Origin of the sequence: Gelidibacter sp. (assembly GCF_039916245.1) — a bacterium.
In the GTDB taxonomy this organism is placed as follows: Bacteria; Bacteroidota; Bacteroidia; order Flavobacteriales; family Flavobacteriaceae; genus Gelidibacter.
Map to the genome: position 1 here is coordinate 1 of NZ_JBDSLS010000103.1, position 44,276 is coordinate 44,276.

Annotated in this window: 36 protein-coding genes and 5 tRNA genes; 33 read left to right on the forward strand and 8 right to left on the reverse strand. The window is 37.1% G+C overall.

The annotated features are described in order from the left end of the window. Nucleotides 1-8: 8 nt before the first annotated feature. The 7 genes from groL to miaB form a co-directional block, all read right to left on the reverse strand. On the reverse strand, nt 9-1,643 hold the full coding sequence (gene groL / locus ABIQ28_RS04950) for a chaperonin GroEL (RefSeq protein WP_348035750.1): 1,635 nt from the start codon (nt 1,641-1,643) through the stop codon (nt 9-11). 121 nt (nt 1,644-1,764) lie between these two features. Beyond that, complete coding sequence (groES, locus tag ABIQ28_RS04955) at nt 1,765-2,040, reverse strand: co-chaperone GroES (RefSeq protein WP_129016628.1); 276 nt, start codon at nt 2,038-2,040, stop codon at nt 1,765-1,767. A gap of 173 nt (nt 2,041-2,213) precedes the next feature. Then, nucleotides 2,214-2,567 (reverse strand): preprotein translocase subunit SecG, encoded by a 354-nt coding sequence (secG, locus tag ABIQ28_RS04960; RefSeq protein ID WP_348035751.1) that lies wholly within the window; start codon nt 2,565-2,567, stop codon nt 2,214-2,216. A gap of 3 nt (nt 2,568-2,570) precedes the next feature. Then, a complete protein-coding gene (locus tag ABIQ28_RS04965) occupies nt 2,571-3,521 on the reverse strand; it encodes a tetratricopeptide repeat protein (protein ID WP_348035753.1) in 951 nt (316 codons plus the stop codon). Between the two features lie 9 nt (nt 3,522-3,530). After that, nucleotides 3,531-4,037, reverse strand: coding sequence for an LptE family protein (locus ABIQ28_RS04970; RefSeq protein WP_348035755.1), 507 nt, complete (start codon nt 4,035-4,037; stop codon nt 3,531-3,533). Between the two features lie 25 nt (nt 4,038-4,062). After that, a complete protein-coding gene (locus tag ABIQ28_RS04975) occupies nt 4,063-5,328 on the reverse strand; it encodes a sigma-54 dependent transcriptional regulator (protein ID WP_348035756.1) in 1,266 nt (421 codons plus the stop codon). Between the two features lie 82 nt (nt 5,329-5,410). After that, the gene (miaB, locus tag ABIQ28_RS04980) at nt 5,411-6,853 is read right to left on the reverse strand and encodes a tRNA (N6-isopentenyl adenosine(37)-C2)-methylthiotransferase MiaB (RefSeq protein WP_348035757.1); all 1,443 of its coding nucleotides are present in this window, start codon (nt 6,851-6,853) and stop codon (nt 5,411-5,413) included. Nucleotides 6,854-7,018: 165 nt separating this feature from the next. Here miaB and ABIQ28_RS04985 point away from each other — a divergent pair, with 165 nt between their 5' ends. The 8 genes from ABIQ28_RS04985 to ABIQ28_RS05020 all read left to right on the forward strand — a co-directional run bounded on the left by ABIQ28_RS04985 (nt 7,019) and on the right by ABIQ28_RS05020 (nt 18,016). Next, nucleotides 7,019-7,801: a hypothetical protein gene (locus ABIQ28_RS04985; RefSeq protein ID WP_348035758.1), complete on the forward strand. Its 783-nt coding sequence runs from the start codon at nt 7,019-7,021 to the stop codon at nt 7,799-7,801. A gap of 292 nt (nt 7,802-8,093) precedes the next feature. After that, a complete protein-coding gene (gene topA / locus ABIQ28_RS04990) occupies nt 8,094-10,634 on the forward strand; it encodes a type I DNA topoisomerase (RefSeq protein WP_348035760.1) in 2,541 nt (846 codons plus the stop codon). 3 nt (nt 10,635-10,637) lie between these two features. Continuing rightward, nucleotides 10,638-11,804 carry a formimidoylglutamase gene (locus ABIQ28_RS04995; RefSeq protein ID WP_348035761.1) on the forward strand — a complete coding sequence of 389 codons (1,167 nt, stop codon included), beginning with the start codon at nt 10,638-10,640 and terminating at the stop codon, nt 11,802-11,804. Between the two features lie 164 nt (nt 11,805-11,968). Further along, nucleotides 11,969-13,345, forward strand: coding sequence for a gliding motility lipoprotein GldK (gene gldK, locus ABIQ28_RS05000; protein ID WP_348035762.1), 1,377 nt, complete (start codon nt 11,969-11,971; stop codon nt 13,343-13,345). 66 nt (nt 13,346-13,411) lie between these two features. Then, nucleotides 13,412-14,047 (forward strand): gliding motility protein GldL, encoded by a 636-nt coding sequence (gene gldL / locus ABIQ28_RS05005; RefSeq protein WP_348035763.1) that lies wholly within the window; start codon nt 13,412-13,414, stop codon nt 14,045-14,047. A 41-nt stretch (nt 14,048-14,088) separates the two neighbouring features. Beyond that, nucleotides 14,089-15,627, forward strand: a complete 1,539-nt coding sequence (gldM, locus tag ABIQ28_RS05010; RefSeq protein ID WP_348035765.1) for a gliding motility protein GldM — start codon at nt 14,089-14,091, stop codon at nt 15,625-15,627. Nucleotides 15,628-15,696: 69 nt separating this feature from the next. Beyond that, the gene (gene gldN / locus ABIQ28_RS05015) at nt 15,697-16,596 is read left to right on the forward strand and encodes a gliding motility protein GldN (protein ID WP_348035767.1); all 900 of its coding nucleotides are present in this window, start codon (nt 15,697-15,699) and stop codon (nt 16,594-16,596) included. A 373-nt stretch (nt 16,597-16,969) separates the two neighbouring features. Further along, nucleotides 16,970-18,016 (forward strand): FAD-binding oxidoreductase, encoded by a 1,047-nt coding sequence (locus tag ABIQ28_RS05020; protein ID WP_348035768.1) that lies wholly within the window; start codon nt 16,970-16,972, stop codon nt 18,014-18,016. 56 nt (nt 18,017-18,072) lie between these two features. Here the strand turns inward: ABIQ28_RS05020 and ABIQ28_RS05025 are convergent, their stop codons facing one another. Beyond that, nucleotides 18,073-18,465, reverse strand: coding sequence for a DUF983 domain-containing protein (locus ABIQ28_RS05025; protein ID WP_348035770.1), 393 nt, complete (start codon nt 18,463-18,465; stop codon nt 18,073-18,075). A gap of 84 nt (nt 18,466-18,549) precedes the next feature. On the opposite strand from ABIQ28_RS05025, the gene ABIQ28_RS05030 reads away from it, so the two are divergent. The 25 genes from ABIQ28_RS05030 to rpoC all read left to right on the forward strand — a co-directional run bounded on the left by ABIQ28_RS05030 (nt 18,550) and on the right by rpoC (nt 44,274). Further along, entirely contained in the window at nt 18,550-20,457 is a 1,908-nt protein-coding gene (locus ABIQ28_RS05030; RefSeq protein ID WP_348035772.1) for an ABC-F family ATP-binding cassette domain-containing protein, read from the forward strand. A 7-nt stretch (nt 20,458-20,464) separates the two neighbouring features. After that, nucleotides 20,465-20,647: a CPXCG motif-containing cysteine-rich protein gene (locus ABIQ28_RS05035; RefSeq protein ID WP_348035773.1), complete on the forward strand. Its 183-nt coding sequence runs from the start codon at nt 20,465-20,467 to the stop codon at nt 20,645-20,647. 90 nt (nt 20,648-20,737) lie between these two features. After that, nucleotides 20,738-22,009 carry a DUF2851 family protein gene (locus tag ABIQ28_RS05040; protein ID WP_348035775.1) on the forward strand — a complete coding sequence of 424 codons (1,272 nt, stop codon included), beginning with the start codon at nt 20,738-20,740 and terminating at the stop codon, nt 22,007-22,009. A gap of 42 nt (nt 22,010-22,051) precedes the next feature. After that, on the forward strand, nt 22,052-22,279 hold the full coding sequence (locus tag ABIQ28_RS05045) for a PspC domain-containing protein (protein WP_348035776.1): 228 nt from the start codon (nt 22,052-22,054) through the stop codon (nt 22,277-22,279). Nucleotides 22,280-22,528: 249 nt separating this feature from the next. Beyond that, nucleotides 22,529-24,601 (forward strand): amino acid carrier protein, encoded by a 2,073-nt coding sequence (locus ABIQ28_RS05050; protein WP_348035778.1) that lies wholly within the window; start codon nt 22,529-22,531, stop codon nt 24,599-24,601. A gap of 15 nt (nt 24,602-24,616) precedes the next feature. Next, nucleotides 24,617-25,510, forward strand: coding sequence for a helix-hairpin-helix domain-containing protein (locus tag ABIQ28_RS05055; RefSeq protein WP_348035779.1), 894 nt, complete (start codon nt 24,617-24,619; stop codon nt 25,508-25,510). A 16-nt stretch (nt 25,511-25,526) separates the two neighbouring features. Further along, nucleotides 25,527-26,693 carry an acyl-CoA dehydrogenase family protein gene (locus ABIQ28_RS05060; RefSeq protein ID WP_348035781.1) on the forward strand — a complete coding sequence of 389 codons (1,167 nt, stop codon included), beginning with the start codon at nt 25,527-25,529 and terminating at the stop codon, nt 26,691-26,693. Nucleotides 26,694-27,361: 668 nt separating this feature from the next. Beyond that, nucleotides 27,362-28,783 carry a carboxypeptidase-like regulatory domain-containing protein gene (locus ABIQ28_RS05065; RefSeq protein WP_348035782.1) on the forward strand — a complete coding sequence of 474 codons (1,422 nt, stop codon included), beginning with the start codon at nt 27,362-27,364 and terminating at the stop codon, nt 28,781-28,783. 154 nt (nt 28,784-28,937) lie between these two features. After that, on the forward strand, nt 28,938-29,132 hold the full coding sequence (gene rpsU / locus ABIQ28_RS05070) for a 30S ribosomal protein S21 (protein WP_348035784.1): 195 nt from the start codon (nt 28,938-28,940) through the stop codon (nt 29,130-29,132). 105 nt (nt 29,133-29,237) lie between these two features. Next, on the forward strand, nt 29,238-30,140 hold the full coding sequence (locus tag ABIQ28_RS05075) for a tyrosine-type recombinase/integrase (RefSeq protein WP_348035785.1): 903 nt from the start codon (nt 29,238-29,240) through the stop codon (nt 30,138-30,140). A gap of 70 nt (nt 30,141-30,210) precedes the next feature. Beyond that, entirely contained in the window at nt 30,211-30,513 is a 303-nt protein-coding gene (raiA, locus tag ABIQ28_RS05080; RefSeq protein ID WP_348035787.1) for a ribosome-associated translation inhibitor RaiA, read from the forward strand. A gap of 102 nt (nt 30,514-30,615) precedes the next feature. After that, nucleotides 30,616-30,689 (forward strand) — tRNA-Thr (locus ABIQ28_RS05085). Nucleotides 30,690-30,780: 91 nt separating this feature from the next. Then, nucleotides 30,781-30,862, forward strand: a tRNA-Tyr gene (locus ABIQ28_RS05090). 169 nt (nt 30,863-31,031) lie between these two features. Further along, nucleotides 31,032-31,104 (forward strand) — tRNA-Gly (locus ABIQ28_RS05095). A 159-nt stretch (nt 31,105-31,263) separates the two neighbouring features. Further along, a tRNA-Thr gene (locus ABIQ28_RS05100) sits at nt 31,264-31,335 on the forward strand. A gap of 65 nt (nt 31,336-31,400) precedes the next feature. Then, nucleotides 31,401-32,588, forward strand: a complete 1,188-nt coding sequence (gene tuf / locus ABIQ28_RS05105; RefSeq protein ID WP_348035789.1) for an elongation factor Tu — start codon at nt 31,401-31,403, stop codon at nt 32,586-32,588. 61 nt (nt 32,589-32,649) lie between these two features. Beyond that, nucleotides 32,650-32,722: transfer RNA gene (locus ABIQ28_RS05110), tRNA-Trp, on the forward strand. Nucleotides 32,723-32,911: 189 nt separating this feature from the next. Next, on the forward strand, nt 32,912-33,106 hold the full coding sequence (secE, locus tag ABIQ28_RS05115; RefSeq protein ID WP_348035791.1) for a preprotein translocase subunit SecE: 195 nt from the start codon (nt 32,912-32,914) through the stop codon (nt 33,104-33,106). Nucleotides 33,107-33,120: 14 nt separating this feature from the next. After that, a complete protein-coding gene (gene nusG, locus ABIQ28_RS05120) occupies nt 33,121-33,678 on the forward strand; it encodes a transcription termination/antitermination protein NusG (protein WP_348035792.1) in 558 nt (185 codons plus the stop codon). A gap of 67 nt (nt 33,679-33,745) precedes the next feature. Next, on the forward strand, nt 33,746-34,183 hold the full coding sequence (gene rplK, locus ABIQ28_RS05125) for a 50S ribosomal protein L11 (protein WP_348035793.1): 438 nt from the start codon (nt 33,746-33,748) through the stop codon (nt 34,181-34,183). Between the two features lie 12 nt (nt 34,184-34,195). After that, nucleotides 34,196-34,885 carry a 50S ribosomal protein L1 gene (rplA, locus tag ABIQ28_RS05130; RefSeq protein WP_348035795.1) on the forward strand — a complete coding sequence of 230 codons (690 nt, stop codon included), beginning with the start codon at nt 34,196-34,198 and terminating at the stop codon, nt 34,883-34,885. A gap of 18 nt (nt 34,886-34,903) precedes the next feature. Continuing rightward, complete coding sequence (rplJ, locus tag ABIQ28_RS05135) at nt 34,904-35,425, forward strand: 50S ribosomal protein L10 (RefSeq protein ID WP_348035796.1); 522 nt, start codon at nt 34,904-34,906, stop codon at nt 35,423-35,425. A 59-nt stretch (nt 35,426-35,484) separates the two neighbouring features. Further along, nucleotides 35,485-35,859 carry a 50S ribosomal protein L7/L12 gene (gene rplL / locus ABIQ28_RS05140; RefSeq protein WP_348035797.1) on the forward strand — a complete coding sequence of 125 codons (375 nt, stop codon included), beginning with the start codon at nt 35,485-35,487 and terminating at the stop codon, nt 35,857-35,859. 211 nt (nt 35,860-36,070) lie between these two features. After that, nucleotides 36,071-39,883, forward strand: coding sequence for a DNA-directed RNA polymerase subunit beta (gene rpoB / locus ABIQ28_RS05145; protein ID WP_348035799.1), 3,813 nt, complete (start codon nt 36,071-36,073; stop codon nt 39,881-39,883). An 89-nt stretch (nt 39,884-39,972) separates the two neighbouring features. Further along, a complete protein-coding gene (gene rpoC / locus ABIQ28_RS05150; RefSeq protein ID WP_348035800.1) occupies nt 39,973-44,274 on the forward strand; it encodes a DNA-directed RNA polymerase subunit beta' in 4,302 nt (1,433 codons plus the stop codon). Nucleotides 44,275-44,276 lie beyond the last annotated feature (2 nt).

Here is a 44,276-nt window from a genome sequence, read left to right on the forward strand (position 1 = left end):
TGGTTGGCTTACATCATGCCGCCCATACCGCCGCCGCCATTCATAGGGGCGCCGTTAAATTGTTCTTCAGCGTCATCAGCCAATACACACTCTGTTGTTAATAACATAGCTGCAATTGAAGCTGCATTTTCTAAAGCTATGCGGCTAACCTTAGTTGGGTCAATTACACCTGCACCAATTAAGTTCTCAAACTTATCAGTACGTGCATTGTAACCAAAATCAGCAGTGCCTTCTTTTACTTTCTGTACAATGATAGAACCTTCAATACCCGCGTTTTCGCAGATCTGACGTAACGGCTCTTCAATAGCGCGACGAATGATCTGAATACCTGTATTTTCGTCTTCGTTTTCGCCTTTAAGATCGGCTAAAGCGGAAACCGCACGAATGAATGCTACACCACCACCAGCAACAATGCCTTCTTCAACAGCAGCTCTCGTAGCATTCAATGCATCATCCACGCGGTCTTTTTTCTCTTTCATTTCCACTTCACTTGCAGCACCTACATAAAGTACAGCCACACCGCCAGCTAATTTAGCCAAACGCTCTTGAAGTTTTTCTTTGTCATAATCAGACGTCGTAGTTTCAATTTGCGCTTTAATTTGGTTAACTCTTGCTTTGATATCTTCAGCTTTTCCTGAACCATTTACAATAGTTGTGTTGTCTTTATCGATAGTGATCGTTTCAGCAGTACCTAACATGGTTAAATCAGCGTTCTCTAAAGAGAAGCCTCTTTCTTCTGAAATCACAACACCACCAGTTAAGATAGCGATATCTTCCAACATTGCTTTACGTCGGTCTCCAAAACCTGGAGCTTTAACGGCAGCAATTTTTAATCCACCACGTAATTTGTTTACTACTAAAGTAGCTAAGGCCTGACCTTCTACATCTTCAGCAATAATCAATAATGTACGACCAGATTGTGCTACTGGTTCTAGGATTGTAAGAATTTCCTGAAGATTTGAGATCTTTTTGTCAAATAATAAAACGTATGGATTTTCTAAATCGGCAATCATTTTATCGGCATCCGTAACAAAATAAGGCGATAAATAACCGCGATCAAATTGCATACCTTCAACCACATCAACGTAAGTGTCCAATCCTTTAGCTTCTTCAACAGTGATGACACCTTCTTTACCTACTTTAGTGAAGGCTTTGGCTACCAATTCACCAATAGTATCATCGTTATTAGCAGAAATAGAAGCTACTTGTCTAATCATTTCTGATGAGTCGCCTACTTTTTTAGCTTGCTTTTCAAGATCAGCAACGATCGCTGCAACAGCTTTGTCAATACCGCGTTTCAAATCCATTGGATTGGCACCAGCTGCAACGTTTTTCAAGCCTTCTTTAACGATAGCTTGCGCTAAAACGGTAGCTGTTGTAGTACCATCTCCAGCCAAATCATTGGTTTTTGACGCTACTTCTTTTACCATTTGTGCACCCATATTCTCAAGTGCATCTTCTAATTCTATTTCTTTTGCAACGGTTACACCATCTTTAGTCACCTGAGGTGCGCCGAATGATTTACCGATAATAACGTTACGACCTTTTGGGCCTAAAGTTACTTTTACTGCATTTGCTAATGCATCTACACCACGTCTTAATCCGTCGCGTGCGTCAATATCAAATTTTATATGTTTTGCCATAATGAAAATTTTGTTTAAAATTTTAAACTTTCAATTCTCAAAACACCAAATTCCAAAATAGGAACTGATAGTTTGATGCGAAAGTTATTGGAAATTGTTTTTTGTTTTTTGGAATTTGCAATTAGATAATTGCTAATACATCACTCTCACGCATGATCAAATAATCTTTGCCTTCAAGTTTTAGCTCTGTTCCTGCATATTTACCGTAAAGAACGGTTTCACCAACTTTTACCGTCATTGGATTTTTTTTAGTACCTGCACCAACGGCAACAACTTTACCTTTTTGTGGTTTTTCTTTAGCGTTGTCTGGAATGATAATTCCTGAAGCTGTTTTTGTTTCAGCTTCTACTGGTTCAATAAGAACACGGTCTGCCAATGGTTTAATGTTTAATCCCATAGTTGTATTTTTTGTTTTAAGCATGCCTAAGCATGACAGGTTAATTAATTTTTTTTTACTGTATTAGATAGTTGCGAAAAATGTGCCACGGGGCTTAAACTGACAAAGTTTCAGGCATAAAAAAATGCCAACAAATTTTGTTGGCATTTTAATTATTTTAAGCTGATCAATTTTTACTCGTTTGTAGTATCAATTGGTGTTTCAGTATTGTTTGTTGTTGGTTTAGTTGGTGCAGGCATACTTGTCGTAGCTGAATCAGGATCCAACGCTTTAGATTCTGCAGCGCCAGTGGCGCCATCAATAGCAATGTTTGATACTAATATCAAGGCTAACAACACCGTTGCTAAAATCCAAGTACTTTTATCTAAAAAGTCGGTTGTTTTTTTAACACCACCTAATTGTTGTGTACCACCGCCACCAAATGATGAAGACAATCCGCCTCCTTTTGGATTTTGAACCATAACCACCACCACTAATAAAAAGGATACAATGATGATAAGAACTAAAAATATTGTAAAAGTACTCATGTGCTATTTGGTATTATTTGCTTGTAATTGTTTTACTGCTTTAATTTGGTCTGCAAAGAAACTACTTTTTTCTGGATATTTCAAAATTAAAATCCTATAAGATTGAATTGCTTTATCATAATTTTTTTGCTCTAAATAGATCCTCGCCAATGTCTCGGTCATCAAGTTATCATTCTGTACCAATTTTGTTTGTGCCAGATTGAATGAAGGCGTAGTTTCTTTAACAGGAGAGATTTTTGGATTGGAGGATATAAATTTGTCTATTAAGTCAAACTTTTTTTCCAGAGGCGCTTCTGCTTTTGGTTTCAGCTCTTGTATTGAAGATACTGTTTCTTCGGTTTCAATCGTTTCTTCAGCTGCTCTTTGAATCGGCTTAAAACTTGTAATCTTTAACCATTCGGTAAACGAACGGGTTTCATTTTTATCGAAATCTAAAGGTTTGCCTATTTTTAATTGCTCTTCAGGAGAGGGTTCAATTTTGTTGACATCGACCTCAATGATAGGAACGCTTGTTTCCTCTTTTATATTGGTTTGAACGGGTGCTTTTCTCTCAAATAATCCTGGATCTAAAACGCCCTCACTATCTTTAATGTGCTGTTTTAAGGCCTCATCAATCAGCATCTTTTTATTAACAGAAATATCATCGGCTTCCTTAACGTCAATAGCATTTAAGAGTTCTGTGTTTTGTTTGATGAGTTTTGAAATCTCATTTTGATTGAAAGCTTCTGAAGTAATAAAATCAAATAAAATACTTCGGTCTGTCGTATAGGCAGCGGTAACTCTGAGTTCTTGGTTGTATTTAAAGCTTTCTTTGGTTTTTAAACCTTTTAAATGCAATGCTCGAGCCGCTTGGAAATAAGGATAACGGGCAACAATCTCACCAACCGTTGCGGTTTGGTCAGAAGTCAATTGCTCCGGATAGGTGAGTAGATATGTAAAGTCCTGTTTGTTCACGTTATAAAATTACCATTTTGCCAAGGTAGCGTTCAAAATATCCTGTGTAATTCGTTCAAATATCTCCTCTATGGCCGCATCTTTTTGGGCTCCTACTAATTGCGCGGTTCCTGGGTAATCATAAAAGAATGAAAACTGTTGATTAAGATCGCCGTCAGGATTGTTTTTATCATAAAAACGAACCCGAACACCAATCGTCAAACGGTTTTGTGCTGCGGTGTTATCTGCTGTTGCTGTGGTCGGAGAAATTCGATACTCTGTTATTTCACCTTCATAGGTGATGTCTCCGCCTGAAGTTACCAATTGCAAACTGGTTTGATTTTGGATGATGTCAGCGAGTGCATTTGTAAATGTACGCTCCAAACCAGGTTCAATCAACGGCGCATCATTTTGAAAATAATTAACTTGATAGGTTCTGGTTCCTGCTGGCACGGTAATTCCTGTAAATTTATAATAACCACAGCCTGAAAATAGGCTTAGACTAAAAAGGAATACTAAAATTTTTAATTTCTTCACTTGTGTTTTTTTGAGCAATGTTTTATTACAAATCGAATTGTTTGATTTTTCGGTATAAGGTGCGCTCGCTAATACCGAGTTCAGCGGCGGCCAATTTACGTTTTCCTTGGTGGCGCTCCAATGATTTTTTTATCAATTCGAGTTCCTTGTCATGTAAAGAAAGCGTTTCCTCTTCCTCAACTTCTTCGGCAAAATGGTATTTGTCAGTGTTATTGTCAATGGCTTCTGAAAGTTGACTCATTTTTTCGGGAATGGACATGACTTCTAAATCTTCGATGGTATCTTCATAATCTTCTGCATCGTCATCGCCATAAATTTTTTGGATTAAACCTTCATTTTTCTCTTGTACCTCGTTGGCGTTTCCGTTTTTCATGAGCTCCATGGTGAGTTTCTTCAAGTCGTTCAAGTCGCTTTTCATGTCAAAAAGTACTTTGTAGAGAATCTCACGCTCGCTGCTAAAATCGCTATCGCTTTTTGAATTTTTAATTATGGCAGGAAGATTATCGCCTTGACTAGGTAAGTAGCCTTTTAAGGTTGCGGCACTAATAGTCCTGGTGTGCTCTAATACGGATATTTGCTCAGCAGCATTACGCAACTGCCTAATATTTCCGTTCCATCTATGTTTTAAAAGGACGTCAACCGCTTCATCAGTTAATTTGATGGTAGGCATTTTATATTTCAGGGCAAAATCGCTGGCAAATTTGCGGAATAACAAATGAATATCGTCCTTGCGGTCTCGCAGAGGTGGCAAATGAATTTCAATGGTGCTTAATCTATAATAAAGATCTTCGCGAAACTGTTCTTTCTTGATGGCCTCAAACATATTCACATTGGTGGCTGCTACAATTCGGACATCTGTTTTTTGGACTTTACTGGAACCTACTTTTATAAATTCGCCATTTTCCAAAACACGTAACAAGCGCACTTGAGTGGTTAGTGGAAGTTCACCAACTTCATCTAAAAAAATAGTACCGCCGTCGGCCACTTCAAAATAGCCTTCGCGCGTATTTGTTGCGCCTGTAAAAGATCCTTTTTCATGACCAAAAAGTTCACTGTCAATCGTGCCTTCTGGAATGGCGCCGCAGTTTACGGCAATATATTTACCGTGTTTGCGATGGGATAGTTGATGGATGATTTTTGGAATGCTTTCTTTACCGACACCACTTTCTCCAGTTACCAAAACCGAAATATCCGTTGGGGCAACCTGAATGGCTTTTTCTATAGACCGGTTGAGCTTTGGGTCATTCCCAATAATTCCGAAACGTTGTTTTATGGCTTGAATTGATTCCATTTTAAGATTAAAAGTTAAGAATTAAGAGTGAATACTTGTGTGGTTTAGAATACTATAAAAGATTGATATCTCTTATTCATTATTAAATGATGGCATATTCAATAGCTTCTCCAATTAAAGTGGCACTGGTACAATCTGTAATTTTGACGTTTACCAAATCGCCAATTTTATAGTGGGCTTTTGGGAAAACGGCCACGACATTTTGTGAGGTTCTTCCGGACCATTCCTGGTCTGATTTTTTAGATTCGCGTTCCACCAAAACTTCCACCGTGGTGCCTACATAGGCTTTGGTTCTGAATTCGCTATGTTGTCTTTGCAATTGGACAATCTCATCCAAACGTCTTTTTTTCACTTCTTCAGGAACATCATCTTCCAATTTACGCTCGGCTAGAGTTCCAGGGCGTTCAGAATAGGTAAACATATATCCGAAGTTATATTTCACGTATTCCATTAAACTTAAAGTATCCTGATGGTCGGCTTCAGTTTCTGTTGGAAAACCTGAAATCATATCCTGAGAAATCGAACAGGTAGGAAGAATGCGTCTGATATTATCAATCAATGCGAAATATTCTTCACGGGTATGCAAACGATTCATTTCCTTAAGAATGCGATTGCTGCCACTTTGCACTGGCAAGTGAATATGCTTACAGATATTTTTATATTTCGCCATCGTTTCAATCACATCCAAAGTCAAATCCTGTGGATTGGAAGTTGAAAAACGAATGCGCATTTTGGGATAGGCTTTCGCACATAAATCCAATAAATTGGAAAAATTGACTACCGTCGCTTTTTGCATGTCGCTGGCCTTGTCGAAATCTTTTTTCAGTCCGCCGCCATACCATAAATAGCTATCCACGTTTTGGCCCAATAAGGTAATTTCTTTAAAGCCTCTGCTCCAAAGGTCCTTGACTTCTTCTAAAATACTTTGCGGATCACGGCTGCGTTCTCGTCCGCGCGTAAACGGCACCACACAAAACGTGCACATATTATCGCAGCCACGTGTGATGGAAACAAAAGCAGAAACGCCATTACTATTTAAACGGACCGGTGAGATATCGCCATAGGTTTCATCTTTGCTTAAAATAACGTTGATGGCATCTCTACCTTCTTCAACCTCTGATAATAAATTTGGAAGATCTTTATAAGCGTCAGGTCCAACAACCAGGTCGACGATTTTTTCTTCTTCAAGAAGTTTGCTTTTCAAGCGCTCCGCCATACAGCCCAAAACCCCAACTTTCATTTTAGGATTGATACGCTTTACAGCATTGTATTTTTCCAATCTTTTTCGGATGGTTTGTTCTGCTTTATCGCGAATGGAGCAGGTATTTACTAAAACCAGATCTGCTTCTTCCAGTATTTGGGTGGTGTTATAACCTTCCTGATATAGAATGGAAGCTACAATTTCACTGTCACTAAAATTCATGGAACAACCATAGCTTTCAATAAAAAGCTTACGGGTATTCTCTTTTTTTTGTTCGAGTACGAGACTTTCTCCTTGCTTGCTTTCGTCAATAATTTTCTCCATAAGTGTCTTGAAACGTCTGTGATTGTTTTTTTTGTCTTCCTTAAAAGACAGCTGCAAAGATAAGATTATTTTAATGATTGTGACAAAGTGACAGTGTATTAAAATGTTTTGATAATGTTAAAAATTTATAGTTTCTTTGAAGTTGAACCAACTAAATTTTAAAAAATGACCCCATCAGAATTTCAGTCCAGAATAGCTCAAGCTAAAGATTTGGATTTCGGAACTATTTTTAATTTATCGATTGAACTCTTTAAGAAAAGCTGGCTGCAGGGCTTTTTATTGCAATTATTTGTCATCATTTTAATGGTGCCGTTTTTCATCGTTATCTATGTGCCCATCGTCATGATGGCTATATCACAAGCTGACTCAGGGCATTTTGATCCGAACGATATGAGTGGTTTATTTGCAGGGTTGTCTGTGTTTTATGTGTTATTTATTATTGTAGGAATCTTTATTATAGGTGTTGTTCAAGTGGCGCTGACGGCGGCTTTTTTCAGAATATTGAAAAATGTAGATGAGGGCCTTGAAGCTAAAACGTCAGACTTGTTTTATTTCTTGAAAGGAAAACATCTTGGCAAGATATTAGTGTTAATGTTGGTCACTGTTTTAATAGCCATTCCTGCGGCTTTATTCTTTTACCTACCATTAATATATGTGATGATCCCGATGTCATTCTTTTCGATAACTTTTGCCATGAATCCAGAATGGTCCGTAGGCGATATTGTGAGCTCAAGTTTTAGAATAGGGAATAAGAAATGGCTATTGACTTTTGGATTGTTATTTGTTTCTTATATGGCTGTTGGGATACTGACTTTTGTGAGCTGTGGCCTTGGAAGTTTGTTTTTAGCGCCATTTATGTACCATCCTATTTATTTTATCTATAAAGAAACAGTAGGGTTTGATGATTTGTGCGAGTTGAATCAAATTGGTGAGGAAGTCGTTTTTTAATATAATATATATGGAGTAGAGTGTACATAATTTTTTGGATGGCTATATGAATCCGTAAATTGTATTGATTTTATTTCATACTAGCTTTCTGAAATTATTGGTATTGAGATTGTGTGTACGATAGAGCACTCAAAATGATCTTTGGAAATATAATGTATTTAAAAGCCTGAACCTTCAGGCTTTTTTAATGCCTAGTTGTGGCTCGTCCAATAGCATATAAATCGGCTTAGATTTTTTTAATTAGGTTGAATAATATTTTTTCACATACATTTGTAGCCAGAAAAAATGTAATATGGCGAAGAACTTAGTTATTGTCGAGTCCCCTGCGAAGGCTAAAACGATTGAAAAATTTTTAGGAAAGGATTTTAAGGTAGAGTCCAGTTTTGGGCATATTGCCGATTTACCTTCTAATGAATTGGGGGTTGATGTAGAAGGCGATTTTAAACCAAGATATGAAGTTTCGAAAGATAAAAAAGCAGTAGTAAAAAAACTTAAAGACTTAGCGAAAGGTGCCGAGATGGTATGGCTAGCAAGTGATGAGGACCGCGAGGGTGAGGCCATTGCATGGCACTTGGCGGAGACTTTAAAGTTGGATAAAGCAAAAACTAAACGTATTGTTTTTCATGAAATTACCAAAACAGCTATTCTAAAAGCAATTGAAAATCCACGTGATATTGATTACCATTTAGTAGATGCACAACAAGCGCGTCGAGTGTTGGATAGAATTGTAGGTTATGAGCTGTCTCCAGTGTTATGGCGTAAGGTAAAAGGCGGACTTTCAGCCGGGCGTGTGCAATCGGTTTCTGTGAGGCTTATTGTAGAACGTGAAAGAGAAATACAAGACTTCCAGCCGGAAGCCTCTTATAGAATTGATGCTGAATTTTCCAATGAAGCAGGACAGAGTTTCAAGGCAAAACTTCCAAAGAATTTTTCTACCAAGGAAGAAGCGTATAAATTTTTAGAATCTAATGCAGCAGCGGCTTTTAAAGTTGCCGATTTAGATAAAAAACCAGCTAAGAAATCTCCAGCAGCACCATTTACAACCTCTACTTTACAGCAAGAGGCGTCGCGTAAGCTCTATTTTTCAGTATCGAAAACCATGACGATGGCGCAACGTTTGTATGAAGCGGGTTTGATTACTTATATGAGAACAGATAGCGTCAATTTATCTGATGAAGCACGTAATGGTGCCCAAGCTGAGATTAATGAGGCATACGGTTCAAAATATAGTAAACCACGCAATTATAAAGGTAAATCAAAAGGTGCTCAAGAAGCGCATGAGGCCATCAGGCCAACTGATTTTTCTGTGCACTCTGTTGACATTGATAGAGATCAGGCCAGATTATATGATTTAATTTGGAAACGTGCCATTGCTTCACAAATGAGTGAAGCTGAACTGGAGCGTACCAACGTGAAAATTAGTGCTTCCACACATAAAGAATTGTTCACGGCCAATGGCGAAGTCATCACTTTTGATGGGTTTTTAAAAGTCTATTTAGAAGGAACTGATGATGAAGATTCTGAACAGGACGGTATGTTGCCAGCCATGAAAACCAATGAAACTTTGGTTAATTCATACATCACGGCCACGGAGCGTTATACAAGACCTCCTTATCGCTATACGGAAGCTTCTTTGGTAAAGCAGTTGGAAGAATTGGGTATTGGTCGACCATCGACATATGCACCAACGATTTCAACCATTCAAAATAGAAACTATGTTGAAAAAGGATCTATTGAAGGTGTAGAACGAAATTATACACAATTGACCTTAAAAGGTGGGAAGGTAAAAGATAACGAACTCACTGAAAAAGTAGGATCAGATAAAGGGAAATTAGTACCCACAGATATTGGGACAATTGTGACCGATTTTTTGGTCAACCATTTTGAGAAAATTCTGGATTACAACTTTACCGCAAAGATGGAGGCCGATTTTGACGAAATAGCAGAAGGAAATGAAGATTGGACTAAAATGATGAAGGACTTTTACAAAGACTTTCATCCACAGGTTATAGATGTTCAAGAAAATGCTGAGCGTGAATCGGGCGAACGTATTTTAGGTACAGACCCAAAAACCGGACGACAAGTAAGTGTGCGTTTGGGCAAGTTCGGTCCCATGGTGCAAATCGGAACGGTTGATGAAGAAGAAAAACCTTTGTTCGCGAGTTTATCTCCAGACCAACAATTAGCTAACATCACCTATGAAGAAGCCATGGATCTTTTCCAGCTTCCAAAAACATTGGGGACGTATAATGACGAAACCGTCGAGGTTAATAATGGGCGTTTTGGACCTTATGTAAAATATGGCGACAAGTTTGTGTCTCTTCCGAAGGGAATGGAAGCCTTAAATGTGGAGCTTGATGTCGCTATCGATTTAATTAAAGAGAAAGAACAAGCAGACGCTCCTATATATATGTATAACGATTTACCTGTTCAAAAAGGTAAAGGGCGTTTTGGTCCTTTCATTAAATGGAACGATATGTTTATTAACGTCAATAAAAAATATGATTGGGATAATTTATCTGACAGTGATATTGTAGAATTGATTGAAGATAAAATTCAAAAGGAAATAGATAAGGTCATCCACAATTGGGAAGATGAAGGAATTCGTGTGGAAAAGGCACGTTGGGGAAGGCATAATATCATTAAAGGAAAAATAAAGGTTGAATTGGCTAAAACGGTTGATGTTTCTAAATTGACTTTGGAAAGTGCCAAAGCGATGATTGAAGAAAAAACACCAAAAAAGAAAGCCGCCGCAAAGAAAGCACCTGCTAAAACTGCAAAGAAAACGCCTGCTAAAGCTGTCAAAAAAACAACAACTACAAAAAAGAAGTAAGCCATGACCTTTAATTTTTTGACGCCTGTTTCTGATGAAGTATTGTCTGACAATGAGTTTTTGTCACCACAAGCCCTGGGAACAAAAATGAGGATTCATTCTGAGGCAGACGGACTTCCAGATCTTGAGGGTGTAAAGATTGCCATTATCGGTGTTCTTGAAAACAGGAATGATGTTAATTATAGTGGATCTGAGGTGCGGTTGGAGCATATAAGAAAGGTGTTTTACGGTTTGTTTCCTGGGAATTGGCACACCGCCATGGCCGATTTGGGCGATATCCGTCAAGGCGATAGCGTGGAGGATACTTATTTTGCATTGCGGACAACGATTGCCGTCTTGCTCGAAAAACAAATCATTCCTATCATATTAGGAGGAAGTCAGGATTTGACCTATCCTAATTATAGAGCTTACGATAGTGTTTTACCAATGGTCAACATTGTAAGTGTGGATTGTAATTTTGATTTGGGAGATTCCTCGTTGCCCATGAAAAACAATAGTTATTTGGGGAAAATCATTTTAGAACAGCCTTATAATCTGTTTAATTATTCTACCATTGGCTACCAAACCTATTTCAATTCGCAAGAAGAAATAGATTTAATGGAGAAGCTCTATTTTGAAGCTTATCGTTTGGGCGAAATATCAAAATCCATCAATGTCGTAGAGCCCGTAATGCGAGATGCCCATATTGTGAGTGTAGATTTAAAAGCAGTGAAGGCGTCGGAGGTCTCTACTGAACAACGGTATTCGCCAAATGGCTTGGATGGAAAAGAAATTTGTGCCATCGCAAGATATGCAGGGATCAGTAATAAGGTGTCCTCTTTTGGTATTTATGAATACCAGCATTCACAGGATGATCACGGCACCGCAATGCTTGTAGCACAAATGTTATGGTATTTTGTTGAAGGGGTTAACTGTCGCATTAAAGAAGATCCGTTAAATGATGATGTCAACTATCAGAAATTTAACGTTTTAATAGACGAGGATGAATTGATTTTTTACAAAAGCATCAAAACGGGGCGTTGGTGGATCGAAATTCCTTTTTTACCAGAGGTCAATAATAAATTAAAGAAGCATACGTTATTACCATGCATGCATGACGATTATATCGAAGCTACACAAGGGAAAATACCTGAAAGATGGTATAAGGCCTACAAGAAAAATAGCTTTTAATTACCTGTGGAATGGTTCTTTCATCGATGAAACGACCTCTTTTTAGGATGAAATGCAAAAAAAGTAAGAAATAAATTGTTTTTTTAAAAATATATAGATATGTTTACTCCCTCAAATAATGGTAACATAAAATTTACTGCTAAATAATTTAACCTCGAGTTTTTATGAATATGAAGAAGTTCGCTTTATTAACCGCTGTTTTAGCTCTATTGACTAGTTGTAATTCTGGAGACAGAGGAGAATTAGTTGGAGTTAAAGGAAAGAAATGGCATCCGGAAAAACCATATGGAATGACCTTAGTTCCAGGGGGTTCATTTATTATGGGTAAATCTGACGATGATTTGGCCGGTATTCACGATGCCCCAACCAAAACTGCAACTGTTAGAGCCTTTTACATGGACGAAACTGAAATTACTAATAGTGAGTACCGTCAGTTTGTTAACTGGGTCAGAGATTCTATCATTAGGACTAAATTGGCAATCATGGCTGATGAAATCGGTGAGACCCCAGGAAATGGAGGTATTGGAGAATTTGCGTTTAGAGATGCCGATCCAGAAAAGATGACCGTTTATGAAAAGTATATGTATGATACGTATAGTGGTTTAGGTCCAACAGGTTTTGAAGGGCGACCATTAAACAAAAAGGTAAAGTTAATTTACGATACGAGTAAGTACCCGGATGAGTACTATGCTGAGGTTATGGATACTATGTACTTGTCAATGGAGGAGTCTTACAATGGACAACGTACTTGGGATGTTACAAAATTTAAGTATAAATATACGTATATGGACATCCAAAAAGCAGCTAAAAACAGAAACTTAAAACGTAAAGACGTTTTGGTAACTGAGGAGGTTCAAATTTATCCCGATACAACAGCCTGGATCAGAGATTTTGCTTATTCATATAATGAGCCAATGCACAATGATTATTTTTGGCACGAAGCTTACGGTGCATATCCTGTTGTTGGGGTGTCTTGGAAACAAGCCAATGCTTTCTGTAACTGGAGAACATTATATAAAAACTCTTACCAAAAAAGTAAAGGTGCTCAAAACGTAAACTCTTTCCGATTACCATCAGAAGCTGAGTGGGAATATGCTGCCAGAGGTGGTCTTCAAGGTGCAACATTCCCATGGGGTGGTCCATATGCTAAAAATGATAGAGGTTGTTTCTTAGCAAACTTTAAACCATTGCGTGGTGACTATGCAGCTGATATGGCATTATATACTGTTGAGGCAAAGTCTTATGAGCCAAATGATTTCAATTTATATAACATGGCTGGTAACGTATCAGAATGGGTAAACGGATCTTATGACCCGGCATCTTATGAATATATGTCCACGATCAACCCTAACGTCAATGATCCTAACAACCAACGTAAAGTTGTAAGAGGTGGTTCATGGAAAGACGTTGCGTATTTCCTACAGGTAAGCTCTAGAGATTATGAATATGCTGATTCCGCACGAAGCTATATTGGCTTTAGAACTGTACAGGATTATATGGGAACAGATATTACTGCAAATGCAGCAACTAACAAAAATTAAGAACCTTAACAACCAAAACTAAATATTAATCTACTAAGTATTTTAACTTAATTAAAAAACAAAATTATGGCACAATCAAGAGCAAGAAAAAGAATTATGATTATGACTTATGGCCTAGGTGCGGCAGTAGTAATCTTAGGTGCATTATTTAAAATTATGCACTGGCCTTATGGAAATCAAATGTTAATCATCGGTTTAATTACAGAGGCAGCAGTATTCGCGGTATCGGCATTTGAACCTATTGACGATGATTTGGATTGGTCATTAGTATATCCCGAATTAGCAGGTGGACCATCATTAAATAAAAAAATAGAGCAACCTAAAGACGCAGAAGGACTTTTATCTAAAAAATTGGATGCATTACTTAAAGATGCAAAAATTGATGGCGAATTAATGGCTAGTTTAGGCAACAGTATTAAAAACTTTGAAGGTGCTGCTAAAGGAATTAGCCCAACGGTAGATTCAATGGCTGCGACTAGAAAGTACGGTGAAGAAATGTCATTGGCTGCGGCACAAATGGAATCATTGAACAGTCTTTATAAAGTTCAGATGGAATCTGCAAGTCGTCAGGCTGCAATCAACGAAGAAGCTGTTGAAAATGCAACGAAACTTAAAGACCAGATGAAATCTTTAGCGTCTAATTTATCATCATTAAATGGTGTTTATGGAGGCATGCTTTCTGCAATGAACAGAAACAACTAATTAGTAGAATTATACAAATCAACCACTAAAACTAATTAGAAATGGCAGGAGGAAAATTGTCCCCAAGACAAAAAATGATTAACCTGATGTATTTGGTGTTTATCGCAATGATGGCACTTAATATGTCGAAAGAAGTGCTTTCTGCATTTGGGTTAATGAACGAAAGAATCAGTGATTCTAATGCATCGGCAACGGTTCGGAATGCGGCATTCATGCAAGGTTTAGCAGATAAGGTTGAAGAGCAACCAGCTAAATACCAACCAATAAAAGCTAAGGCGGATCAGATTGATAAATTATCAAACGAATTTAATACCTATTTAGAAGGTCTTAAAACTGGAATGCTGAAATCAGTTAAAGATCCTACTAAATATGAGGAGATGGACAGAACTGATCATTTAGATGAAAAATTGTTCGTCGGTGATAATATGTCTAAAGAAGGTCAGGAGTTTATAAATAAAATCAAGACTTATAGAGAAGGTGTTATCCAAGTGTTGGGCGAAGGCAATCAAGACATTCAAGCTGATATTATTAAGAAATTTGCAACTGATGATGTGAAAACATCTGAAGGTATCACTAAAGGATGGTTAACCTATCACTTTGAAGGCTTCCCAATGGTAGCTTCATTAACCAAGCTTACACAAATGCAAGCGGACGTTAAAACGATAGAATCTGAAGTATTATCGTCCATGTTGGCCGGTGAGCAGGTAAAGCAATTGTCTATGAGAAATTATTCAGCAATTGTAATTCCTGAGAAAACTGCATTTTTTAGCGGTGAGAACTTTAAAGGAAAAGTTGTTCTAGGTCGTTTTGACAACACTCTTAATTTTGAAAATGTTGTTATTAACGGTAATAAATTAGAGAATATCCAAGCTGGACAAGTTGTGCTTGATTTCCCTGCAGGAGCTGTTGGTGAAAGAGAGATTAAAGGCACTTTGCAGTTTAAAGAAGGCAATGAAATTGTTGATATTCCTATTGTGAGTAAATATGCTGTAGTTCCTAAACCAAACTCCGCTACTATTTCAGCAGATAAGATGAATGTGGTATACCGTGGTGTACCTAACCCAATGACCATTTCTTTTGCAGGTGTTTCTGATAATAATGTAGATGCTTCTGCTCCAGGATTGGTAAAAGGATCAGGCGCTGGTAAATACACTATGAATCCAGGTGCCGGTAAAGAAGTTACTATTAACGTGACAGGAACATTGCCTGACGGTTCTAAAGTTAGCGACAGATCGACTTTTAGAATCAAGGATATTCCGAAGCCATCTGGTACAATTGCGGGTCAACCTGACAACGTGAGCTTGCCAAAAGCCAACGTAGAAATTGCTACTGTTGATGCTAAATTATTCGATTTCGATTTCGATTTAGATATCAGCGTAACGTCATTTAAAATTAAAGTTCCTGGTCAACCAACGGTTACTGTAAACGGAAACAAAATGAATGACCAAGCAAAAAATGCCTTGCGCAAAGCTTCAAGAGGTGATGCGGTACAGATTTTTGAAATCAAATCACAGATCAAAGGAAATACCAGCATCAAATTGCTTCCAGCGTCACCGGTATTTATTGAAATATCAAACTAATATACTATTGGTATAGTTGTAACTTTGAAAATGCTAATGAAGGTAATGTCCCAAATAATAATTAAAAATATGAAATTGAAATATTGTTTATTAACCGTTTTAAGTATTGGCTTCGCCGTAAGTTCCTTCGGACAAGCGAACTTGCTCAATGCGAAGACACCCGAAGAAATTGGAGTGAAATCTGAGGCCCAAAAAGCTTTGGATAACGACAGGCCGCTTGAATACGGTTATGTTGATGATAGAGATATCATGTTTTCAAAAATGACCTGGGAAAAAGTAGTTCTTGATGAGCGCGTAAACTTTCCTTTATATTATCCTATTGACACCAATAACATCGGTGCCAATCGCCGTTCTTTATTTGACGTATTATGGAAAAATGTAAGAGAAGGGAAGATTGAAAACGTTTATGATGACTCTTATTTTACGGTTAAACGTCAATTAAAGGATATTCAAGCTACGATGTCAAAAGTTGATACTTTAGATATTGGATACCAACAGTACAACTCCGATGGGTTTGTATCGCCAGAATATATCATAAAAAGAGATATTCAATCGTATGACATCAGTGCCTACCTGATCAAAGGATTATGGTATTTTGACAAGCGTCAAGGTGAATTAAAATACAGACTTTTAGGAATTGCACCTGCTGCTGCCGACGTTAACTTTATTGATTCTGATAATGAAGCCAACAAGGAACCCATTGCCTTATTTTGGGTGTTCTATCCAGAAGTAAGAAATGTGTTGCACGAAGCCAAGGCTTTCAACAACCAAAACAGTGCGATGCCTTTTTCATACGACCATATATTGAATTCAAGACGATTCAATGGTTATATGTATAAGGAGGAAAACGTTTTTGGAGATCGAGAAGTTAAGGAATACATCGCTGAAAATGCATTAATGCAACTCATGGAGTCTGATCGCATCAAAGACAAGATTCGTAATTTTGAACAAGATATGTGGGCATATTAGTAAATGCTCATTAGTATAATTGGAACGCTCACTTTTTAAGTGGGCGTTTTTTATTTATACTTTTTTACATTAGAATCATTGTTGTCCGATTAAAGTTGCCTTGGTCTTCTAAGAATAGTGATCAATAAAGTTCTTTCAACGTTTCTGATCCTCAATCTCCTTCATTTCTCGGTTTTTGAAAACTATTTCTAAAACATCTTAATCCATTCTAATTATGAATTTCACAGCCCATATTTTCAATTAATTACGTGTTTAGTCTTTGTTCTTGGTTCTATCAGCGGAGCGGTCTTAATTCTTTTCCGGAGAATAGTGATTTGGAATATTGTGAGAACGTATTAAAATAATTTCAAGAAAGAAGAGTATTTTTGTAACCATGAAAGAAGTTGATTATATCATTGTAGGTTGTGGATTGGCCGGTATCTCTTTTTGCGAAGAGCTAAGAGCGCATGACAAGTCCTTTGTAGTGTTTGATGATCACTCTCAACAATCATCCATAGTTGCAGCAGGCTTGTACAATCCAGTCATCTTAAAACGATTTACGGGCGTTTGGAAAGCCAAGGAGCAATTGGATATGGCCAGTGCGTTTTATGAACACTTGGAGAAGTTATTGGGAGTAACTCTCGATTATAAATTACCTGTTTATAGACGGTTTGCTTCTGTAGAAGAACAAAACGAATGGTTCAATGCTTCTGACAAACCTATGCTGGAAAACTTTCTATCTCCAAAAGTCATTAAAAATGATAACGCATTTATTGATGCGCCTTTTGGTTTTGGAAAAGTTTTGGAAACCGGCCGCATTGATACTTCCGCTTTATTAAAACACTACAAACTGTTTTTGAAAACAATCAACAGTTATAGCACTGAAACTTTTGATCATGCGACGCTAATATTTGATGACGACTCGCTCATCTATGAAAATATCAAGGCCAAGTACATTGTTTTTGCTGAAGGCTTTGGCATGGTTAAAAATCCATTCTTTAAAAATCTTCCACTTAATGTTGCCAAGGGCGAGGTATTAACCATCAAAGCTCCGGATCTGAAAATTGATTTTATTTTAAAATCCTCTGTGTTTTTGGTTCCTGAATTGGATGATCACTATTCGCTAGGCGCTACTTATAACTGGGAAGATAAAACCAATAAGGTTACTAAAGAAGCAAAAATCGAATTGGAGGAGAAGCTAAAAGAGCTTATCAGTTGTCCTTACGAAGTCGTGGATCAGGTGGCTGGAATTCGGCCTACGGTTAAGGATAGAAGACCTTTAGTTGGAACCCATCCAGACCACAAAAATATGGCCATTTTAAATGGTTTGGGAACTCGCGGGGTAATGATCGGACCGTATGTTGCTAAACAATTATTCCAACATTTAGAAAATGGATCTCCTTTGGAATCTGAAATAGATATCAAACGCTTTCAGCCTTAGGAAATTATTTAAATCCTCGATTGAGAATATTGTGAATTTTGAAAAAAGCCAGTAAACTATTTTTCGACTTTTTTGGCCCAATCCTTATCGTAGTGAATAAATAAGTTGATCCAAATAGTTCTGGATCCCCGCATAATGATCGGCATAAACACAACAAGGGTGGCCGTAATGGCAATGAATGCAGTGGTTAAGGTGGAGCCGATAATGTAATAGCTTATGACGAATGCTGCCACAGCAAAGGCAATACCAACGCCATAACTAACATACATAGATCCAAAAAAGAACGAGGGTTCCAAACGGTATTTGGTTTGACAATGGGAACATTTTTCGCCGATTTTCAGAGTATCCATCAGCGCATACGGGTTTGGGTTAATATACATTGATTCCTCATTGCACTTCGGACAGGTGCCAGTTAAAATACTATACAATTTACTTCCTTTTTTTATCATGGTTTTTGATTACTTTTGCATTTTCAAATAAAAAACAAAATTAAGATTTTTAAAATCAATGTTTTGTAAAAATACTTACAAATAATGCTCAACATACATAATCTTTCTGTTTCTTTTCAAGGCGAATACCTTTTTGAAGATATTACTTTCCGGCTTGGTGCTGGCGATAGAATCGGTCTTATCGGAAAAAACGGTGCTGGTAAATCGACCATGCTCAAAATCCTTTCTAAGGAAATGGAACCAGATTCTGGCCAAATTGCAGCCGACAAAAATTTAAGTATTGGATTTCTAAAACAAGATATTGATTTTGTTATCGGCAGAACCGTACTTGAAGAAGCTTATGAGGCATTCACTGAAATTATGGAATTGGAGGCCAAAATAGAAGCTATTAATCATCAATTGGTAGAACGCACAGACTATGAAAGCGAGGTTTACCATCAACTCATGGTCGATTTGAGTGATATTCAACACCAATATGAAATCATCGGTGGTTATAATTATCAAGGCGAAACAGAAAAAATCCTCCAAGGTTTAGGTTTTAAGCGCGAAGATTTTGATAAGTTGACCGATACGTTTTCCGGTGGATGGCGTATGCGTATTGAACTTGCAAAATTATTACTCCAAAATAATGACATTCTGCTTTTGGATGAGCCTACCAACCACTTGGACATTGAGTCCATCATTTGGTTAGAAGGGTTTTTGAAGAATTATATTGGAGCCGTGGTTATCGTATCGCATGATAAGATGTTCTTGGATAATGTGACCAACCGCACTATTGAAATCTCACTTGGTAGAATTTACGATTATAAAAAACCATACTCACAATATTTAGTGCTTCGTAATGAACTTAAAACGCAACAATTAGCTTCCCAAAAAAACCAGCAAAAACAGATTGAGCAAACTGAAAAGCTGATTGAAAAATTTAGAGCGAAGGCATCTAAAGCGACGATGGCACAATCGCTTATCAAAAAGTTGGATCGTATGGATCGGATTGAGGTGGATGAGGATGATAACAGTGTCATGACGCTGAATTTTCCAGTATCTATAATTCCAGGTAAAGTCGTGGTTGAAGCCCATCATATTTCTAAAAAATATGGCGACCTGCAAGTTCTTAAAAATATTGATTTGAATGTGGAACGCGAAAGCAAAATTGCTTTTGTAGGTCAGAACGGACAAGGAAAATCTACTTTGGCAAAAATCATTGTAGGTGAATTGAAGCACGAAGGCCAGATGAAACTTGGCCATAATGTTCAAATTGGTTATTTCGCTCAAAATCAGGCAGAATATTTGGATGGCAATAAAACCGTGCTTGACACCATGATTGATGCAGCCAACGAAAAAAATAGAAGCAAGGTGCGTGATATTTTAGGATCTTTTCTATTTAGAGGCGAAGAGGCTGAAAAATACGTAAGAGTTCTTTCGGGAGGCGAACGTAACCGTTTGGCTTTAGCTAAATTATTATTGCAACCTTTGAATGTGCTTGTCATGGATGAGCCTACCAACCACTTGGACATTAAATCTAAAAATGTCTTGAAAGAAGCGTTAAAGAAATTTGAAGGCACCTTAATTTTAGTATCGCACGATAGGGATTTCCTTCAAGGCTTGACCAAAAGCGTTTATGAGTTTAAAGATCAAAAAATCAAGGAGTATCTAGGCGACATCGATTTTTATTTGGAACAACGTAACGTTGAGAATTTACGTGAAGTTGAAAAACGTGATGTCATCAAAGAAGAGCCCAAAGAAACCAATAAGCAATCCTACGAAGATCAGAAAAAACAAAAGTCATTAAATAACAGGTTGAGCAATGTTGAGGCTAAAATAAGCCAACATGAAAAGGACATCAAAGCGATGGATGTGAATCTGGCAGCAGATTACGATAAAACCGTTGCTGATCCAAAGTTTTTTGACCATTATGAAACCAAAAAGAAGAAATTGACTAAGTTAATGGCAGAGTGGGAAACCATTCAGGAAGAACTTGAACATATAAGTTAAAACCATTATGGAAGAACATTTTTTTCAATGTCCCTATTGTTGGGAAGAGATTTCAATGCTCATTGATTATTCTGTTCCGCACCAAAGTTATGTCGAAGACTGCGAGGTGTGTTGCAATCCCATTCAAATTACCGTTACAGTTTCTGATGGTCAACTTGAAGCTTTTTCTGCAGAAAGTATTGAACAATAGTCTGTTGCTGTAATTCAGTTAATGCCTCCATTTCGAAATTATCTTTAGACACGTGTAAAAGCAATTCATTATTATGCTAATTTTAATGATATGCAAGAGAACTTTCTACATTACGTTTGGCAATTTAAGAAGTTTGACACCGCTCATTTAAAAACGACAACGGGTGAGGCCATCGCTTTGCTCAATAATGGACAGTATAATTTAAATGGAGGTCCAGATTTTTTCAATGCACAACTTAAAATAGATGATCAATTATGGGCAGGTAATGTGGAGATCCACATTAAATCGAGCGATTGGTATGTCCATAATCATGAATTAGATGCGGCCTATGACAATGTCATCCTTCATGTGGTCTATGAACATGACACGGATATTTTTAGAAAAGACAATTCCAAAATTCCCACTTTACAATTAAATGATTTAATCCATAAAAATGTTCTCCATAACTATCAAAAGTTGTTGATGACGCCTTCCAAATGGATCAATTGCGAAAATGATATTGCCGAAGTCGATGATTTTTTGATGTCCAATTGGCTAGAGCGTTTGTATATTGAACGTCTCGAACGAAAATCGAGAGCCATCAAAATCTTATTAAAGTCTTCAAAAAACGATTGGGAAGGTGTTTTATTTAAGCTTTTGGCGAAAAATTTTGGTCTAAAAGTAAATGGCGATGCGTTTTTTAGTATGGCTAATTCTTTTGATTTTTCAATAGTCCGGAAAATGCAATCACAACCTTTACAATTAGAAGCTTTGTTTTTTGGACAATTTGGATTGTTGGAAATAAATATTGAAAATGCCTATTATTTGAATTTGGTTAAAGAGTATCAATTTTTAAAACAGAAATTTAAGCTGTCCAATGATCAAGTTTTACCACTTCAGTTTTTTAGATTAAGACCACCAAATTTTCCGACCATTAGGCTGTCTCAATTAGCAATGCTTTACCATCAGCATCACAGTTTGTTTGCAAAGATTATGAATGCAGAAACAATTGAACCTTTATATGAACTATTCCACGTCACAACCTCTGAGTATTGGAATACCCATTTTACCTTTGAAAAGTTATCGCAGTCGTCGAAAAAATCGCTGACTAAGAGTTTCGTTGATTTGTTGTTGATCAATACCATTCTTCCGCTAAGATTTTGTTATCAGCAAAATCAAGGTGGAAACGCTGCAGAATCCAGTCTTTTGATGGCACAAAAAATTGCATCTGAACAAAATGGAATTATTACAGCCTTTAATAATCTAAGGCCTATGTCAAACTCATCTCTAACATCTCAAGCCTTGATTCAGTTAAAAACAGAGTATTGTGACAAGAACCGATGTATGAGCTGTGCCATTGGAAATTCGCTCTTAGTCAAATAGAATCTATACACTACAAATACTAAAAAAATAGTAACTTGCAGCATGAACATTTTTTATAGAGCTTTATTATATTTTCAAAAACGCGGGTACTACGTTTGTCAACGTATTGCAGACAGATTGGGCATTAGAGCCAAAGTAGTCCGTACCACGTTTTTGTACCTTACCTTTGTGACCCTTGGTTTTGGGTTTGCTTTGTATTTATTTATTGCATTTTGGATGCGAATCAAAGATTTAATTTACACGAAACGTTCTTCTGTTTTCGATTTGTAACGCATACCTTCTTTTATACCATTAAGAGTTTATCTACTTCATAAAAAAACCTATCAGATAATGAAAATCGAGTTTAAAGAGGTTCAAGGATTCTGTTTAGGTATCCTTAAAATCTTGTAAATTAAAGGCACTATAAAATATTGATTCGCCTAATTTTCTTTTTAACGGGCAAATTTTTATAAAATCAATTATTTTTAGCATCTTGTGGTGTTTTTTAAACAATTATAACTAACCACATAAAATTTACTTATGAAGAACTATCTTCTTGCTCTATTTAGTACACTATTACCAGTTTTGATTTTTGCCCAAGATTTTAACATTAAAGGAGAAGTATTAAACCCTTCTACTAATATTAATGACGGGGTTATTAGTGTAACTGTAACAGGAGGTGTTCCTCCTTACACTTTCAGGTGGAGCAATCATAGTACACCTTTAAACTCGAGTGAAGCGACAGGTCTGACCGAAGGAGTGCCATATACTGTGATTGTTACTGATGCTGTTGGAGATAGTAAAACGGCAGTCTATACAGTAAAAAGCCAAGCCATTACCGAAATTTTTAACGGGATAATGACCCCTGCAGTTGCTGCTTTAGGCGGCGTTTTGTTTTGGGATCCATTTGCCGCTGTAGGTATTTATGATCCGGTTGTATATGCTGATCTTAAGCTAATTGGTGTTCCAGATTGGATTAGTGGCATAGAAAATAAGTATGTGCTTAAGCAATGGCTGAAACCGGAAGGTGCTGAAATTGCCAAAAATGATGCCATCGCTATCATAACGGATAAAGACGGAAAAGAGATTACAGTAAACTCAGATGTAAGAGGGAAGCTGAAGCATCTTCTTGCCGAAGGAAAAACCATTTATAATTCTGATAATAAAAAGCACGTCATTGAGGAAGGGGCGCACAATTTCGCTCAAGTAATTTATGATAAACCCTTAGTTTTAACCCACCCTAACGGAGATCCTCTGACCAAACCGATTCCCTTTATTGTGATTTGGTTAGTGTTAGGAGCTGTGTTTTTTACTATAAGAATGGGCTTTATCAATTTCAAAGGATTTAGACATGCGCTCGATTTGGCTCGTGGCAAATATGATGATCCTGATGCTCCAGGTCAAGTAACCCATTTTCAGGCCTTAGCTACAGCGGTTTCAGGTACTGTTGGTTTGGGCAACATTGCTGGGGTTGCTGTTGCGGTATCTTTGGGTGGTGCAGGTGCAACATTCTGGATGATTGTATGTGGATTGTTAGGAATGTCAACAAAGTTTGTGGAATGTACCTTGGGTGTGAAGTATAGAGATATTTTACCTGATGGTCGTGTATTTGGTGGTCCAATGAATTATTTACGTTACGGACTCGAAAAGCGTAATATGAAGGGCTTTGGTAAAGTTTTAGCTGGTGTATTTGCAGTGTTAGGTGTTGGTGCCTCTTTTGGCGGAGGAAATATGTTCCAAGCCAACCAATCTTTTGAGCAGTTGGCCGGTCAATTTCCATTTATGGTTGGTAACGGTTTTTGGTTTGGTATTGTTACAGCCGTTTTAGTGGGTGTAGTAATCATTGGAGGCATCAGTAGTATAGCGAGAGTAACAGGAAAAGTAGTTCCGGTTATGGCCTCTATTTACATTGTTGCGTCTTTAACCGTTATTATTATGAACATCCAAAATATTGGTCCTGCGTTTACCGCTATTTTTGATGGTGCTTTTAGTCCGTCGGCATTAAAAGGTGGCGTAATAGGTGTTTTGGTAGTAGGTTTTCAGCGGGCAGCATTCTCAAATGAGGCCGGTGTTGGTTCGGCAGCAATAGCACATAGTACAGCAAAAACCAATAATCCACCATCAGAAGGTTTTGTGGCCTTGTTGGAACCGTTTATTGACACGGTTGTAGTTTGTACATTGACTGCATTGGTGTTGATTTTTACAGGAATGCATGAAGTAGAAGGTATGGCAGGTGCACAATTAACCTCTGATGCCTTTGGAAGTCAAATTTCTTGGTTCCCATATGTTTTGGCATTGGCGGTATTTTTATTTGCATTTTCGACAATGATTTCATGGTCCTATTATGGAATGAGAGCTTGGACTTACTTATTCGGAAAAAGTAAAAAGGTGGAATTCGCCTATAAAATGTTATTCTTGGTTTTTGTGGTTATTGGTGCCTCTGTAAGTTTAGGAGCTGTTCTCGATTTCTCAGATATGATGATTTTGGCGATGGCTTTCCCTAATATTATAGGATTGTACATTATGTCAACAGAAGTCAAGGTTGATTTAGATGCTTATGTTAAAAAATTAAAAGCCAATCTGCTTTACAAAAAGCAGGAGACACATAAATAAATAAATAAATATATTATGTCATTTAAATCCCATTTCAGGTTTTCTAACAGTCAACGGAATGGGGTTTTTTTATTGGCTATGCTCATCGTTGTCTTTCAATGCATTTACGCTTTCGTTGATTTTTCTTCGGAAGAACTACAGGCAGATGCAAAAGCCTTGCAAAAATTCAGACAACAAGTCGATTCATTAAAAAGGGAAGATGCAGATAAAAATAAACCGAAAGTCTATCCTTTCAATCCCAATTATATTACAGATTTTAAAGGCTACACGCTCGGAATGTCCACCGATGAAATTGACCGATTGTTGGAATTTAGAGAAAAAGATCAATGGATCAATTCTGCAAAACAGTTTCAGGAAGTTACCAAGGTTTCAGATTCCTTATTGGATGCATTAGCGCCATTATTCAACTTTCCAGAGTGGGTTACGAATTCCAAGCCAAAAAGCAATTGGGTTGATTATTCTAAAAATCCAAGTCAAAACTCATTTCGAGCAAAAACCAACGATCAAAAAATAGATTTGAATACGGCCACAGCTCAAGATTTACAGAAAGTAAATGGCATTGGCGAAAAGCTCTCCGACAACATCATCAAATATCGTAATAAGTTTAAAGGCGGTTTTATTTCAGAAATCCAACTTCAGGACATTTATGGATTGTCACCAGAAGTCATCGAACGTGTCAAAAATGACTTTGCAGTTAAAACCCCAAGAGCAATTGAAAAGATCAATCTCAATACGGCTACAAAAGACCAATTGGTCACAGTTCAGTATATTGATTATGAAATAGCGCACTATATTATTGAGCAAAGAACATTGAGAGATGGCTATAAATCATTTGATGAGTTATTGAAAGTTAAAAACTTCCCCGTCCAAAAATTTGATATAATTAAGTTATATTTGACCCTCAATTAAATGAAAAAGAAAGCATATGAATAGCATGTACTTCACCGAAGAACATCAACTTTTTAGACAAAGTTTACAGGATTTTTTGAAAAAAGAAGTCGTCCCTCACATTGATAAATGGGAAAAGACGGGAACGATTGACCGCTTTATTTGGAAAAAGTTTGGGGACATGGGCTTTTTTGGAATCAATTACCCTGAAGCTTATGGTGGCCTAAACTTAGATTTATTTTACACCGTAATTTTTCTTGAAGAGTTACAAAAAATAAACTCAGGCGGCTTTGCAGCTGCGATGTGGGCGCATGCTTATTTGGCCATGACCCATCTTAACATAGAAGGCAGTCATGAAATCAAAGAAAAATATTTGACACCAAGCATTGCTGGCGATAAAATTGGTTGCCTGTGCATTACCGAACCATTCGCTGGAAGTGATGTTGCAGGAATGCGCACCACAGCTGAAAAAGTAGGTGATACTTATGTTATTAATGGCTCCAAAACATTTATTACCAATGGTATTTATAGCGACTATTTGGTGGTTGCCGCTAAAACCGATCCTGAAGCAGGACATCATGGGATGAGTATTTTTGTAATCGATAGGAATACCCCAGGAATTTCGGCGACCAAACTTGATAAGTTAGGATGGAGAGCGTCAGATACTGGAGAAATCGCTTTTAATAATGTGACCATTCCAGCCGATCAGTTGATGGGCGAAGAAGGTAAAGGGTTTCCATACATCATGCAGCATTTTGCTTTAGAGCGTTTGATCATGGGTATTAATGCGCATGCAAGAGCCGAACATGCCTTAGAATATGCGATTCAATACATGTCAGAGCGCACTGCTTTTGGCAAAACCATTGATAAGTTTCAAGCCTTGCGTCATAAGGTAGCCGATTTTTATACGGATATGGAAATTTCTAAAGAATTCAATTATTCTGTAGCCTATCGCTTAAATAGAGGAGAATATGTGGTTAAGGAAGCCACCATGTCGAAATTGCATTCTACCAAAATGGCTGATGAAGTCATTTATGGCTGTCTTCAGTTTTTGGGTGGATATGGCTATATGGAAGATTATCCACTGGCACGTATGCTTCGTGATAGCAGACTTGGACCAATAGGAGGGGGCACTTCTGAAATTTTGAGAGAAATTATCGCTAAAATAGTGATAGATAAAAAAGACTATAAAGCAGCTGAGTAATATTCTTAGTCACTATTTTGGCGAACATTCAGCCTAAATTATCGCTAAAATAGTGATAGATAAAAAAGACTATAAAGCAGCTGAGTAATATTCTTAGTCACTATTTTGGCGAACATTCAACCTAATTATTGCTAAAATAGTGATAGATAAAAAAGACTATAAAGCAGCTGAGTAATATTCTTAGTCACTATTTTAGCGAACATTCAACCTAATTATCGCTAAAATAGTGATAGATAAAAAAGACTATAAAGCAGCTGAGTAATATTCTTAGTCACTATTTTGGTGAACATTCAACCTAATTATCGCTAAAATGGTGATTGCGAAGAAAGATTGCAAACTGGCAGCCTAACACTATTGAATCATCATTTTGGCAAAAATTCATTCTAATTTTGCTGAAATGATGATTAATAAAGCAAATTATAAAATATGCACAAATTTGTTTGAAATCATTATATTAACTAAAATTTTAGCCGTTTTAGCTAAAATGATAGGCTAAAAGCTCTGATTGATTTGAATGAATTTGTAGAGGTTGAGCTTTAGTAGATCAATATTATTACAATTAAAACACTTTTTCCACCCGTGTATAGAGCCACTGGCTCAACTTCCCTCTTTAATGCACAGGTGTTTTTATACGAGATCACATATTAACCAATCTACATACCTATAACATGAGAGTCAATTATTTCAAATATTTACTGACGTTATCAATTTTCTTTTTTTGTTTTTCGGCCTTTTCCCAAAAGGAAATCAAAAATAAAATTTCTGATTTTGGTACCATGATGCCTATCGAAAGCGCTAGCATTTACGTCCAAAACACAACTATCGGAACCGTTAGCAATGCGGACGGTAAATTTGTGCTACTAGTTCCTATGCAATTCCAAAGTGACACTTTGGTCATTTCATCCATTGGTTATAAAAGTTTCAAAACCTTAGTAAGCGAGTTCGATAATACTCAGGAGATTTATTTAGATGAAGATATCGCTTCTTTGGATGAAATTCTACTTGTTGCTGAAATCCGACCAAAAACAGGGAATGACATTGTGATGAAAGCCCTTGAGAAATTATCTGCAAATATGCCCGATATGCCTTATCTGCAAAAGGGTTTTTTACGTCATAAGGAACGCAACCGACGTGAATTTAAATGGCTTGTAGAAAGTGCCATAACGGTTTATGACTCCAGTTATATGTCTTCGGCAGCCTCCAATCTCAAGATTAATGTAGATCAAGTAAGAAAAAGTTATGATTTACGCGATGTGGATAGCTTACTTACGTATACCGCCTATCTTAAGGAAAAAGCGAATAGAGGCAACCTGCATGCCAGAAACTTAAGAAGAGATACGATCAAAACAGCTAACTTGGTAAAGGCCATTAAATGGAACGATACCAGAATCAATGGATTGCAAAACTTGTTCGAAAGCAAATTGAATATCTTAAGAAACACCAATATCACGCGGGCTTTGTTTGGCGAAGATATTTTGGACAAGCATCAATTTAGATTAGATACTATTCTGGTTGACAATGATAGAAAGCTATACAAAATCGAAATTTCGGAAAGTCATCAATTTGTAAATCTTGAAACAAAAGGGATTTTTAATGATGGCTATCATCCTAAAGGATGGTTGTACATCTATTACGATAATTACGCGATAAAGAAGTTGGAATATAATTTGGTCGCCGCTTCCAATGCTCAAAAGAGTAGGAGCAAAACACTTTTTGATACTCAAATCAATCATAAGTTGATCATGACCTTTAGAGAGTATCAGGATAAAATGTATCCTAATTACATTTATTATGAAACGCCAAAGTTGGTCAATGTCGGGTATAAACCAACCAAACCTGGAGAGGTAAATGACCAAGAGTCTACCGACGAACGCTTTTACTATACGGTTCAGGAATTGTTATTTACTGAAATCATTCATGATCCGGAAACGATTGAAATGGCACTTAAAAAGCCATGGGATGCTGATATTTTTGCGGTAAAGCCATATAACAAGGAGTTTTGGAGAAATTACAACACACTTTTGGAAAGCGAGGAGGATCAAAAGCTTATTCAGGATTTGACCAAGCGATCCTCACTTTATAAGGATTAAAATTTTAATATAATGTTGTTGGCACTATCCTAAAAACATGGTGACGCGTGATTAATAAATAAAAAATGAGTTATTTTAAATTTTTGATTGCAGATTATAATTTACTTTTTATATTTGCAGCCTGAAATTCTAAAAGAGAGGAGGTTAAGACACTATGTTAATAATACCAATTAAAGAAGGAGAAAATATAGATAGAGCGTTAAAGCGTTACAAACGTAAGTTTGATAAAACTGGTACGAAGCGTCAATTGCAAGCTCGCAAGCAATTTGATAAGCCTTCAGTTCTGAATAGAGCTGCGAACCAGAAAGCCCAATACATTCAACATCTAAGAGATCGAGAAAACATATAATTGTAATTTCGAAATCAAATAAAAGAGATTCCTGCACTAGCAGGAATTTTTTTTGTCCTATATTTAATGAACCAAAACTACTAATGGGTTCTTTCAATGTCTACCGTGAAATCACAATTCTTGCCCTTTTCCGAGTATTTACTCCACGAGAAAAATTATTCCGCACTTACCGTCAAGGCTTATCTTACAGATTTGGAGAGTTATTCTGAATTTGTCAATCGAGAATATGACGTTGATTCCATCCAAAATGTAAATTATCCTCAAATTAGAAGTTGGATTGTGTTTTTGGTGGAGCAAAAAATCTCTAACAGAAGTATCAATCGTAAGATTTCGGCTTTGAACTCTTATTTTAAGTTTTTGATCAAAACGGAAACCATTCAAGCCAATCCATTATCGAAACACAAAGCCTTAAAAACAGATAAGAAAGTCCAAATCCCATTTTCACCAAAGGAAATGGAAGAGGTTATCGACATCTTAGCAAAGGAAAGCGATTTTGAGGGCGTCAGAAACCGTCTTATTGTGGAACTTTTTTATGCCACGGGCATCCGGCGTATTGAACTGATCCAAATTAAACTCAAGGATTTGGATTTAGGCAATAAAACTTTAAAGGTTCTTGGGAAGCGTAATAAAGAACGTTTTGTTCCGTTAATTGATAGTGTAGTGACGACTGCTCACAATTATATGCAGCTGAGAAATGAATTGGAAATCATTACAGACGACGAATATTTATTTTTAACTAAAAGAGGGTTAAAAGTATATGAAACTCTTGTTTACAGAATTATAAATGAGTATTTTAGTCAGGCTTCTTATAAGGTAAAAAAGAGTCCGCATATATTGAGGCACTCCTTTGCAACCCATTTGCTTAATCAAGGAGCTGATTTAAATGCGGTTAAAGAATTGTTGGGACATTCAAGTTTAGCAGCAACCCAAATTTATACGCATAATAGTATAGCTGAATTAAAAAAAGTATATGCTCACGCGCATCCAAGAAGTAAAAACAATAACTAGTGTATAACCAAATGAAAGCATGAATGAATTAGTTCCGATTTTATGCCATTAATTTTAAAAACCCAAACAGATGAAAGTAATCACACAATCCGTTAATTTTACTGCAGACAAAAAATTAATCGACTTTATTCAAAAAAGAATGGATAAACTCGATTTATTTTATGACAAAGTCATTCAAACTGATGTTTATCTTAAAGTTGAAAACACAAGTGATAAGGAAAATAAGATTTTTGAAGCCAGAGTCAACGTTCCAGGCGATAGTTTCGTGGTGAAGAAGCAATGTAAAACGTTTGAAGAGGGCGCAGATATGGCCATTTCATCCCTCGAAAGACAGCTAAAAAAGAGAAAAGAGAAATTAAGATCACAATTTTGATAAAATTTTCTCAAAAAATGTTTTGAATAATTAAATATTTACATACATTTGCAGTCCGTTAGAAATAGCGGGCTTTTTTACTGAAGGAACAGAACGTAAAAAGCCGATGTAGCTCAGCTGGCTAGAGCAGCTGATTTGTAATCAGCAGGTCGTGGGTTCGAGTCCCTCTATCGGCTCAAAAACTGAATAAGTTTTGAGATTCGGTTCCTTCAATAAAAAAACACTGAGCGATCAGGAAAACGTTCTTTTGGAAAATAATGAATAATTGGGGAGATACTCAAGCGGCCAACGAGGGCAGACTGTAAATCTGCTGACTACGTCTTCGCAGGTTCGAATCCTGCTCTCCCCACAAAGATTTTAAATAAGCTGTCGTCAAAAGCTTGCTTTTGTAAAGTAGTGTTTTGAAAGATTAAGTAAGGGGCACCCTTACGGATCACCGACCAACGGGAGGTAGTCCAAAAAAAAGTTCATTAAATATTGGAAATTGAGATTTCATTACATTGAAGTTTCATGAAATTGCGGGAGTAGCTCAGTTGGTAGAGCGTCAGCCTTCCAAGCTGAATGTCGCCGGTTCGAACCCGGTCTCCCGCTCTAAAGTAGAATGTCATCATACAGAAATGTGTGAGCACTACTTAAAGAATAGGTCTTCTCATAATAACATATGTGGTTTGCTATTCTCAGTAAGTTTCAAGTTTCTTGTTACAGCTTTTTGAACTTGAAATCAGGAACCTGAAACCACCAAACTCAATCGCCGGTGTAGCTCAGGGGTAGAGCGTTTCCTTGGTAAGGAAGAGGTCACGAGTTCAATTCTCGTCATTGGCTCTTTTCAAATAAGCAAAATTAAATTTTTGAACACTAATATAAATTAAGATTAAAATAAATTAAACATGGCAAAGGCAACTTTCGATCGTTCAAAACCACACCTTAACATAGGTACTATTGGACACGTGGATCACGGTAAAACAACTACGACAGCAGCTATTACTAAAGTATTAGCTGATGCAGGTTTTTCAGAAGCAAGATCATTTGATCAAATTGATAACGCTCCAGAGGAAAAAGAAAGAGGTATTACAATTAATACATCACACGTTGAATATGCAACAGCAAATCGTCACTACGCTCACGTTGACTGTCCAGGTCACGCGGATTACGTAAAGAACATGGTTACTGGTGCTGCTCAAATGGACGGAGCTATCTTGGTTGTTGCTGCAACAGATGGTCCTATGCCACAAACACGTGAACACATCCTTTTAGGTCGCCAAGTAGGTATTCCTAGAATTGTTGTTTTCATGAATAAAGTTGACTTAGTTGATGACGAAGAGTTATTAGAACTAGTTGAAATGGAAATCAGAGATTTATTATCATTCTACGATTACGATGGTGATAATGGACCTGTTGTTCAAGGATCCGCTTTAGGCGCACTTAACGGTGAGCAAAAATGGGTTGATGCACTTCTTAAATTAATGGAAGAAGTTGATAAATGGATTGAAGAGCCAGTTCGTGATATTGAGAAGCCTTTCTTAATGCCTATTGAAGATGTTTTCTCTATTACTGGTCGTGGAACTGTTGCTACAGGTCGTATCGAAACTGGTATTGCTAAAACTGGAGATCCAGTTGAAATCATCGGTATGGGAGCTGAGAAATTAACCTCTACTATTACTGGTATTGAAATGTTCCGTCAAATCCTTGATAGAGGTGAAGCTGGAGATAACGCTGGTATCTTATTAAGAGGTATTGACAAAACTCAGATCACTAGAGGTATGGTTATCGTTAAGCCAGGTTCAGTAAAACCACACGCTAAATTTAAAGCTGAGGTTTATATCTTGAAAAAAGAAGAAGGTGGACGTCATACTCCATTCCATAATAACTACCGTCCACAGTTTTACGTACGTACAACTGACGTAACTGGAAACATTATGTTGCCAGAAGGTGTTGAGATGGTTATGCCTGGAGATAACTTAACTATTACAGTTGATTTATTACAACCAATTGCAATGAACGTAGGTCTTCGTTTCGCTATCCGTGAAGGTGGACGTACTGTAGGTGCAGGTCAGGTTACTGAAATTTTAGCATAATTATAATGGTCTAAATAATAATTAAGGCGTCTTGATTTGTCAAGATGCCTTGATTGTGTTTACGGGTTTAGCTCAGTTGGTAGAGCACTGGTCTCCAAAACCAGGTGTCGTGAGTTCGAGTCTCCCAACCCGTGCAAATAGAGTAAAAGAGTGGCGTAAGAGACGAGAAGTTTATGCTGAGCGGAGCACCTTTATGGGTGCGAAGTCGAAGTAAGTCTCCCAACCCGTGCAAGTGTTTAAAACTTACTTTTAAAAGTGGTTTTGAAACCAATTAAAAGAGTGTAGCAAATACTCTCAATTTTAAAAAAACTAATACAACTGTAATGGCAGGATTTGTAAATTATATTTCAGAATCATTTGGTGAATTAAAAAACAATGTGACATGGACACCATGGGCCGAAGCACAACGCTTAACCATTGTTGTCGCTGTTTTCTCAATTATATTTGCTTTGGCAATTTGGGGAGTTGACTCTGTTTTTAGTAAAGTTATCGAAGCTTATTTCAGCTGGATTAAGTAAAATATAAAGAGAGGATGTCTGAGACTAGTGAAAATAAAAAGTGGTATGTTGTAAGGGCTGTTAGTGGTCAAGAAAACAAAATCAAAACCTATATAGAAAACGAAATCGCCCGCTTGGGTCTCGAGGATTTCGTGGATCAGGTTTTGGTGCCTACTGAAAAAGTTATACAAATACGTAACGGGAAAAAAATAAGTAAAGAAAAAGTTTATTTCCCTGGCTATATCATGATTCAAGCCAATTTGAGTGGCGAAATCCCTCATATTATTAAGTCAATTACAAACGTTATTGGCTTTTTAGGTGAAACAAAAGGAGGAGATCCGGTGCCGCTAAGACAATCTGAAGTAAACAGAATGTTAGGTAAGGTAGATGAGCTTACCGTGGATGCAGATTCAAACGTAGCTATTCCTTTCACAATTGGAGAAACTGTTAAAGTTATTGATGGACCATTCAACGGGTTTGATGGAACCATCGAAAAAATAAATGAAGAAAAACGCAAACTTGAAGTCATGGTGAAAATTTTCGGAAGAAAAACACCATTGGAATTGAGTTATATGCAAGTCGAAAAAGTTTAATAATTGTTACAAATAGATCGTACGTCTTTTGGCTTCCAAAGGAAGAGGTGCAACTAAAATTAAAAAAATGGCAAAAGAATTAAGTAAAGTAGTTAAGCTACAAGTTCGGGGAGGTGCAGCGAATCCATCGCCACCGGTAGGACCCGCTTTAGGAGCTGCTGGAGTTAATATCATGGAATTCTGTAAGCAATTTAATGCTAGAACTCAGGATAAAGCAGGTAAAGTATTACCAGTTGTAATCTCTGTGTTCAAGGATAAATCGTTTGATTTCATTATTAAAACTCCACCAGCTGCAGTTCAATTGATGGAAGCGGCCAAAGTAAAAAAAGGATCTGGAGAACCGAACAGAAAAAAGGTAGCAAAAGTAACCTGGGATCAAGTTAAAGCAATTGCTGAAGACAAAATGCAAGATTTAAATGCATTTACTGCTGACAAAGCTATTGACATGGTTGCAGGAACAGCAAGATCAATGGGTATTACTGTAACAGGTAAAAAACCTAATTAAAACATTTCTGAAATGGCAAGAGTAACAAAAAAGCAAAAAGAGGCAAGAGCTAAAGTTGACAAAACCAAACTTTATTCTCTTGAAGAGGGTGCAACTCTATTAAAAGAGATTACCTATACTAAATTTGATGCTTCAGTGGATATCGCTGTAAGACTTGGAGTCGATCCTCGTAAAGCAAACCAAATGGTAAGAGGTGTAGTTTCTTTACCTCACGGAACAGGAAAGGACATGAAAGTTCTTGCATTAGTAACACCTGACAAAGAGCAGGAAGCTAAAGATGCAGGTGCTGATTATGTAGGATTGGATGAATACCTTGAGAAAATCAAAAATGGTTGGACAGATGTTGACGTGATCGTTACCATGCCTGCAATCATGGGTAAATTAGGTCCATTAGGTAGAGTGTTAGGCCCAAGAGGTTTAATGCCAAACCCTAAAACAGGTACAGTAACTATGGATGTGGCTAAAGCAGTTGCAGAAGTAAAAGCTGGTAAAATTGACTTTAGAGTTGACAAAACGGGTATCGTTCACGCACCAATCGGTAAGGCATCATTTACTGCTGACAAATTGATTGAAAACGCAAACGAACTTATTTCGACTTTAATCAAAATGAAACCTGTTGCGGCTAAAGGTGTTTACATTAAAAGCATCTTTATGTCTAGTACCATGAGTCCAAGTATATCAATTGATACTAAAATAGGTTAGTAGTTAAACTTTAATATTATGACAAGAGAAGAAAAATCACAAGTTATTGAAGAGTTGACTGCTCAATTAGCGGATAATACACATATCTATTTAACAGATATCTCTGGATTGAACGCAAAAAACACTTCAGAATTACGTCGTGCTTGCTTTAAGGCAGACATTAAAATGGCCGTCGTAAAAAATACATTGTTGAGTAAAGCTATGGAAGCTTCTGAAAAAGATTTTGGAGATCTTCCAAAGACTTTAGTAGGAAACACTTCAGTAATGTATTCAGAAACTGGAAATGCTCCAGCTAAAGTAATTAAATTGTTCCGTAAGAAATCTGATAAGCCATTGCTTAAAGGAGCTTTTATTGAAGAAGCAATTTACATTGGTGATGAGCAATTGGATGCATTGGTTGACATCAAATCAAGAGAGGAATTAATTGGAGACATCGTAGGATTGTTACAATCTCCTGCTAAAAACGTTATTTCAGCTCTTAAATCAGGTGGCGGCATCATTGCAGGTCTAGTAAAAACATTATCCGAAAGAGAAGGATAACCAACTAAGTACGCACTTAAACAAATTATATTTTATTAAAATTATTAAAACGATAGAAAATGGCAGATTTAAAAGATTTCGCAGAAAAATTAGTTAACTTAACAGTAAAAGAAGTTAACGAATTAGCTACAATATTAAAAGACGAGTATGGTATCGAACCAGCTGCTGCTGCTGTTGCAGTTGCAGTAGGTGGCGGTGGAGATGCTGATGCAGCTGAGGAGCAGTCAGAATTTGACGTAGTTCTTAAAGCAGCAGGTGCTTCTAAATTAGCAGTTGTTAAATTGGTAAAAGAATTAACTGGTTTAGGTTTGAAAGAATCTAAAGAATTAGTTGATAGCGCACCAAGCAATGTTAAAGAAGGTGTTTCTAAAGATGAAGCAGAAGCTTTAAAAGCTCAATTAGAAGAAGCTGGAGCAGAAGTTGAGCTTAAATAAGCTTAACCCAAACTACAAATTTTGGTTTAGGTCTTCCGATTGTTCGGAATGACCTAAACCCTTTTGTGTATATTAAATGTGCCATTAAAATGAAGTTGATTCCAACGAGAGTGATAATTGGCAAACTCCATCTAAGCATTGAAAGACAATGACAAACAGAGGAGATATACATTAAAAACAACTATTTTTTTAATCAAAATCCCGTTCATCGATGTTAGCACATAAAGCTGAAAGATTAAACTTCTCTTCTATTGTAAATAGAACGGACTATCCTGATTTTTTGGATATCCAAATAAAATCCTTCCAGGATTTTTTCCAATTAGAGACAAAATCTGAAGAAAGAGGGAATGAAGGTCTCTACAATACCTTCATGGAAAACTTCCCAATTACCGACACTCGCAATCAATTTGTTTTGGAATTTCTGGATTACTTCATTGATCCACCAAGATATTCAATTGAAGAATGTATTGAAAGAGGATTAACATACAGTGTGCCTTTAAAAGCGCGTTTAAAATTGTATTGTACAGATCCTGAACATGAGGACTTCGAAACTATTGTTCAAGATGTGTATTTGGGTACAATTCCATACATGACGCCAAGTGGTACTTTCTGTATCAATGGTGCTGAGCGTGTTGTGGTTTCACAATTGCACAGATCTCCAGGTGTGTTCTTCAGTCAATCCTTCCATGCGAATGGAACCAAGTTATATTCAGCAAGAGTAATTCCTTTTAAAGGTTCTTGGATTGAATTTGCTACGGATATCAATAGCGTTATGTACGCGTATATTGATAGAAAGAAAAAACTACCAGTTACAACCTTGTTCAGAGCCATCGGTTTTGAACGTGATAAAGATATTCTTGAAATTTTTGACCTTGCAGAAGAGGTTAAAGTATCAAAGTCTGGTCTTAAGAAAATCATTGGTCGTAAATTGGCTGCACGTGTGCTTAACACATGGCACGAAGATTTTGTGGATGAAGATACAGGTGAAGTGGTATCCATTGAGCGTAACGAGATTGTGCTTGATCGTGATACTGTTTTAGATAAAGACAATATTGAAGAAATTATTGAAGCTGATGCTAAAACGGTTCTTTTACATAAAGAAAGTACGCAGCAAGGTGATTATTCTATCATACATAATACGCTTCAAAAGGATCCAACAAACTCCGAAAAAGAAGCTGTTGAACATATTTACCGTCAATTAAGAAACGCGGAGCCGCCAGATGAGGAGACTGCTCGTGGAATTATTGACAAATTATTCTTCTCTGACCAACGTTACTCTCTAGGTGAAGTAGGTCGTTATAGAATGAACAAAAAGTTGGGTCTTGATATCGGTATGGATAAGCAAGTGCTTACCAAATTGGATATCATTACCATTATCAAATATCTTATCGAGTTGATCAACTCTAAAGCTGAGATTGATGATATTGACCACTTATCTAACCGTCGTGTACGTACTGTAGGTGAGCAATTATCACAACAGTTTGGTGTTGGTTTAGCACGTATGGCACGTACTATCCGTGAGCGTATGAACGTTCGTGACAATGAGGTGTTTACACCAATTGACTTGATTAACGCTAAAACTTTGTCTTCAGTAATCAACTCATTCTTTGGAACGAATCAGTTGTCTCAATTTATGGATCAAACCAATCCATTGGCTGAGATTACGCACAAACGTCGTTTATCAGCATTAGGACCTGGAGGTTTATCCAGAGAGCGTGCAGGTTTCGAGGTTCGTGACGTTCACTATACACATTACGGTCGTTTATGTCCAATTGAAACTCCAGAGGGACCAAACAGTGGTTTGATTTCTTCACTTTCTGTTTTTGCAAAAGTAAACGGAATGGGCTTCATTGAAACACCTTATCGTAAAATTACAGATGGTGTTGTAGATATTAAAAATGCACCAATATATTTAAGCGCAGAAGAGGAAGAGGATATGTTGATTGCTCAAGCAACTCTTAAAGTTGATGAGAATGGAAAAATTACTGAAGACAAGATTATTGCTCGTCAAGAAGGTGATTTCCCTGTAATCGATCCTTCTACTGCTAATTATACTGACGTTGCTCCTAACCAAGTAGCTTCTATCTCGGCATCGTTGATTCCTTTCTTGGAGCATGATGACGCGAACAGAGCCTTGATGGGATCTAACATGATGCGTCAGGCCGTACCATTATTGCGTGTGGATGCACCAATTGTAGGTACTGGTTTAGAGCGTCAAGTTGCTTCAGATTCGAGAGTTTTGATTAATGCAGAAGGCGCAGGTACTGTAGAGTATGTTGATGCTAATGAAATTACAATCAAATACGAGCGTACTGAAGAACAAGCATTGGTAAGTTTTGAAAGTGATACTAAAACTTATCCGTTAGTTAAATTTAGAAAAACTAACCAAGGAACGTCTATTAACTTGAAACCTATTGTAACCAAAGGCGATAAAGTTAAAAAAGGACAAGTACTTTGTGAAGGTTATGCAACCCAAGCAGGAGAGCTTGCTCTTGGTCGTAACATGAAAGTGGCGTTTATGCCATGGAAAGGTTACAACTTTGAGGATGCTATCGTAATTTCTGAAAAAGTGGTTCGTGATGATATCTTTACATCAATCCATATTGATGAATATTCATTGGAAGTTCGTGATACAAAATTAGGTAACGAAGAATTGACTAATGATATTCCTAACGTTTCTGAAGAGGCTACTAAAGACTTAGATGAAAACGGTATGATTCGAATTGGTGCTGAGATTAAACCTGGTGATATCTTAATTGGTAAGATTACTCCAAAAGGTGAATCTGATCCTACACCAGAAGAAAAATTATTAAGAGCAATCTTCGGTGATAAAGCTGGGGACGTGAAAGATGCTTCATTAAAAGCTTCTCCTTCGTTACACGGTGTTGTTATTGAGAAAAAATTATTCTCAAGAGCAGTAAAAGACAAACGTAAGAGAGCAAAAGATAAAGAAGATATTGATGCTTTAGAAGCTGTTTACTACAGAAAATTTGATGAGTTAAAAGCAATTTTGATTGACAAATTATTCACGATCGTAAACGGAAAAACGGCGCAAGGTATCTTTAATGATCTTGGAGAGGAAATACTTCCAAAAGGTAAAAAATATACCTTGAAGATGTTAAATTCTGTGGATGATTATGCGCATTTATCTTCAGGAACTTGGACTACTGATGACGAAACAAACGCTTTAGTTGCAGATTTGATCCACAACTACAAGATTAAGGAAAATGACCTTCAAGGTTCATTGCGTCGTGAGAAGTTTACAATTTCTGTAGGAGATGAATTGCCAGCAGGTATTATCAAATTAGCTAAGGTTTATATCGCTAAGAAGCGTAAACTTAAAGTGGGTGATAAAATGGCGGGTCGTCACGGTAACAAAGGTATTGTTGCCCGTATCGTTCGTCAGGAAGATATGCCGTTCCTTGAAGATGGAACTCCGGTAGATATCGTATTGAATCCACTAGGTGTACCTTCTCGTATGAACATTGGTCAAATTTATGAAACAGTTCTTGGATGGGCTGGTCAAAAGTTAGGACGTACCTATGCAACACCAATCTTTGATGGTGCTACACTAGATCAAATTAACGAATTGACTGACGAAGCTGGAATTCCACGTTATGGACATACATACCTATATGATGGTGGTACGGGAGATCGTTTTGATCAACCTGCAACTGTTGGTGTAATTTATATGTTGAAACTTGGACACATGGTTGATGATAAGATGCACTCGCGTTCAATCGGACCATACTCATTAATTACACAACAACCATTGGGTGGTAAAGCTCAATTTGGTGGTCAGCGTTTTGGTGAGATGGAGGTTTGGGCACTTGAGGCTTATGGCGCATCTGCAACCTTGCGTGAGATCTTAACAGTAAAATCTGATGACGTTATCGGTAGAGCTAAAACTTACGAAGCAATCGTTAAGGGAGAGCCAATGCCAGAACCAGGACTTCCTGAATCTTTCAACGTATTAATGCACGAATTGAAAGGATTAGGATTGGATATTAGATTGGAGGAATAATTTCATAGAAATTATTCCGTAGGGACAGGCCATGGCCTGTCCGTACAACAATCAAAAAATTAAATTATAATTTGTTAGTACCATAAAAAATGGCAAGAAGACAAGATAAGAATACAGTACAGAGATTTAACAAAATCTCCATTGGTTTAGCGTCTCCAGAGTCTGTTTTAGCAGCATCTCGTGGTGAGGTTCTTAAACCAGAAACTATTAATTATCGAACACACAAACCAGAAAGAGATGGTTTGTTCTGTGAGCGTATTTTTGGTCCTGTAAAGGATTTTGAATGTGCTTGTGGAAAATATAAGCGTATCCGATACAAAGGTATTGTTTGTGACCGTTGTGGGGTTGAAGTAACTGAAAAGAAAGTACGTCGTGACCGTGTTGGACATATCAATTTGGTAGTTCCTGTGGCGCACATTTGGTATTTCCGTTCATTACCAAACAAAATCGGATACTTGTTGGGATTACCTTCCAAGAAATTGGATATGATCATTTATTACGAACGTTATGTAGTGATCCAACCAGGTAATGCTAAGAATGTAGATGGCGAACCATTACAAAAAATGGATTTCTTGACGGAAGAAGAATACTTGAGTATCCTTGAGTCAATTGCTCAGGATAACCAATATTTAGATGACAACGATCCAAATAAGTTCATTGCAAAAATGGGAGCGGAATGCTTGATTGATTTGCTTGCAAGAATTGATTTGGCCGAGTTGTCTTTTGAATTGCGTCACAAAGCAAATACAGAAACCTCTAAGCAACGTAAAACTGAGGCGTTAAAACGTCTTCAAGTTGTTGAAGCGTTTAGAGATTCTAACCTTAACCGTGAGAATCTTCCAGAATGGATGATCTTGAAAGCAGTACCAGTAATTCCAGCAGAATTACGTCCATTGGTGCCGTTGGATGGTGGTCGTTTTGCGACTTCGGATTTGAATGATTTGTACCGTCGTGTGATTATTCGTAACAACCGTTTGAAGCGTTTGGTTGAGATCAAAGCTCCAGAGGTAATTTTACGTAATGAGAAACGTATGTTGCAAGAATCTGTGGATTCATTATTGGACAACACGCGTAAAGCATCTGCAGTAAAAACAGATTCTAACAGACCATTAAAATCATTATCCGATTCCCTAAAAGGAAAACAAGGACGTTTCCGTCAAAACTTACTAGGTAAGCGTGTGGATTATTCAGCACGTTCGGTAATCGTCGTTGGACCAGAATTAAAACTATTTGAATGTGGATTGCCAAAAGATATGGCAGCAGAACTTTACAAACCATTTATCATCAGAAAACTTATTGAGCGTGGGATTGTTAAAACTGTTAAATCTGCAAAGAAAATAATAGACAGAAAAGAGCCTGTAGTTTGGGATATTTTAGAGAATGTTTTAAAAGGACATCCAGTGCTTTTAAACCGTGCTCCTACATTGCACAGACTAGGTATTCAAGCGTTTCAACCTAAATTGATTGAAGGTAAGGCGATCCAATTGCACCCATTAGTATGTACGGCGTTTAACGCGGATTTCGATGGTGACCAAATGGCTGTGCATTTACCATTAGGCCCTGAGGCTATTTTGGAAGCTCAATTGTTAATGTTGGCTTCTCATAATATCTTGAATCCTGCTAACGGTTCTCCTGTTACTGTGCCATCTCAAGACATGGTTCTTGGTCTTTATTATATGACCAAGGAACGTAAGTCAACAGATGACAAAAAAGTAAAAGGTGAAGGATTGACTTTCTATTCTCCAGAAGAGGTAACTATTGCTTACAATGAGAGAAAAGTTGATTTGAACGCCTCTATTAAAGTAAGAACTGAGGACTTGAATGAGGAAGGCAAGTTAATTTCTAAGATTATTGAAACTACCACTGGTCGTGTTCTCTTTAATGAAACCGTTCCAAGAGCAGCAGGTTTTGTTAACCAAGTCTTGACCAAAAAATCATTGAGAGATATCATTGGTGTGATCTTAAAGGTAACTTCTGTTCCTGAAACAGCTGATTTATTGGATTTAATCAAAGATTTAGGCTATAAGTTCGCTTTCCAAGGTGGATTGTCGTTCAGTTTAGGTGATATTATTATTCCTGCTGAAAAACAAACCATGATTGAAAGTGCCAATTCTCAAGTTGATGGTATTATGGCCAATTACAACATGGGATTGATTACCAATAACGAACGTTATAACCAAGTTATTGATATCTGGACTTCTACGAATGCTGAATTGACGGAATTGTCAATGAAACGTATCCGTGAAGATCAACAAGGTTTCAACTCGGTATATATGATGCTTGATTCTGGAGCTCGTGGATCTAAAGAACAGATTCGTCAGTTGACCGGTATGCGTGGATTGATGGCAAAACCTAAAAAATCTAGTGCAGGTGGTGGAGAGATTATTGAAAACCCAATTCTTTCTAACTTTAAGGAAGGTCTTTCAATTTTGGAATACTTTATTTCTACTCATGGTGCTCGTAAAGGTCTTGCAGATACCGCTCTTAAAACGGCAGATGCTGGTTACCTAACACGTCGTTTGGTGGACGTATCTCAGGATGTGATTATTTACAGTGAAGACTGTGGAACATTAAGAGGTATTGAAGTATCCGCATTGAAGAAAAATGAGGAAGTTATTGAGAAACTTGAGGACAGAGTGGTTGGTAGAACGTCATTAAATGATGTTTATGACCCATTAACTCAAGAGCTTATTATAAGTGCTGGTGAACATATCGATGATGCTGTTGCAAAACGTATCGAAGGTTCTGCTTTAGATTCTATAGAGGTTCGTTCAGCATTAACTTGTGAAGCTACTCAAGGTATTTGTTCTAAATGTTACGGTCGTAACCTTGCAACCGGTAAAATGGTTCAAAGAGGTGAAGCTGTTGGTGTCGTTGCTGCCCAATCCATTGGAGAGCCAGGTACACAGTTAACACTTCGTACCTTCCACGTTGGAGGTATTGCAGGTAACATTTCTGAAGAAAATAAATTGACCGTTAAGTTTGATGGTATTGCTGAAATTGAAGATTTAAAAGTCGTTAAAGGAACAGATAACAATGGCGCTGATGTTGATGTTGTTATTTCCCGTACGTCTGAATTCAAATTGGTAGATGCCAAAACAGGAATCACACTAAGTACGCACAATATTCCTTACGGATCATTCGTCTACTGCAAGCCAGGAGATAAAGTGAAAAAAGGAGATGTCATTTGTTCTTGGGACCCTTATAACGGTGTAATTATTTCTGAGTTTGCCGGTAAGGTATCTTATGAAAACATTGAGCAAGGAGTAACCTATCAAGTGGAAATTGATGAGCAAACTGGTTTCCAAGAGAAAGTAATTTCTGAATCAAGAAACAAAAAATTGATTCCAACCTTACATATTGAGGATTCTAAAGGAAACGCAATACGTTCATACAACTTACCAGTTGGTGCCCACTTGATGATTAACAATGGTGAGAAGATTAATGTTGGTAAAGTCTTGGTAAAAATACCTCGTAGATCAGCGAAATCTGGGGATATTACGGGTGGTCTTCCACGTGTAACTGAGTTGTTTGAAGCACGTAACCCTTCTAATCCTGCTGTAGTAAGTGAGATTGATGGTGTTGTGTCTTTCGGAAAAATCAAAAGAGGTAACCGTGAGATTATTATCGAATCTCGTTTAGGTGATGTTAAAAAATACTTGGTTAAGCTGTCTAGTCAAATTCTTGTTCAAGAAAATGATTATGTTAAAGCAGGTATGCCATTATCTGATGGTTCTATCACTCCAAACGATATCTTAAATATCAAAGGCCCTTCAGCGGTTCAACAATACTTGGTAAACGAAGTACAGGAAGTATATCGTTTGCAAGGTGTGAAAATCAACGATAAGCATTTTGAGGTTGTTGTAAGACAAATGATGCGTAAAGTTAGAATCATTGATTATGGTGATACGATCTTCTTAGAAGATCAATTGGCTCATAAATCTGATTTCATCGAAGAAAACGATAAGATCTTTGGAATGAAAGTGATTGAAGATGCTGGAGATTCTAAAACTCTTAAACCAGGACAAATCGTTACGACGCGTCAGTTAAGAGATGAAAACTCAGTAGTAAGAAGAGAAGATGGTCAGTTGGCTGTTGCAAGAGATGCACAACCGGCTACAGCAACTCCAATACTACAAGGTATTACAAGAGCTTCATTACAGACAAAATCATTCATATCAGCAGCATCGTTCCAGGAAACAACTAAAGTACTTAACGAAGCCGCAGTAAGCGCTAAAATTGACTACTTAGAAGGCTTGAAAGAGAACGTTATTGTTGGACATAGAATTCCTGCAGGAACAGGGGTGAGACGCTATGAGCATATCATCGTTGGTTCTAAAGAAGAATTCAATGAAATGATGAAAGCTAAAGAAGAGTTTAATTACAATTAATA

Coding starts and splice junctions, on each gene's coding strand:
- groL (WP_348035750.1), bottom strand. CDS start 1,643: ATGGCAAAACATATAAAATTTGATATTGACGCACGCGACGGATTAAGA.
- groES (WP_129016628.1), bottom strand. CDS start 2,040: ATGGGATTAAACATTAAACCATTGGCAGACCGTGTTCTTATTGAACCA.
- secG (WP_348035751.1), bottom strand. CDS start 2,567: ATGAGTACTTTTACAATATTTTTAGTTCTTATCATCATTGTATCCTTT.
- ABIQ28_RS04975 (WP_348035756.1), bottom strand. CDS start 5,328: ATGGAATCAATTCAAGCCATAAAACAACGTTTCGGAATTATTGGGAAT.
- miaB (WP_348035757.1), bottom strand. CDS start 6,853: ATGGAGAAAATTATTGACGAAAGCAAGCAAGGAGAAAGTCTCGTACTC.
- ABIQ28_RS04985 (WP_348035758.1), top strand. CDS start 7,019: ATGACCCCATCAGAATTTCAGTCCAGAATAGCTCAAGCTAAAGATTTG.
- topA (WP_348035760.1), top strand. CDS start 8,094: ATGGCGAAGAACTTAGTTATTGTCGAGTCCCCTGCGAAGGCTAAAACG.
- ABIQ28_RS04995 (WP_348035761.1), top strand. CDS start 10,638: ATGACCTTTAATTTTTTGACGCCTGTTTCTGATGAAGTATTGTCTGAC.
- gldK (WP_348035762.1), top strand. CDS start 11,969: ATGAATATGAAGAAGTTCGCTTTATTAACCGCTGTTTTAGCTCTATTG.
- gldL (WP_348035763.1), top strand. CDS start 13,412: ATGGCACAATCAAGAGCAAGAAAAAGAATTATGATTATGACTTATGGC.
- gldM (WP_348035765.1), top strand. CDS start 14,089: ATGGCAGGAGGAAAATTGTCCCCAAGACAAAAAATGATTAACCTGATG.
- gldN (WP_348035767.1), top strand. CDS start 15,697: ATGAAATTGAAATATTGTTTATTAACCGTTTTAAGTATTGGCTTCGCC.
- ABIQ28_RS05020 (WP_348035768.1), top strand. CDS start 16,970: ATGAAAGAAGTTGATTATATCATTGTAGGTTGTGGATTGGCCGGTATC.
- ABIQ28_RS05025 (WP_348035770.1), bottom strand. CDS start 18,465: ATGATAAAAAAAGGAAGTAAATTGTATAGTATTTTAACTGGCACCTGT.
- ABIQ28_RS05030 (WP_348035772.1), top strand. CDS start 18,550: ATGCTCAACATACATAATCTTTCTGTTTCTTTTCAAGGCGAATACCTT.
- ABIQ28_RS05035 (WP_348035773.1), top strand. CDS start 20,465: ATGGAAGAACATTTTTTTCAATGTCCCTATTGTTGGGAAGAGATTTCA.
- ABIQ28_RS05040 (WP_348035775.1), top strand. CDS start 20,738: ATGCAAGAGAACTTTCTACATTACGTTTGGCAATTTAAGAAGTTTGAC.
- ABIQ28_RS05045 (WP_348035776.1), top strand. CDS start 22,052: ATGAACATTTTTTATAGAGCTTTATTATATTTTCAAAAACGCGGGTAC.
- ABIQ28_RS05050 (WP_348035778.1), top strand. CDS start 22,529: ATGAAGAACTATCTTCTTGCTCTATTTAGTACACTATTACCAGTTTTG.
- ABIQ28_RS05055 (WP_348035779.1), top strand. CDS start 24,617: ATGTCATTTAAATCCCATTTCAGGTTTTCTAACAGTCAACGGAATGGG.
- ABIQ28_RS05060 (WP_348035781.1), top strand. CDS start 25,527: ATGAATAGCATGTACTTCACCGAAGAACATCAACTTTTTAGACAAAGT.
- ABIQ28_RS05065 (WP_348035782.1), top strand. CDS start 27,362: ATGAGAGTCAATTATTTCAAATATTTACTGACGTTATCAATTTTCTTT.
- rpsU (WP_348035784.1), top strand. CDS start 28,938: ATGTTAATAATACCAATTAAAGAAGGAGAAAATATAGATAGAGCGTTA.
- raiA (WP_348035787.1), top strand. CDS start 30,211: ATGAAAGTAATCACACAATCCGTTAATTTTACTGCAGACAAAAAATTA.
- tuf (WP_348035789.1), top strand. CDS start 31,401: ATGGCAAAGGCAACTTTCGATCGTTCAAAACCACACCTTAACATAGGT.
- secE (WP_348035791.1), top strand. CDS start 32,912: ATGGCAGGATTTGTAAATTATATTTCAGAATCATTTGGTGAATTAAAA.
- nusG (WP_348035792.1), top strand. CDS start 33,121: ATGTCTGAGACTAGTGAAAATAAAAAGTGGTATGTTGTAAGGGCTGTT.
- rplK (WP_348035793.1), top strand. CDS start 33,746: ATGGCAAAAGAATTAAGTAAAGTAGTTAAGCTACAAGTTCGGGGAGGT.
- rplA (WP_348035795.1), top strand. CDS start 34,196: ATGGCAAGAGTAACAAAAAAGCAAAAAGAGGCAAGAGCTAAAGTTGAC.
- rplJ (WP_348035796.1), top strand. CDS start 34,904: ATGACAAGAGAAGAAAAATCACAAGTTATTGAAGAGTTGACTGCTCAA.
- rplL (WP_348035797.1), top strand. CDS start 35,485: ATGGCAGATTTAAAAGATTTCGCAGAAAAATTAGTTAACTTAACAGTA.
- rpoB (WP_348035799.1), top strand. CDS start 36,071: ATGTTAGCACATAAAGCTGAAAGATTAAACTTCTCTTCTATTGTAAAT.
- rpoC (WP_348035800.1), top strand. CDS start 39,973: ATGGCAAGAAGACAAGATAAGAATACAGTACAGAGATTTAACAAAATC.